This window comes from Rothia nasisuis, from assembly GCF_928381405.1.
Taxonomy (GTDB): domain Bacteria; phylum Actinomycetota; class Actinomycetes; order Actinomycetales; family Micrococcaceae; genus Rothia; species Rothia nasisuis.
The window spans coordinates 114,251-156,288 of the sequence record NZ_CAKMSB010000006.1 but is presented as its reverse complement, the minus strand read 5'-3'; the positions used below and the strand labels follow the sequence as shown (position 1 = coordinate 156,288).

Sequence of the window (42,038 nt, the reverse complement as noted above, 5' to 3'; positions counted from 1 at the left end):
GGGCGGGTGGGCGTCCGCTCATCTAGCACGCTGTGAGCGCACAAAGCGGGGCTGGCGGGTGCGTTCGTGGAAAAATGGGGGTATGGGTAGAGCTATTTTGATTATTGGCGTTGCCGCCCTCCTGCTGGGCGTGTGGATTTATTCGATTCTGGACGCCGCCCAGACCGACCGCTTGCGCGTTCGTACCTTGCCCAAGTGGGCTTGGCTGGCTGTGCTAGTGCCTTTCCCCCTACTGGGGTCGGTACTCTGGTTCTGGCTGGGGCGCCCGCGCAGGTCGCGTCACGGGTCTTTTGGGGCACCTGCGGCTCAGCCACCGGTAGCTCCCGATGATGACCCTGAGTTTTTGAAGTTCCTTGAGGCCCGTGCCCGCCGCGAACGCCAGGACACCGAGTGGCAGCAACGCAAAAACCGTAAGGACGCCGGTGGTCAGGATTCCCTCCGGGGCGAGGATGCTACCGGGCAGGGAGGCGGCCCTGTTGCGCCCAAGGACGATGCCGATCACCCAGGGTCAGAAGAGGGTGACTCTTAGTTTGCCTCGGACCCCATGCTGTGTCACGAGCACCGCGGTTCACACACGGATCTCGTGATAGAGCGTGGGGTTTTCTGTTGGCTACGAGCTGCTGGGTGTCTTAGTCTGACGGTAGGCCCGATAGTTTTTGCAGAGCTCCAGTGCCCAGGCACAAAAGACGACTATCAGCAGGGGTAGGCGCCAACTTTGGCTGGCTGTATCTTGAGTCGTGAAGACTCCGTAGCCCCAGTACCCTATGCAGAAGATCATCAGCAGAGAGTAGAGGTAAAGCCGGTAGGGTTTCACTACTTTCTGGTGTGACAGGGAACGGGCATAGGTTGCCGGGTGACCAAACTCTTCGAGGTAGCTGCCGCCCCCTTCTGCTACGTGCTCTTTAACGCGCGAGACTTCTTCACGCACACGGGCATCTGAAATATCACCGCGGTTCCAGAGCTCCTGTGTGAAGCGCTCAAGCCAGGTGGCAGGTTCGCTGTAGTTATCAGTATCTTCTTGAGAGGGGGCGAGCCTCTTGGGAAGAAGCACAGTAGCTAGGGAACCCAGCAGGGCAGAACCTGTAGCTACAACCACATGAAACCAGGCTGGAAAGGTTGCTGTGACGACTTCGTAAGACCAGAACAGAGAAAAACCTATGCCGCAGGCAAGAAGAAGCACGATAAGGGCTGTTACCAGAGCTCCTGCTGTAAAACCGGCCTTAGCGCGAACCAGTCTGAAAATAACGGGTGGAATTATGACGGCAAATCCCAGCACCACTGGTAGCAGGTAAAAGCCGAGGGGCTGGTCGGAGGGACTGTCGCTAGGTAATAGATTCATCAGCCAGAAAAGTAGGCTAAAGATGGCTCCTACGAAGAAGCCAGAGATGGTTCCTGCCCGCAGGGTCAGTGGTTCATCCGTAGCAAAGGCTTGGGTACCTTTTTCGCGCCAGCTTGTGATTTTTTCTGTAGCCCAGTCCTGGGGGCTGCCGTAGAGCTCGGCGGCGCTTTCGCCGGTTTCTGTGATCTGTCGGATTACTTTCTGCAGGGCGCTCTCGCTGGTGACTGCTTTGACGTAGTTGCTTGCCAGGGTGGCGAAGGCAGTTTGTACCCAGTCCACGTCTGCTGGGTTGTCACTTGCTTCTTCGATAGCGATAGTCAGGCGTTCGTAGGGATTGTTTGCCATGTCTCCTCCTTGAGGCATGTAGGGGCGGTTCAGGTAGCTTTAGACTCCGAGGGTACGAGCAAGGCGGGCCAGGGTTTCCCGTTCGCTCGCGAGCTGGCGGGCACCGGCGTCCGTGAGCTGATACTGGCGGCGGGCGGGGCCGCTCTCCCCTTCCGTCCAGGTAGTCGTGACGTACCCGGCTTCTTCGAGTTTGGAGAGGGCCGGGTAGAGGGAGCCGCCCCGCAGACGGCCGTAGCCCAGTTCTTCGAGGCGGGCAGCTAAACCGTAGCCGTGCAGGTTCTCTTGAGCCAGGCAGGCCAGGACGGCGGTGGGCAGGGTTGCTCGTACCAGGGCCGGTGGATAGGTGATGGGGTTCATCGGCGCCTCCTTCTCTACCTAAATACATCATATACCTAGATAGGTTTTCAAGACTTCGAGCGATTTAACCGTACAAGTAGCCCACCAGAAAGCCTCCCAGGGTACGCAGGAGCCCCCGCACCTTTGTGCGAGGGCTCCTTACCTGCGAGAAAACGTTGCGCTAAAACCGCTTTACAGCCCTGAGTAAGAGTGCAGGCCCGAGAAGAAGACGTTGACGATGGTGAAGTTGAAAATCACGCAGAGGTAGCCAACAATCGAGAGCCAGGCCGAAGGCGGGCCAGACCAGCCCCGAGTTGCGCGGGCATGCAGGTAGGCGGCGTAGACAACCCAGATGATGAAGGTCCAGACTTCTTTGGTATCCCAGCCCCAGTAGCGGCCCCAGGCCTTCTCCGCCCAAATAGCACCGGCTGCCAGGGTAAAGGTCCACATGACGAAACCGACGGTGTTGAGACGGAAAGAAAAGTTCTCCAGGGCGGTAGAGGAGGGGATCAGGCGCATGAAACCCAGGCGGGTCAGGGCGGTGTCTTGGTCTGCAAGGATTCGGCGTTCGCGGGAGGTTTGCAACAGCTGTAGGACGGCCATGGCGAACGTCAGGGTGAAGATGGAGGAGGCAAGCACAGCAATAGAGACGTGAATAACCAGCCAGTAGGATTGGAGCGCAGGAACCAGCTGACCGACCGGGGTGGGGTAGACGACGTTGGCAACAACCATCATGGTCAAGACCAGGCCCGAAACCAGGGTGCCAACGAAGCGCAGGTCACGGAACACCAGGAAAATCAGGTAGACGGCCGCCACCAAAAAGGCGCCGGTAGTGCAGAACTCGTACATATTGCCCCAGGGAACGCGGTTGGCGGCAAAGGCCCGGGAGAAAACACCTGCTGCATGAATCAGACAGCCCAGGGCAAGGATGACGACGCCAGCGCGGGCGGCGGGGCGGCGTTCACCGGTGCCGTAGCGCATATCTGAGTCAGCAACATGGGAAGACAGCTTAGTAGCGGCAGAGCGCTTGTAGCCCATACCGCGTTCACCGGTTCCCTGCTCGGTGCCAGTGAGCCGGGCAGACCTGGCGTTGATAGAACCTGAGGAGGCGGTTCTTGCCCCCACGAGTTCTTTTTCTTGGTCCTGGCCGCCAACGGTTGCTGCTTCTTCGAGCCGCTTGGTGGTGCGTGAGTGGGCGGCGACGTCCCAGGCGAAGGCGACGAAGGCAAACATGTAGGTGATGGATGCTAAATACATAAAGAGTTCGCTCCAGCGGGCGAGCTCTATGTTGACTTCTGACACGGTGTTCTCACTTCACAGGTTGAGGTAGGGGCGGGGGCCGGTGCCCGGCTGGGCTTTCTCGGGGCGGGCCGTGGGTAGGTTAGGCTTCATCAAATTCTAGCCCCCATCGTTCGGCAAAGAGGTCGGTAAGTTTGTTTGCCTCCGTGGCGAGTCGGGGGTCTTCGCCGCGAGCAAGCAGGCCGTATTCGATAGTGAGGACGGCACTCTCACCGGTGCCTGTCTCGGTGGCGCGCACCCAGACGCGGCGGCGGGCCACGAAGACAGAGATAAGCAGGCCACCAAAAAGTAGAAGGGCTGACGCTAAAGCGATGGGGCGGCCGGGATCGGAGCGGATTTCAATACCGGCATAGCGTTTGACGCCCAGAAACTCAATAGTGCCATGCCCCTCGGGCAGAGTCGCGGTGGAGTCTTCTGCATCAAGTACGATACCGTTCCCCAAGGCCATCGTATTGAGCGGGGTCAGCTGGTCAACATCAAGTACATAGACGTTCTGCGGAACACCGGAGTCTAGCCCCAGATCACCGGTATAGCTCTGGAGCACCAGCATAGGGTTGATGAGGTCTGAGTCAATAGAGGTGGGCGCTGACCCCATGGTACGTTCGCCGGTGGGCAGGAACATTCCGACGAGGCCCAGCTGGTCGGGGTGAGCATCCGGCACCTTGAGCACGAGCGAGGAGAGGTAGCTACTGCCGGAGGGCAGGCCTACCACAGGGCCCTCGTAGGCAACTGTGCCGTCAGTATTAGTAATACGCACGATTGGCGCGTAACCATTGCCCAGCAGGTACATTGAGGTGCCCTCAAAGTAGATGGGGTCATTTACTTTGAGGGTCTGCTGTTTGGTCTCTCCAGCGGAGTTGCTGAGAGTGAAGGTCGCTTCGTAGTGGACGTCTGTGCCGTAGGTTGGCGACCCTTGCTGGCGGTCGTATTCAACAACCATGGAGTCCATGGTGGCAGAGTAGGGGGTAAGCCAGTCGGGGTTATAGTTGGTGCCTGGGCTGAAAGAATCGTAGGAGACCAGAGAGTTAACAAAGGTTTCGTCCTCAACGACGATGCGTTGACCGCTGTAGCCAAAGAGGGAGCCCACTGCTACCGCCACGAGCACACCAATCATGGCCAGGTGAAAAAGGATGTTGCCGAGTTCACGCAGGTAGCCGCGTTCAGCACCCACGTTCACCACACCGTCCCTTTCTTGGCGTATCTCTACCCGGTAGCCGCGCTTCTTGAGAATCTTAGCTGCGTCGTCAATCGCCCGGGTAGCTGTCAGGTCACCGGCGGCCGCAGGAATAGTGAGGGTGCGGTGCTGGGGTAGCCGGGTCAGGTTCTTGGGAGTGCGGGCTGGTGCAGAGCGCATGGTCTTGAAGTGTTTGAGAGCACGCGGGATAACACAACCGATGAGCGAGATAAAGAGCAGCAGGTAGATAGCTGCAAACCATACTGAGGAGAACACATCGAAGAGCTGAAGCTTATCGGCGATGGGCCCCCAGGTGGGGTGAGCTTCGATGTAGTCGTTGACCTTGGCGGCATCCTGAATGCGCTGGGGAAACACGGAGCCCGGGACGGCGGCGACCGCCAGCATCAACAGCAGAAAGAGGGCCGTGTTCATCTTGGTGAGCTGGGTCCAGGCCCAGCGGAGCATCTCGATGGGGCCGAGCGCTGGCGCGTCGTGTTTTTCAGCCATGGTGTCCTAGATCAGTTACGGGTGGGGAGAGTAAGGGCGGGCGTTTAGATGGGCAGTTCATAGACCGGCATGGTGGCCTGAAACCACGACATCATGGCCGTCCAGATACCGCTGGCCAGTAGCACACCGATGAGGATGAGCATGCCACCGCCCAGGCGTTGGAGGAGCAGGCGGTGTTTACGCGCCCAGTTCATAGTACTGACGCCACGGGCCACCCCGAGCGCGACCAGCAAAAAGGGAATGCCCAGCCCCAGACAGTAGGCCAGGGTCAGCACGATGGCCTTGGTGTTCCCAGAGCCGCCGGTGTAGACCAGAGTCTGCACCGCCGCGAAGGTCGGCCCGATACAGGGTGCCCACCCCAGGCCGAAAGTCAGGCCTAGAATTGGTGCGCCCCAAAGACCGGCGGGGGGCTTCGCTTCAATTTTGCGGTCGCGCTGAAAGAAGGAGAAACGGCCCATGAAAACCAAGCCCATCACTATCACAAGGAGGCCAAGCACCAGGTCTACCCAGCGCTGGCCACGGAGCCAGGGGGCGGCACCCAACTGGGCCAGGACTACTGACATGAGCACAAAGATGAGAGAAAAGCCGAGGATGAAGAGGCCTATGCCCGCGACCATGCGTAGGTTGCGGCGGCGGGCGCTCATCTCTCCACCGGAGAGCCCTGTCACATACCCCAGGTAGCCGGGAACAAGCGGAAGCACGCAGGGCGAGGCAAACGAGACCAGGCCCGCCAGGGCCGCAAGCGGCAGAGCGAGCCAGAGGGAGCCATCAAGAACGATTTGACCGAAGCTAGGCACGAACCTGGTCTTCGAGCAGAGTGCCGAGCACAGACTTGTCAATCTGCCCCAGAATGCGGGCTGCTACGCGCCCTTCGGCGTCAAGGACGACGGTGGTCGGCACCGCCTGGGCAGGCACGTACTTGCTCATGGCCAGCAGGACCTTGCCGGTAATATCGCGGAAGGAGGGGTAGGGCACGGAGAAATTCTTTTCAAAGGCCTCAGCGGTGCCTTTTTCGTCACGTACGTTAGCGCCATAGAAGGCTATACTCTCGCCGTAGGTAGAGTGTAGCTCGTTAAGGAGGGGGGCCTCAGCGCGGCAGGGGGCACAGCCTGCGTACCAGAAGTTTAGGACGGCGGGCTTGCCGCGCAGGTCGGCGGCTTTCACCACGGTGCCATCAAAAAGTTCACTCTCAAATTCTACAGGTTCACCTCGTTCAGCTTCGGTGTACTCGGTCACCGACCCGTCCCCCGCGATGTAGCCCTTAGAGTCACCCGCGTCGGCCTGCGCAGCGAGGGAATCTTGGCTAGGCGAGCAGGCTGAGAGCAACCCAACAGAGCCTAGAGCGGCGATGCTCAGGGCCTGTTTGCGGTTCACCATAATACGGCGGGCTGAAGACATGAAATCTATTCCTTCAGATTGAAAGATGTGTGCTGTTGTATCCAGGGACATTATGAGCCCGGTAACTGAATAACACCTGAGTAGAGCTCGGCTGCGGGCTCCATATATGCAAGTTTCGGCTTGTCAGAGGCAAATATGTTGGGAAAGGTGAAGCTTGTAACGGAAGCTAAATTGCACTGGCGGCTTCGGGGGTCGTGCGGGAGCGCACCCCCCTCAACGGAGATTCGCGCCATCCAGATGGGCAGCTGGTGCGAGACTATAATCGCCTCAGCGCCGTCCCCGCCTTTCTCGTAGGCGGTGCGCGCTGCGTCCTTAATTGCCTCAGCCATACGGGCCACCTGCTGACGGTAGGGTTCACCCCAGGACGGGCGCAGGGGGTTGAGCAGGTGGGGCCAATGCGAGGGGTTGGTGAGCAGCTCGTGCCTATTCACGTGCAGGCCCTCAAAGTGGTTACCAGCTTCAATGACGCGCTCATCGGGCTGTGCGGTCAGGCCAAGCAGTTCTTCGATGGGGGCAGCGGACTCTCGGGTTCGTGTCAGCGGTGAGCACACCAGGTGCACGATGTTGGCGCCCGTGTCTGCACGGCGCTTGAACTCTTCGGCGGTGAGCCGAACCATCTTCTGCCCGGTCTCAGACAGATGATAGTTAGGTAGACGCCCGTAGACGATACGGTCAGGGTTATGAACCTCGCCGTGGCGCATAAGGTGGACGGTGATGGTGGCCTGGGTAGGAGTATTCATGCTACTAGTCTCTCAAACCCGGGCACAGAGCGCGAACCGGCCCCATAGCAGGCACACCTCACATTGCGGCACCGGGTAAAACCGATGCGGCTAGCACCCCTTAGGGTTAGCCTGCCAGCTTTTTCTCAAGTAGCTTGACCAGGCGTTTAGCGTTCACCTGCCAAAAATCCTTCACCTCTCCGTCCACCATCAGCACCGGAATTTCGGTGCGATGTTGTTCCAAAAGATGCGGGTACTCTTCAACATTGACCTCGGTAAAGGTCAGCCCGAAACGGGCCGCCACCTCCCCCGTTGTCTGCCGCGCCGCTTCACACAGGTGACAGCCCGGTTTGGTCAGCAGTTCAATTTTCGGTCTAGGCATACCACCACTTTAGCCTGCTCCACACCCGCTCCTGCGGACGTCCTTATGACAGTCGAAGGCCGCTCTAAACAGCGTGAGCCCCGCACCTTGGTGCGGGGCTCACGGCGCAGAATTTACTTCTTATTGCGGCGCTGGTGGCGGGTCTTACGAAGAAGCTTGCGGTGCTTCTTCTTCGACATACGCTTGCGGCGCTTCTTGATAACTGAACCCATTGGATTCACCTCACTTATTAAATAGTGGTCGATACCCGGCCAAACTCCACCCCCCGAAGGCTGTGGGTTGGTAGCTATCCGGGCGTTATACCGGTATAAACGCTCAAAGGAACGCCGTGAGGGCACAGTGGTACCCTCGGCGCAAAAACGCTCTCATCCAAGCCTACAGGCAAACAGATCTTTTCGCCGACTGTTCACCGGCAAGTGAGAGTATTTTCTCGTTTTCGCCTCAGCGCCCAGGCCGCTTAGCGGCGCCTCTTCTTGCGTCGTGAGCTCTTCTTGACCAGAGCCTTACTCTGGGGCTCCTGTTCGCGGGTCAGCGGTGTGGTAGTAGCAGGTTCGAGGCCGTCGCTGTTACCGTCATCGAGCGGATTACTACCCGAGGCTTGCTCGTCATGAGCGTACTCGTAGCCCTCGCGGAGCGCAGAAAGGCTCTCAGCCGGTGGGCTGGGCTGCTCCGCTCCCACCGCTTCGAGCAGATCGGCAGTCTCTACAGGCTGGTCGTCTGCGGGGCTATCAGGTGCCCCCTCCCCTGCCTGCGCCTGCCCTATCTTATCCTGCGACGGGCGCTGGTTTTGCTGGGAAAAACCAAAGTACTTAACCGGATCAAAACGCTTTATACGAGACCAGCTGCTGGTGCGCTTCTGGGCTTTCGCCCCGTGAGGGGGGCCCTGCTCACCAGAAGACGTGTCTGCTTTCTCGGTCTTCTCTCTGACCGGATGCGTAACCGGTGGGTCACCGGCGGCATCTTTCGCACCACTGCTGGCAGAGGCCTCGAGAGCGTCCAGACGTTCTTCCTCGGCACGCAGTTTTGCCTCTAAGGACTGCTGGTCGCTCGCGGAGTCCGCTGCTTCTGCGGAACTGAGCTGGGCGGTGGGCACCGGTGGGGTCGTGACCGCGCGGACGGCCGGGCCCACTGTTCCTGGAAATTTGCGGCTCTCAGCCGGTGAGGGCTGGAGGGCAGGGGAAGAAGGTGCTTCGGGCGACTGTTCACTGGCGCAGTCCTCCTCCGGCGCAGAAGTGCCGTGAGCCTGGGCATCCTGAGGCTGACTGTCAGCTGAGGCGTCCTTGGGCTGGATGGTAAAGAGTGCCTGGTAGAGGTGGGGGTCAAGCGACCCGCCCTGGGCGCCGGTGGCAAGCTCTAATAATTCCGCATCTAGAGGTTTGAGCGTGAACTGGGCATCGGTAAGGTCACCCTGCTGAGGCTCTTCGAGGTGGAGGGGGTGGCCCGCCTCGGTGAAGCGGTCCTGTAAGGTTGCACGCAACAGGGTCTGAGCTAGAGCGGGGTCGCCGCTTCGAGCCGCATCGGTAATAGCTCGGTATTCCATGACCAGTCGGGTTGCGGTAGCGCTCCACAGGGGAACCTGGCTCACCAGCTCAAAGCGAGCCTCAATCATGGCGTCACGCAGAGTAGCCAGCAGGGCTGAAATCAGGGGGTTGCCCGAGAGCCTGCCCAGCTGGATGTGAAAATCGGCCTCACGTTCATGAAAGTCGGTAAGGCTACCGGCGTGCTCCTGGAGCTCATCCAGAATACGGTCGAGCTCAACGAAGGCCGTCGAATCATACTCTGGCCCAGCTAGCGCAAAATTTTCCAGGAGCAGGCAGGTAGTCAGTAGGTCCTGTCTGGGTGAGCGTGAGCCTGCCAGGTAGAGCCCTATAGCCGGCCCTGCTGAGATAGCGGGTTCACGCACCAGCACTCCGATGATGCTCTTCTTGCGCCCTTCGTAGAGCTTGAGCACCCCAATTTCTTCACAGTGTTTCAGGCTCTCACGCACGTGGTTATGGCTCATGCCCACCCGCTGTGTCAGCTCCTTGTCATCGGGTAGTTCGTCACCCAGGTGCAGGGTCTGGTTGACCAGTTCGTTTTCGATCCAGTCAAGGAGCTGCTGATGGTGTGCCATAAAACGTGCTGGTTTCTTTCGGTGGGTGGGCGGGTGGTTTAGCGGGAGGAGCGCCGACTCCAGCGTGTGAGCCTAGCCAGGATGCCGCGCTCGTCGTCACCACCGTCCTCAGGGGTGACGTTAGATGCGGACGCCTGCGCTTCGGTGGCACGAGCCACTTCGGCCGCCTGGCGGGCAGCGACTTCTGCTTCGATAATACCTTGTGGGAGCGGTTCCACCAGGTCTTGTGCTGAGTCGCTGGTCTCACCCAGGTTGAGACTTTGGGCCAGAACATCCAGGTGCCTGCTCACACCTTCTTCGCGTGCCGTCTGTACCACGGCTTCACTTGTCTGGGTGAAGGCCTGGGTGCTTTCAACTGGGGGTTCGGGAAGCGGTGTGAAGTCTACGGTGCCGCCTGAAACACCATCCGGTGCGGGGGTAAAGGGGGTCAGAGGGGTAAAGGTGATGCCCGTTGCGGCCGGCTGGTCCGCCTCGTCTCCCGAGGCTGGAGCAGCCGAAACAGGGGTGCCTGAGGGATCGGCGCTGTGCGGGGGCAGTTCGCCCGCCTCGGCTGGGGAGGCAAGCCGGGGAGCTTCAAGCAGAAAATTAATCCACGCGGTAATCTCTTTGAGAGGCTCTGGAGTGATGGAGTAGAAGCGTTTTTGGCCATCTGCTTCTGTTTCTACTAGCCCGGCGGTGCGCAGAACACGCAGGTGTTTGGAGACCGTGGGCTGGCTGACGCCCAGCTCTTCTACAAGCTCTCCAACTGCCAACCGTTCAACAGCCAGCGCCTGAATGATGTGTCGGCGCGTGGGGTCGGCGATCACTGCAAAAACGTCGTCTTTCATAAGGTCATCATATACACAGATATGCCCACACAAGTATGCGTAGCCAGCAAACTAGGGGGACATTCCTGGGTTTTTACGGGCTATTTCTGACTTGAAAGTGGGCTATTTTGGGGAAGGGGTGGTCTTTCTGCATCAAACGTTCTCTGAGTAAGACACAGAGCAATTAATCATACCAGGGGTCAAGACCCCACAGGGGAAAGACTTCTTTGCGGGTAGCCATAATGGTTCGATCAACGCTACTGGCGGGATCGTAGCCAACCTCCCAGGAGTGCCACCAAAGATCAACCGGATCACCCATCATCGTGGGAACGGTCGTCCCATAGGTATCAAGCATGTACCTGCGCCAGGAATCCGGAGTAGGGATGTGCACATCAAGTGGTTGACCAGCAGCAACAGCAATGAGATGGCTCCAAGAGCGGGGCACAGCGTTGTAGATGGAATACCCTCCCCCACCCGTGGCAATCCACCGCCCCTCACAGAGCTCATCAGCCAACAGTGATATATGGGCAGCGATTTCACGCTGGGCGTTAATGGAGATATTGAGGTGCGACATATCATCTGCTGTGTGGGAGTCACAGCCGTGCTGGCTGACAATCACTTCTGGTTGAAACTGACGTAGCAGGCTGGGAACAATCGCGTCAAAGGCGCGTAACCACCCCGAGTCGGTGGTCGACTCCGGCATAGCGATATTAACAGCAGTTCCGGCTGCAAGCCCCTCGGGCCCCACCTCGTTGGCGAAACCGGTACCTGGAAAGAGGGTCATTCCACTCTCGTGAAGTGAGACGGTCATGACGTTGGGGTTATCCCAAAAAATACTCTGGGTGCCGTCACCGTGATGGGCGTCCACGTCAATATAAACCACCCGCTGAACACCGGCTTCAAGTAGGCGGGCGATGCCCACAGCACAGTCATTGTAAATACAGAAACCGCTGGCATGATCCCGTGAGGCGTGATGCATGCCGCCACCAAAGTTTACCGCGTGCTTAACCTTGCCCCCCAAAATGGCTTCAGCGGCCTGGTAGGTTCCGCCAGCCAGGCGGGCGCTTGCCTCGTGGACGCCCTCGAACCCGGGGGTGTCTTCAGTACCCAGGCCGCAGCTGGCAATCGTGAGGGTGGGGTCGGCGCTAATCTTTTGCACCGCGTCGATGTAGGGGTAGTCATGGGCTAGCATGAGCTGATGAACCGTAGCAACTTCTGGCTCTTCAACCTGGACCTGAGGTAGGTCAAAGACCCCCAGGGCTTGTGCCAGGCGTGCAGTCGCGTCAAGCCGGGAAGGATGCATGGGGTGATAGTCGCCAAAAAAGTAGTTGGCCATGGCGGGCGCCCACAGCACACGTACATCTGTGGGTTTGAGGTTATCAGCGGCAGACATCTGCACCACCTCCTAGGTAAGTTGAGTCACAGTTAACATTAAACATGCAAAAACTCTGCTGGCACCACACCCCGCTTTTATGACACGCAGACTACGCTAGAGACTGCATATGAAAGCGAGGTGAGAGCATGAACAGAAACAGGCAGCACGCGGCGGGGTCTGGCACGCTTGAGCACAACCAGCGGATTTCACCCAGGGGAGCTCCGTCCGCCGCCCCCGGTAGGTTGGCCTGGGTGCGTGGAGTGACCAACCGCCTCTTTGGCTCCTCCTCTCGCACAGCAATTGCAGCTTTCGTGGTGGTCATTATCTTCTTCTCCCTGATGCTAGCCACCCCCTGGGCTTCTCAGGGTGGCCAACGGGTTGACTTTCACCACGCCGTTTTTACCGCCACCAGCGCGGTGACGGTCACGGGCCTCACCACGGTATCCACCGCAGAGCAGTGGACCTTCTTCGGTCAGCTCATGATCCTCCTAGGGTCACAGATCGGAGGCCTAGGAACCCTGACGCTCACCTCAATTTTGGCTCTAGCAGTAGGGCGCAAGCTGGGATTACGTTCCAAGATTATTGCCCAGGAGTCCCTGAACATCGGGCGCTTGGGCGAGGTCGGCTCAGTTCTGCGCACGGTAGCTTTTACGTCTATTGCCATTGAAGCCTTTATTGCGGCCGTACTTATCCCCCGTTTCCTCATTCTGGGAGAGACCCTGTGGCAGGCAGTGTGGCACGGTATTTTCTATGCGGTCTCCGCCTTTAACAACGCCGGTTTCACCCCCCACTCAGACGGCATCGTCCCCTACGGTCACGACCTCTGGGTTCTCATCCCCATCGCCATCGGTGTCATGGTAGGTTCTCTCGGGTTCCCCGTAATTTTGGTGCTCCGCAACAACCTGCGGTTTAGCAAGTGGAACCTCAACGCCAAACTAACAATTGTAGGAACTCTGGCGCTCTTCGTGTTTGGCTCCCTTGCCTGGGCAGCCCTAGAGTGGAGCAATCCGGCCACCATCGGCCGCATGGGCCTGGGCGACAAACTACTGAACGCCGGGTTCGCCTCCATCATGACCCGCTCAGGTGGCTTCAACCTGGTCGATATGACCCACATTCACCCGGTCACCATGCTCCTCACAGACGTGCTCATGTTTATCGGCGGAGGGTCAGCGTCCACAGCCGGTGGCATCAAAATCACCACCATCACCGTTGTGTTCCTAGCCATCCTGGCGGAGGCTCGCGGTGATCAGTTCGTGGTCGCCTACAACCGCACCATTCCCGATGCCGTGCTCCGCATTGCAATTTCGGTCATTATGATGAGCGCTGGCTTTGTACTCATAGGCACTACCGTTATCATGCTCATCAGCGGCGTAGGGCTTGATCGAGCGCTCTTTGAAGTCATTTCAGCCTATGCGACCTGCGGTCTCTCCACAGGCCTATCAGCCGAGCTGCCACCGTCAGGCACCTACGTTCTGTCAGTACTCATGCTGATTGGCCGCATCGGCACCATCACGGTGGCGACCGGCCTGGCGATGCGGTCTCGACGCCGCCTCTATAAGTTCCCCGAAGAAAGGCCCATCATTGGCTAGAAAAGAGCCCCGCACGGCCCACAGCGCGCCCGTCCTTGTGATTGGGCTAGGACGATTTGGCACAGCTACCGCCGCCCAGCTGGTTCGCCAAAATAAGGAGGTGCTCGCGGTAGAGAAAGACCCGATTCTGGTTCAGAAGTGGTCAGGCGACCTAACCCATGTGGTGGAGGCCGATGCGACCGACATGAATGCACTACGCCAGCTCGGGGCCCAGGATTTCACAGCAGCTGTAGTGGGCGTGGGCACCTCGATAGAGGCCTCAGTGCTCATCACAGCCAATCTTGTTGACCTTGGGATTGAGCGCATCTGGGCTAAGGCCATCACCCCTTCGCATGGCAAAATCCTCTCGCGCATTGGTGCTCACCGCGTCGTATACCCGGAGTCAGATGCAGGGGTGCGCGCCGCCCACCTCATCTCGGGGCGGCTACTTGACTTTATTGAGTTCGATGACGATTTCGCCATCGTCAAGATGTACCCGCCCAAGGAAACGCACGGATTCACCCTGGCGGAGTCTGATGTGCGCTCCAAATACGGTGTGACTATCGTGGGCGTAAAGTCGCCGGGCGAAGAGATCGCCTACGCTACTCCTGAAACCAGAGTCTCGTCGCGCGACCTGCTGATTGTGTCAGGTCAAGTAGACCTTATCGAGAGGTTTGCGGCGCGTCCCTAGTCACTTATCCCCACAAAAGTCAGCATGACATGGGATTATTACTTATTAGGCATGCACTTTGTTTGAGCAATTTTGAAATAATTTGTCATTTTTGCTGTTTGAGGGTGCATAAACACAAAATCTCGCATATAGTAATAACTACCTCTAAAGGTGCGAGTGATTACTGAACGGTCCGCGAACCCGTTCAAGTAGCTTGAACTTTGAACAACCACAAGGCGGTTCCCCCTAATGCCGCCATTGTTCAAAGTAAAAGCATTCTCGATAAACCAGAACCCTACTGGTTTATTAGAGAAACCAGAAGGCCAGTCCGGTTCCCTACGGACTGGCCTTCTGTGTATCTAAAGTCACTCACAATAAAAAGTAGACTGCTCACCCAGCTTCAACAAAGTTTTGACTACACAGCCCGCTCTTATTGAGTTATCGTAGCTAAATTTTTTATTGAACGGGAAATAAAATAGCGCATGCGACCAAGAGGGCTCCCTCAGGGCCCCTAGCCGGCACCGGGCGGCGCTAGAGACTTATATTCATAAGGGTAGGTGAAGCAGGCGCACAGCGAAGCCACCGGGCTTCACTGAACGCAAGCCAAGGGCCGCGATAAAGGCACTTTTGAGTTAGCCTCACTAGAACTCTATGACTCTGAGCCCCTGCTGAACTCTTCAGTCATTTCGTCATTTCGGGCCAGACAGGCGCGCATAGCTGCCTCTGTGAGGTCGAAGAGACCACCGTCGATATAGGTAGTGATAGCCCGGTCAGTGGTGCCCTGAGGGCTGGTCACGGCCTTACGCAGACTCTGTGGGTTGGGGTCGGCATCCAACAGATAGCCAGCTCCAGCCACAGTGGCGGCGGCCAACTCGGTAGCAGTCTCTACATCCAGCCCCAGTTTAACGCCGGCGGCAGCCATAGTCTCTGCTAGCAAGAAGGTGTAGGCAGGGCCAGACCCTGACACCGCTGTGACAGCCCCCATCTGGTCTTCCTCAACCTCAACGACTTTACCTGCGGCCCCGAGAACCTGAGCGGCAGCGTCCCTGTGTTCCTTACCCGTGTACTTACCCACCGAGATAGCCAGCACCCCCTTGCCCACACGCGAAGGGGTGTTAGGCATACAGCGGATAGCAGGCTGCCCCTCCGGAAGGGCCCCCTGCAGGGCATCCAGGGTGATACCTGCAGCCACCGACACCACCACGGCTCCGGGCTCAAGGGCCGGGGAAATCTCACGCGCCAGATCCAAAATAGCGTAGGGCTTGACGCCCAGCAAGACCACGTCTGCCCCTTCAGCGGCCTTAAGATTCGCATCCGCGTCATCTTCACCGGCCAGAATCGTGACCTGCTCAGCGCCCTCTCCCAGTGTCTGGCTTAGCCGGGTGATGCTGGCGTGCGAACCAACGGTGGCGCGGACGCTTGCCGGATTGGCACCGGCAGCTAGAAGGCCTGCAGCGATAGCGCCGTTCATGGAGCCGGTTCCAATAAAAGCAACGGTAGTCATAGTTCTCTCCTTTTGGGCTGGATTGGGGTGAACCCGGACGCTTAGCGGGCCAGATGGGTGCGGGCAAACTGGAGAGTCTCGTAGAGCCACTCATCGCGTTGCACAGCGCCCTTGGCCTTACTGGTGGAAACCTCAGCACAGACCACACCGCTGAAGTCGCTGGCAGCGATATACTGCAGGGTTTCAGCTACCGGCTGGGTGCCGTGCCCGGGAATCAGGTGCTCGTCCATAACCTTGTCGCCCGACCCATCGGTCAGATGAACGTGCCCCAGGCGGGAGCCGATACGCTTAACTGCTTCAAGGGAATCGTCGCCAGCAGCGGCCGCGTGCGAGAAATCCCAGGTCATCCAGTCATAATCGAAGCGGGAAGGGTCCCAATGCGGGGCGTACATCTCAACCGCACGGCCCTTGACCGACCAGGGGTACATGTTCTCCACCGCGATTTTGACGCCCTCCAACTCAGAAATTTCACGCACACCGTCCACAAAATTCTTGGCATAGTGCCGCTGCCAGCGGAAGGGCGGGTGAGCCACAATCACATCTGCCCCCACCGCCTTGGTCACCTTGGCGGCCATCTGCATCTTATTCCAGGCACGGCCCCACACCTGCTGAGTCAGGAGCAGAGTAGGTGCGTGAATCGCCGAGATGGGAATCTGGTACTTCTGTATCAGGGCCAGCAAATCATAGGGCTCCTGAGAGAGCGCGGAGCCGGTAATCATAACCTCGACACTGTCATACCCAAGGTCAACCGCAGTCGAGAAAGTCTCAGGCACACCCAGGGGGAAGAGGCAGGAGGTAGAAAGTGCCACCGGTATCGGTGGCTTGCTCACGGTTTCTGCCCCCTGGGCAAGGCCTTCCCGCGAGTCCGGGTGCCCCTGCACAGGTGTACGGTTAGTCTCAGTCATGGGGTGTACTCTCCTGGTGTAATGAAACGACCTGCTCTTCTATGGTAGGTGCCTCACGCATGAGCTTGCTGAGAGTTTAGCCCTGCACGTACTCAGCAAGTGAGCGAGGGTCAATCATAGCCTCGGGGCCCTGCTGGCTCAGGTAGTTCATCCGGCGCAAAATCAGCCCCTCACGCAAGGCCCAGGGAGAAACCCGCATCTGGTCAACATTAAAAACATCCATGGCGGTTTCGGCAGCGATAGCGCCGGCCAGCATCTGCTCAGCTCTAACCTCAGAGACACCCGGCAAATCCCCCCGCTCAGACGGAGGCATGGCCTCCATACGGCGGGTCCACAGACGTAAATCACGCAGCATCATCTCACGCTTCACGTAGGGGCCCGCAGAGTAGGGGGCGGCACCGCAGATACGGGCGAGAGAGCGGAATGTTTTGGAAGTGCCCACCACCATGTGCGGCTGCCCGTAGGCCAGCAGCTGCTCAGCAACTGGCTCTAGAGTCTCACGCACATACTTACGTACCTTCTTGATTTCTCTGGGGGCAGGCACCTCCCCTGTGAACCAGTCGCCGGTCAGGCGAGTAGCCCCCAAAGGCACCGAAATCGCGTCGTCCGGGTAGGCATCCATACCGGTAGAGAACTCGAAAGAGCCCCCACCGATATCAAAGTTAAGTATGCGGCCAGCCCCCCACCCCTGCCAGTGGCGTACCGCATGGTAGGTAATAGCCGCCTCTTGGTCACCGGTAATCTCGGTCAGGTTCACCCCGGTCTGATTCTGCACGTGCTGCAGAACCGCCGGCCCGTTCTTAGACTCACGAATCGCGCTGGTGGCAAAGGCCAGCAAATCCTCGGCACCGTGTTCAATAGCGTAGAGCACCGCTGACTTCACAAAGGCGGTCAGGCGGTCACGGCCCTCGTCGGTAATATTGCCGTCCGCATCAATATAACGCACCAGTTGAAGGGGCTCCTTGTGTGACGCGGTGTAGGCCTCGGGGCGGGAGCCCAGCTGCCCCTCAATCAGAAGCAAATGGCCTGTGTTAGAGCCAATATCAAGCACGCCCAGGCGCATGAATCCCCCTCAGTGGTGACATAAAAATTTTTCTGGCTACCAGTGTAAAGGCAGAAGCTACTGCGAAGCGGACTTCTTGGGCGCAGCCCTGCGCACAGTCATCTTCTTGGCTGCGGGCTTCTTAGCGGTAGCTTTCTTAGCAGCGGGCTTTTTAGCAGCGGCCTTGCGCTTAACCGGCCCCTTGGCGCGCTTCTCAGCCAGCAGCTCAACCGCGCGAGTGTGGGTCAGCGACTCGATAGTTTCACTCCGGGGTACCGTAATGTTGGTGACGCCGTCGGTGATATAGGGGCCAAAACGGCCGTCCTTGACCACAATCTTCTTCTCAGACACCGGGTCAACTCCGAGCTCAGCCAACGGGGGCTTAGCCGCAGCCCGGCCGCGTTGTTTGGGCTGGGAGTAAATCTCAAGAGCCTGATCCAGAGTGATGGTAAAAATCTGATCTTCAGACTCTAAGGAACGGGAGTCTGTGCCCTTCTTCAGGTAGGGGCCAAAGCGCCCATTCTGAGCGGTAATCTCTGTACCTTCGTCATCAACACCCACCACACGAGGCAGGCTCATAAGCTTGAGGGCATCCTCAAGGGTCACGGTCGCCAAATCCATAGATTTGAAAAGCGAGCCGGTACGCGGCTTCTCCACCTTAGGCTTCTTCTTAGGCTTAGGCCTACCGTTCTTGTAGTACTCGGTGGGTTGGGCCTCCATCCAGGCGGCCACCTCCTCTTCGGTCATCGCGGGGATTACCTCGGTGACGTAAGGCCCAAAGCGGCCGTCGCGAGCCACAACGGTACGGCCGGTTTCGGGGTCAACGCCGAGTTCACGGCCGTCGTTTTTACCCTGTTCCAGCAGTTCAGCAACTTTCTCTGCTGTCAGCTCATCAGGGGCCAAATCAGCGGGGATATTAGCGCGCACCGGGTCTTTGATTTCACCGGTTTCAGTATCGACTTCGCCGCCGGTTTCAAGGTAGGGGCCGAACTTTCCCACACGTAGGTTGACACCGGGAGTCACCTCAATGGAATTGATAGCGCGGGCGTCAATCTCGCCCAGGTTATCGACGATGGGCTTAAGGCCCCCTTGCTCTCCCCCACCGAAGTAGAAGTGGGAGAGCCACTCGGGGCGGGCCTCCTCGCCGCGGGCAATCCGGTCGAGGTCTTCTTCCATCTGGGCAGTGAACTCGTAATCCACGTACTTAGCGAAGTGCTCTTCAAGCAGGCGCACAACCGAGAAAGCGGTCCAAGAGGGCACCAGGGAGCCGGATCGGTTGTTGACGTAGCCGCGGTCCATGATGGTAGAAATGACGGCTGCGTAGGTGGAGGGGCGGCCGATACCGAGCTCGTCCATGGCCTTGACCAGGGATGCTTCGGTATAGCGGGGCGGGGGTGAGGTTTCGTGATGGACTGCCTCGATGTCACTTCCCGTGAGGGGGGCACCCTCAACCAGGTTGGGTAGACGCTTATCGTCCTTGGTATCTGCGCTTTCGCCCCTGCTCGTTTCTTCGCCGCGCAGGGCGTCCTTGCCCTCCTCGTAGGCAGCGAGAAAGCCTCGGAAGGTAATGACGGTGCCGGAGGCTGAGAACTCGGCATCGCGACCGTCAGCTGCTATTGCGCCCAGACGCACGGATGCGGTGGAGCCCTTGGCGTCGGCCATTTGAGAGGCCACGGTGCGCTTCCATATCAGCTCGTAAAGGCGGAACTCGTCAGAGCTGAGCGCGTTCTTGACCTCGGCAGGAGTACGGAAGGAATCCCCGGCGGGGCGGATCGCCTCGTGAGCCTCCTGCGCGTTCTTAGACTTGGACGAATACACGCGAGGGGAGGCCGGCACAAAGTCAGCCCCGTACAGCTCAGCAGCCTGCTTACGAGCCGCCGTGATGGCCTGATCAGACAGGGCAACCGAGTCTGTTCGCATATAGGTGATGTACCCGTTTTCGTAAAGACGCTGGGCCACCTGCATGGTGGAACGCGACGAGAAACGCAGTTTACGCGCGGCCTCCTGTTGCAGGGTTGAGGTGGTAAAGGGCGCGGCAGGCCGGCGGGTGTAAGGTTTGGTCTCAACGGAGCGGACGCTGAAACTGGCCCTCTCGAGCGCGGTGGCCAGGGAGCTGGCGGCGGCCTCGTCCAGGTGGGCTACCTTGCTCTTCGAGGCTGCCTTGAGGGTGCCGTCATCTGAGAAGTCCTTACCGGTGGCCACACGGGCGCCGTCAACAGCCGAGAGCTTGGCGGTGAAAGATTCGGTGGCTTCAGTGGTGAACGTGCCGGTTAAATCCCAGTAGGTTGCTGAGCGGAAGGCCATGCGTTCACGCTCGCGTTCCACAACCAGGCGGGTAGCCACCGACTGTACCCGGCCCGCAGACAGGCCACGGGATACCTTGCGCCACAGCACCGGCGAAAGCTCGTAGCCGTAGAGACGATCAAGTACACGGCGGGTCTCTTGCGCGTCGACCAGGTTGTTGTCGATATCGCGCAGTTCGTTGAAGCCGCGCTGGATAGCCTCCTTGGTGATTTCTGGGAAGGTCAGGCGGTAGACCGGCACCTTGGGCTTGAGCACCTGAAGAAGGTGCCAGGCGATAGCTTCACCCTCGCGATCCCCATCGGTCGCCAGATAGAGCGCATCAGACTCTTTGAGTAGCCTCTTGAGTTCTGTCACCTTTTTCTTCTTATCAGAGTTCACCACATAGTAGGGCTCAAAGCCTTCATCAACATTGACCGCGAACTTACCCACCGGTGACTTTTTGAGCTCGTCAGGGAGCTCAGAAGGCTGCGGTAAATCACGGATATGCCCCATGGACGACTCCACGATGAAAGCATCCCCCAGGTAGCCGCTGATAGTTTTCACCTTGGAGGGGGACTCCACAATCAGCAGTGACTTGCCGTGTGAGGGGGTTGCCTGGGTGGGCACTGAGGGCTCCTTGGGGTTGGACGTACGCGTGTAAGCACAACAATAGCCGACGTAGCCCACCCTGTGTCTACTTACCCGGGTGTGACCTAAGGACTACAGTTCGTCGGTGGGTTCCTCGCCAATTTCAAATTCGCGGCCACTCACCGAGGTCGGTTCGACCTCAACCCAGTTAGTTTTGTAGGTGGGAGCGTAGGTGCGTAGACCCAGTGCCTCAACGGCAGTGAGATCCGCTTCGCTTGTGAGCCACTGGGCGTTGCCGTGAACCACTACGGAGCGGGCAGTGCCGTCCACAATTTCGTCAATTTCAAAAGCGGCCTTGCGGCTGATGACGACTTCTGAGAGCTTCTGGCCCTCTGCGGTGCGGAAGTAAATTTTTTGCCCGTGCGCTACATAGTTGACGGGGTAAATATCGACTTCGCCACCAACGGCCAGGGCCAGACGACCAAACTCGTGGGCTTCCAGTAGCTCCCAGCAACGCTCTTCGGTCAGGTTTTTAATAGGGTTCTCTACCATGACCCCAGTCTAGTCGCCCTGGTGAATCCGTAAAAACCCCTTTTCGAGCAGTTCACGAATGTTACCTATTAATACCTGCCTGGGTTCGTCATTTTCCCACCCTAGGAGAGCCTCAAGGGCGTTGATAATTTGCCCGGCAGTCAGGTCGCCGTCACAGGCAGAAACAAAGCCGGAGGTCTCCGTTGTCTCCAGGATGGTGCGGCGTAGACCTGCTCCGGCGCGGAGCAGAATGACGGCGGGGTGCTCAGAACCGGGGGTGAAATGGCGTTCTTCGGTGACGTCGCCGGCCACCACCAGGTGCCGGGCTAGAAGTTCGTCGTCGGTGAGGGCTGTGACCGTATCCCAGTGCTGAACGGCTTCAGTGATATAAGGGGCAATCGGTTGCTGGATGGGGTAGGTTATTTCTTCAAAGCGGTTCAGTCGCTCTCCCCCAGCGCCCTCGGCAGGCTTACGCAGCCAAATCATACCGAAGCCGATAGAGCCCACCCCGCGGGCAGCGAAGTCACGCAGGTAGCTGGTGTAAGCGGCCTCGTAGCGGGCGGGGTCGCGATTTTCGCTGGCATCGCGCAACCAGGTTTCGGCATACTGTTCTGGTTCAAGCACCTCACGCTGAATAAACCAGGCCTCTGTGCTCTCCCCCACCCACTCTCGGGGTCGCATGGCCCAGTCGGTGGCGGTGCCCGGCCCATCAACGGGGATTTCCCAGTTGCCCAGCATCTGTGCCCGCCCGCCGGGGGCCAGCACCCCCGTCAGTTCGCGCACCAGGGTGGAGACAATACCGTCACCAGCCATGCCGCCGTCACGGTAGGTGAAAAGATCACCCGATTTCTCCCGGCTACTACGAGGGGTAATGACAAACGGCGGGTTCGAGACGACCAGGTCAAAGGTTTCCCCAGCGACCGGTTCAAGCAGGGAACCTAAGCGCAGTGAGACGCGCTCTTGGAGGTTGGCAGGGTCCAGGCCCAGGGGCTGCGCGTTGAGAACTAGATTGAAGCGGGTAAAAGCCAGGGCCCGCTCCGAGATGTCGGTAGCGGTGACGTGGTGGGCGTGGGCCAGCAGGTGAAAAATCTGAATACCGCAGCCGGTACCCAAGTCGAGGGCCCGATTGACCTCAGTACGTTCGGTCAGCTGGGCCAGGGTGAGAGAGGCCTGCCCGATGCCCAGCACATGATCCCTACGCAGGACGCCGGGGCGCTGGTGGGCGCCCAGGTCGCTGGCAACTACAAGTTCGGTGCCATCATCTGCCGAATGCGGCCGTAGGTCAACAGCCGCCCGAAGAGAACCTTCCGCAGCTGGCTCCGCTAGGCCAAGACCAAGCAGCAGGTCACCGCTACCCTGACCGAGGGCGTCCTCAAGCTCAGCTACCGGAACAGCCGAACCAAAAAGGAAGAAACGCACCACCTGTGCCAAGCTTTTCTGGGCAGCGGTGAATATCTCGGGGGTTGATTCCTGCCCCAAAATCTGCTTCACCCGGTAGAGGCCAGGAACCACCTGGTCACGCGTCATTGCTTCAAAGGCACGGGAACCCAAGAGGGCCTCGACCCCCTCATAGGTGTAGTTGAGTTCTGTCAGGGCGGCGTGCAGACGAGTGAGGGCGGCAGTATCGGCGCTTACGGGAGCACCGGGAACACGAGAAAAATCGGAAGTCTTCACGCTCTCTATTTAACCGTATGCGCACGGTACGGTAGAGACATGTTATTTGCATTCTCTGTAGCCCCCACCGGCGGCGGCGACCCGTCCGGGTCCGTGCACGACGCCGTTGCAGAAGCCGTTCAGATTGTTCGTGATTCGGGCCTGCCCCACCGCACCGACGCCATGTTCACCACCATCGAAGGTGATTGGGACGAGTGCATGGCCGTCATCAAAGCCGCCACCGAAGCCGTTGGAAAGTACGGCAACCGGGTCTCCCTAGTAGTCAAAGCCGATATACGCCCTGGTCATGACTCGGGAGAGCTCACCGGCAAGCTCGACCGCCTTGAAGAAGCAATCGCCCGCAGGTCTGAACCCTAATGCGCATCTGGTCAGTCCATCCATCTCTGCTCGATGCCAAAGGGTTGGTAGCTTGCTGGCGTGAAACCCTCCTTGCCCAAAAAGTGCTTCAGGGGCTCACCAAAGGTTATACGAACCATCCCCAGCTAGACCGATTCAAAGCATCCCACGATCCCCTGGCCTATATCTGCACCTATCTGCACGGCTTGGCTGATGAGGCAGATGCCCGTGACTACAGTTTCAACCGTAGCCTTCTAGTGCTTCCCTCGCATACGGCTTTGGAGCCGCTGCCGGTTACTGAGGGCCAGCTAGACTACGAGATTTCATTTTTGGCAGAAAAAGTAAAGACCCGTTCGCCCCAGTGGTATAAGCAGCATTTTGCCACGTCACCTATCAAAGTAGCCCACCCAATCTTCACCGTCACCCCCGGCCCAATTGAGAGCTGGGAAAAGGTCAAATAGTAACCAAGGTGATTTTCTCTAGCGGTCTGGGTTATATTTACCTTATGGCAAATGCAGAGAAAATCGCCGAACTCGAAAAGTCCATCGCTGACTGGAAGGAAAAGGCCGACAACGGCGGCCCCTCCTTCATCTCAGAAATCATTGAGAAGCTCGAAGCTGAACTGGCTGTAGAGCGCAACTCCTAGGTCTTTTCCCTTCGGTACAATCCAGTAAATACCCACCTAGATAAGGGACGCGCCCGCGAACCTTACGAGAAACGATACCTCCCGCACCACGGTGTTGCGGGAGGTATTTTCATACCGGAACTCACAGGTAGCACCTGCCAGCGCTGGCGCTAGATTAGGGTTCCTGACCGGTAACGGCCTGCCAGAGATAGAGGCGGTAGTCCTTGGCGGTCACCTCGCCCGGGCCGTACACCTCAAGACAGACCCCGGTAGGCTGCCACCCTTTGGAGGGTATAAAGTCGTTCGCCAGGTAATCGAACCCCTTTCTAATATGCAGGGGAGGAACGCCCGAAAGAATAGGGCCCTCAACCAGCACCGTGGCATACATAGAGCCTGGCACCATCACACCGGTCAGCCCTAAGGCCGCAACGTCCTTAACGCCACCGGGCACAATGAAACCTGCGGTGTAGGTGAAACCCGAGTCGTCGGCGTCCGGCATCATCACCCCCACCCTCTGCAATTTCTCCACTGCTGCCAGGCCAGGTTCATCGAGGTTCTCATAGAGGCGCTCCCACCAGGAACCGAAATCGCTGGTCTCAGTGGCAGGTGCGGTCACTCCTGCCACCATGAAAGCACCGTACTCAATCAGGGCCGTCTCGTAAGGCTTATTCTGACCCATGGCTAGGCTACGGCCGCTTCTCGTGTTTCCAGAGCCCTGCTCTCACACTCCGGGCAGAGTAGCACCAAGTCACGCACACCGTTGACGTCAAGATTGACGAACGTGTTGGCGGGAGCTCCGCAGTGCTCACACTCACCAATAGTGACGGTGTCAGGCGAGAAATTCATGTGCTGACGTTTGTCGAACACGTAAAGAGAGCCCTCCCAAAGACCGGAATCACCAAACTTTTCACCGTAACGCACGATGCCACCGTCAATCTGATAGATCTCTTTGAAGCCCCGATTCTTCATGAGTACCGAGAGTATCTCGCAACGGATCCCACCGGTACAGTAGGTGACAACCGGCTTGTCTTTGAGGTCGTCGTACTTACCGGATTCAATTTCTCGGATGAAGTCATGGGTGGTGCGCACATCGGGCACAACCGCGTTCTTGAACCTGCCAATCTTGGCTTCAAAGGCGTTGCGCCCGTCAAAAAAGACCACCTCATCACCGCGTTCTTCAACCAACTGATTGACCTCTTCGGGCTTAAGATGAACACCGCCGCCGACCACGCCGTTGTCATCGACCACCAGTTCATCTGGAGTTCCAAAGGCTACGATTTCGTCGCGAGCTTTCACCGACAGGCGAGGGAAGTCAGATGCACCGCCGTCTGACCACTTGAGTTCTAATTTCTCAAAGCCGGAATATTGGCGGGTGGTCTTGCCGTACTGTTTAAGGGCATTGATATCGCCACCCAGGGTGCCATTGATACCGTGCTTGGAAATCAGAATGCGCCCGGTGAGTCCGAGCTTCTCGCAGAGGGCACGCTGCCACAGCATCACAGCCTGGGGATCGGTCACGGGTGCAAAGCAGTAATACAGGATAATTCGTTCTTGAGCCACACCCCCAGTTTAGATGAAAAGTTCTACCCCACGCCCGCCTCATCCCACCTGTGCAGACCATTGGGAGTGTAGTCACCTTACACATTTAGGTGCAGCAGGTGTAGGCAATAGTGGCTACACAGCTACCCCTCGTGGGCAAAAATTTCTTCATAATCACCGGTAAAATCAGACCCTAAGGTACACCCAGCACACTTTAAGGTCACGCTTATGAGCTTTCTGACGCGCTCCCTCCCCTCTACTATGAAACTCTTCCCCTACCTCCTCATCCCCCCAACGGTGTTTGTGCTACTCTCCGGGGTGCGGCACGTTATCTTCCAGTTCACCCCTGGCCTCACATGGCTCCATACGGGTGAACTCCACCGGCTCATTGACGTTAACGGTGAAGGCAACCTCACCGTCTGGTTCTCTGCCGGGCTATGGCTCGTCTTTGGGATTCTCTGCCTCGTCATAGGAGCCTTGGCCGGTATCCGGGGCCCCTTCTATACGTTTGCGGCTATAGGCTTCTATGCCTCAATGGATGAGACCGCCATGATTCACGAGATGTTTAACGCTGTAGGGCATACGCTTGGTAGCTCCCTGGGAACCGATATCCCCACCTGGCCGTGGGTGGTCTTCTTCGGTCTGCCTCTCGCCCTTCTCGTGGGGCTGGTCTCACTGAGACTGATGCGGATTCTGCCGCGCCAGGTGCGCACCACGCTCATCTGGGCCGGAGCGCTCTTTCTTACCGCCGTCATCGTGCTAGAAACCATCTCCGGCTTCTACGTCACGGACGGAGAAATAACCAACCACGTCATTTACATTCTGGTGACCCACGCTGAAGAGTACCTAGAAATGGTAGCGATTTCTCTGGCCGTCTCCGCGCTGGCTTCTCTACTCGTTGTGAGCCCCTCACAGCGAACTATCTCAGTCTCACCGGGGCTCACCCAGCGCAAACAAGCAACCCGGTAGGGCTTACAGCCCTGAGCACCGGCATGGGAACTGGGCAAAAGCAGGTAGAAGGTAAGGCCGAGCTATTTACCCAAAAAGAAGCGGCGGCCGGTCACCCGTACGGGTGTAATTTCAACACCCTCCAGCTTGACCGTATCTAGCCAGGGTTCAAGATTGAGGGTGTTCATGTAGTCAAGTTCACGGGTCTCGGTGAGCAACCGGGCCGTGCCAAAGATATTGACCGAGTAAGCGTGCAGACCTTCAACCCTGTCAAACTGCACCGTAACCCTGTCGTTCAGAAGCAACTGGGTTACCTTGCTCCCTGCGGCTGTGCGGAAGAAGATACGCACCCCGTCCGTCACAATGTTCAATGGGGTGATGTGCACATAGCCGTCCTCATCTACGGTACCTAACCGGGCGAAACGGGTGCCTTCAATCAGTTCCCACACCTGTTCGTCGGTGAGCACCGTGACCGTGGGCTCCGGCTCGCTCTTGTGCTGACCCTGAATATTCATTGGCATACTCATACACCCCATTATTCCACTCCTATAAGCTGGGCCACAGATGTTTTCACCAATATTTCAGCCTTAGAATTCCAGTGCCATAATGGACTGGTGCCCAACCAAGCAACCCCTTACCCAGAACCGGTTTCTGAGCGCCACCGCAATCCGCCACCGGCCTCTCGCGCTCCGCACGAGAATGAGCTAGCCGTGGTTTTGGAGCAGCTGGGCTTATCAGCCCTCCCCGAACAGATCACCCATGTGCGCACCCTACCTGCGCACGCAGCAGAAACCGCACCGTGGCCCTCCTGGGTGCACCCTCAGGTGGTGGACGCTTTTCAGGGATTGGGAACCCATGAACCCTATCTGCATCAGGTACAGGCAGCGAGCGCCGCGCATGAGTCACCGGGCAATCGGCATGTCATCGTGGCTACCGGAACGGCATCGGGTAAGTCGCTCGCCTACCAGCTACCCGCTGTGGACGCGATTTATCGGGGGGAGTTTGAGGCTCAGGCTTCAGGATTTGATTCGGGGCGAGCCACGGCCCTCTATCTCTCCCCCACCAAGGCGCTGGCAGCCGATCAGCTGGCGTCCTTACACAGCTTGGGGGTGCCTGGGCTGGTGGCTGAGGTCTATGACGGTGACACACCGGCAGCTGATCGGCGGTTTATTCGTGAGCGTGCCAACCTGATTTTAACTAACCCCGATATGCTACATCACGCGATTCTGCCTCACCATGCACGGTGGGCTGGGTTTTTACGCAAACTTAAGTACGTGATTATTGATGAGGCACATACCTACCGGGGTGTGTTTGGTGCGCACGTTGCCCTGCTGCTGCGGCGGCTGCGGCGTATCTGCAGGTATTACGGGGCGACCCCGGTGTTTGTGGGGGCTTCGGCAACGAGCGCGGAGCCAGCGGCCTCGTTCGGGCGGCTTATTGGGTCGCGGCCAGAGGCAGTGACGGCGGTGACCGAATCAACAGCACCGCGCGGGGCCACCCATGTGCTTCTGTGGGAACCCGAGTTCACTGATCCGGGGGCTGTGGTCGATAAACTGTCGGCGCACGCTAACGGTGTGAGTGCAGCTAGCAAGGCCCGGAGCGCAGAGAGCGGTGAGAATGGGGCACCGGTGCGGAAGTCGGTCATTACGCAGAGTGCCGAGATACTGGCTGACCTGGTGGTGAACCGTACACGCACGATTGCCTTTATTAAGTCTCGGCGGGGGGCGGAGGCCATTGCCCAGATGGCTGGTCACTACCTGGACGAGGTCGAGCCGGGCCTGGCTGGCCGTGTTGCCGCCTACCGTGCTGGCTACCTGCCCGAAGAACGGAGGGCCCTGGAGGAGGGGCTACGCCGAGGCCAGATTCTGGGGGTGGCATCAACCAACGCCCTGGAACTCGGTATCGATATTGCGGGGCTGGACGCTGTGCTAGTCGGTGGCTGGCCGGGTACGCGCGCGTCCTTCTACCAGCAGATAGGGCGGGCTGGCAGGGCTGGTCAGGATTCCTTTGCTGTGCTTATCGCCAGTGAAGACCCGCTCGATACCTACCTGGTACACCATCCCGAGGATATTTTCGATACGGGGGTTGAGAAGACGGTCTTTGACCCTGAGAACCCCTACGTGTTGAGTCCACAGCTGTGTGCTGCTGCGGCGGAGCTACCCCTGCGTAGGGAGGAGCTCATGGTTTTTGGGCGGTCCACGGAGTTTCTGCTAGAGCGGCTGGTAGCTGAGGGGTATCTGCGGCAACGGTCGACAGGCTGGTTCTGGACGCACCCGGAATCGGCTGCTGACCTGGTTAACCTGCGCGGTGGTGGGGCACCGCTTCAGATTATCGAGGTTGAGACGGGCACCGTTATCGGGACCATGGACGACGGCCATGCCCACTCGCAGGGGCACCCAGGTGCCATCTACACTCACCAGGGGCTCACCTACGTGGTGGAGGAGCTGGATGAGCACAACCGCGTGGTGGCAGTTTGCCAGGTGAACCCCGACTACTACACACAGTCCCGCGATATCACCGAGGTGACCGTGCTCGGTAGCGAGGAGACGGTGCAGCAGGGGCAGGTCAGTCTGAACTATGGGCAGGTGCGGGTACGATCACAGGTGGTAGGGTACCAGCGCAAGTCTCTGATTGGCCAGCAGGTACTCGGTGACGAGCCGCTTGACCTGGCCCCCCAGGAACTACAGACCCGTGCTATTTGGTGGGCCATACCCGCCACCCTTCTGCATGCCTCCGGTATTCATGAGAGAGATATCCCCGGTGCTCTACATGCAGCTGAGCACGCTGCCATCGGTCTGCTACCGCTGGTGGCGACCTGTGACCGTTGGGATATCGGTGGTCTTTCTACCGCCTTTCACGTTGATACAGAGCAGCCCACTATTTTTGTTTATGACGGGCACCCGGGGGGCGCGGGGTTTGCTGAACGGGGGTTTGAACAGGCAGCTCACTGGGTTCGCGCCACCCTTGACGCGGTCCTGGCCTGCGAATGCGAGAGGGGCTGCCCTTCTTGCGTGCAGTCACCTAAGTGCGGTAACCGCAATGAGCCCCTGCATAAGGCTGGGGCAGCCCGTCTGCTCGCAACTCTGCTGGTGGAGGCTGACGAGCTCACCGACGGTGAGCGCCGCAGGCTACTGGCTCCGCTGGGCTCCCCGGACGCCCCCACCCCGGTAGGTTCTACCGGGCCGGGCCGCTCCGGTTCACGCCAGGCTGGGCCGGGCTTGGCCGGGGAGGGGATAGATGAAGGGTGCCCGGTATCCGTCGTGGAGTCGCTCACTGGTACCTCAGACGGCACAGACCCCTTCTAGCCACCCTCCTCTGAGTAGGCTCTACCCGGTCGGTGGCGGTGGGCTAGGTGGCCCGGCCCGCGAGATACCTTCGGCTGGGCCCAGAAAAGCTAGGGGCCCATGAACAGGGACGCTGGTGCGCACATCTACAGTACCGCTCAGCCCCGACGGCTGCGCACAACCTATGAGCTTGGCGCCATGAGCGGCGGCAAGATCGGCTGCACGGGTGCAAGGATCACCGTTGGCGATTCCTCTAGCAGCATCTGCTGCTGCTAGAGCCGCCAGGTCCGCTGCGGTCGCTGCTCGATGGTTGGCAGTAACCAGGCCTGCTAGGCCCGCGCACATGAGACCCAGTAGGAGAAGACTGCATACAATCCCGATGGCTGAAACGGCCCCGCTCCCCCGCTCTGGGTTATGAGTAGGCTTGCGGGCACGGGCCTGCCCATCTGCAGGTTGTTGCTCTCTGGGGGCCATCAGTCTGCCATGCCTGCTGTGTTCTCGGTGAGAGCCTGGGCTTCGGCGGTGAGCGTCCAGCCGCTCATACTTCCGATTACGCCCGGGGCTAGACGGCTGACCTGCACCCTGGTCATCTCGCCCTCAACCACCACCGTGACGGTGGCATCCGGCTCTACATGACGGGCAATGCCTTCTACGGTTTCGGTGCTTTCACCGCGCGCTGCGGCACGGGCGCCCAGTCGAGCGCTTTCTTCCAGTCGCAGTTGCACTATACCGGTGGCCGCGCCCCCGAGCACGAGAGCAAGCACAAAAACAACCGCCGGGAGGACCACCGCAAATTCGGCGGTTAAGGAGCCGCGCTCACGGCCGTCCGTGCCGCGCATGGCCCTAGGCCCCGGTCGAGAGGGCCGCTTGCACGATACCCAGGAGCATTTGGCGGACTTCCTCTGACTTGAGGATAACGACCAGCAGACCTGCAAAGCCTACTGCTGCCATCATCACGATGCCGTACTCGGCGGTAGTAGCCCCGGCCTCAGGGTCTTCAAGACCGGCCCGCATCAGCTCCCCGCTCGGGAGGTGAGGGTTTAGTTGCTCTTGGGGAATACGAGAGCTAGCGGAAGGGGTGAAGGGTGACATGATGTTCTCTCCTTTGAGGTTGTTGAGCCCCAGAACCTAGATTGACGGGGCTCCTAGCTGAACCGGGCGCCTTGGGGCCCGGGCGGTTACCTTTCAGAGACCGATGGGTAAGGGGTAAAAGGTTATTTCTTGAGAAAGCACGGTAGCTCTGATGAGGTTCTCCTAGCCTGGTATATTGTCTCGACTGTGGTAAAGGGGCGGTGCGGGCTGTGGATAGTTGTGTCTGCTTTCAGGCCCCGGCTTCTGCGGTTTTATGCGCCACCGTGACCCTCATCGGTGCAGTGATGACGCTTCTATGACGTAACGTGCACCCTTACGGTGCACCCTGTGGATAACCAGCGTTCTGGCTCCGCCCGGGGTCAGAAAATGGCTGGCAGGAGGGCGATCAGAACCGGCACAACCCCCAGGCAGATAAAGGACGGCAGTGAGCAGGCCCCCAGGGGCACTACCAGTTTCACTGCGAGTCGGGCAGCGGCCTTCTCGTGAATCCGTTGCCGGTGCCGCCGCTCACGGGCCGCCAACGCTCGTACCAGCTGGGCGCTGGGAGCGCCGGTGCTCAAGGTTAGGCCTAGGGTGTCACGCAACTCCGTCAGTTCTTCTGGTACGGCATGACCCCAGGCCTGCTTCCAGCTGGCACCGGTGAAGAGGGCAGATACTACCCCATCGAGAAAACTCTCATAGCGGCCTGCTTCCAGCTGGCCTAGGCGTTGTAAGGTAGCGGGAACTGACAAGCCGGTGTCGAGCATGGTGGCAGCCAGCTCCAGGTAGAGGGCAGGGGCAAGCGACAGGTGTGAAGGCTCAGTGCGGGGGCGGCTGTGGGGGCAGGCAACTCGTTCTTCTCTTTTCTGACCTGCGGCGGCACGTGCTCGTACCCGTGTGAACACCAGTAGCCCGAGTGCACCCAGCAGGCAAAGACAGCTCATGGTAAGAAGAAGACCCATCACAGCTCCCCTCGTTCTGCACGGGCAATGAGACGGGCCGTCCAGCGGTGACCACCCCAGGCAAGTGCCACCCCTACAAGGGCCAGCGCCGCACCTCCTACTGACCCGAACAGTACGCCCAGCGGATCAGTTCCCATAAGTATGCCCAGCCCCAGACCCAAGAGCGGCAGCCAGGAAAGGATGCGCCCGGTCGCGCGGGGTCCACTCAGGGCGGTCTCGCGTTGAGCGCCCACATCGATTTCTGTTTCCAGATAGGCCGCCAGGTTCTCAAACACCCCGGCGACCGAAGCGCCGCTACTCTGTGCGATATGCCAGCAGGCCTCCAACGCAACCAGGCCAGTAGCGACCGGTTCTCGTAGGGGCTGAGTGCTGAGGCGACGGCATGTTTGCGCCAGCAGCAGGCCCCGTTCTGCGTCATCGGCACACTGTTCAAAGAGGTGCTGCATCTGCTCAAGTGCCAGCCCCAGGGTCTGTTTCTGTCTAAAGGCCGGGCCCCACCTGCCGTACCAGGGCACCGACCGAGCCAGCCCCTGGGCCAGCTCACGCTGGTCAGTCAGATAATCAGCTACCGCCCGGCAGGCGAATGCCGGTGTACACCCCGCCCGCAGTAGGGCAGCGAGCCGCCAGATAGCGTCCGGCCATAGCTCCTTCTCTTCGGGGCTGTGAGCCGCCTCCCGATGAAATAATCTCTTGACACTCACTGGCTCACCTCAGCAGGTGCGCCACTACCGGAACGAATCTGTTCAAGTTCAGCACGTAAAGGCTCGCTCCCGGGGTGCCAGAAAAGGTAGCTTCCGCGTCTGCGCGGCTCTACAGTACATACCGGTTCAACGGCCAGAGCCTCAGCGGCGCTTCCTGTCTCAGTAGCCCTGCCCGTCAGCCGGTAAACACCGGCGACCTGGCGCTGCGCCCCCTGCCGGTGCAGGTGGACGATAAAGTCCAGGGCGGTCGCCGACTGCAGGGCCACCGCTTGAGAGCTCACCCCGGCCAGGGCTCCCATGGCATACAGACGGGCAGGTACCGCGTCAGCAGAGTTGGCGTGCAGGGTTGAACCGCTCCCCGCGTGGCCGGTATTCATGGCGGTGAGCATATCCATCACCTCGGCTCCGCGGCACTCCCCGACCGCCAGACGGGTGGGGCGCATTCGCAGTGCCTGCCGAATCAGTTCTGCTAGATTCACCGCCCCCTGCCCCTCAGCGTTGGGGGCGCGGGCCTGCAGACTCACTACATGGGGGTGGTCGGGGCGTAACTCCGCAATATCTTCCACCAGAACCAGCCGCTCACCGGGGCCAGCTTCAGTGAGTAGCGCCCCCAGCAGGGTTGTCTTACCCGTCCCCGTGCCCCCGCTGATGAGCAGGTTTGCCCGGCGCCGCACCAAAAATCTGAGGAGGGTCTCAAGCTCCGGAGTCATCATGCCCCAGCGGGTCAGGTCGCACAGGGACGGTTGAGCAACGGTCTGTAGCCGGATGGAAAGAAGTGTGCCGCTCTGGCTCAGCGGTGGTAGTAGCGCATGCACCCGCACCCCGCCGTCGGCTTGCACATCGGCTGCGGGGTAAGCGTCGTCTAGGCGCCCTCCGGCCGCCAAAATCAGGCGCGTTGCCAGTGCACGCACAGCTGCATCGTTCGCGAGAGTCAGGGCTGAGCGGCGTAACTGACCCTCTGCCTCGTACCAGATTTGCTGTGGGCCATTGACAAAAATATCGGTCACTCCCGGTTCAGCCAGTAGGGGCTGAAGCGGCCCCAAATCAAGGGTTTCTAGTCGAAGCGACGGGTTCTTGCGGCTGAGGTGAGCCGTATCTGGTGCAGAAACCTCAGACCGAGTTGACTGAGCCTGGCTTCCTTCAGGTTCACTGGCCTTAGGCTGATTAGCGCTCGGTTGTGGCTGCTTGAGCGCTTGTAGAGGAACATCAAAATAGCGGCTACGGGCAGTCCGAACCACCATGTGATGAGCTAGTTCATAGTCTGGGTCTGAGCCCACAGGTACATTTGAGAGGTCGGGCACCTGGGCTGGGTCAACGGTGTGGGGCATGGTCGCGTCCTCGGGTCAGGCCCTCACCCATCTGCTTTCTCTGTTCCAATTATCGCCACTGAAAGTTAGCCCTGTCTAGCCCCTGTAGGGAGCAACCCGCATAATAGAAAGATGTACATCGTGCTCGGCCCCGCTACCTCCCCCGGCTCTTTGCCTCGGTGGGAGGCCGTCACGCTCAACGAGACCGGCTCGGGCACCCACCGCGTCTTCGACCGTGAAAAGTTGCCGAGCTTCGTCCGCGCCGTTGAAAACCAAAACCCCCACCGTACCATTCGCTGGGCTTGGGCAGATGCCCGCACGGTCATGCCCCAGCTCCTTGAAGCTGGGGTCTCACCAGCCTCCTGCCATGACTTACGCCTAGCCCAGCGCATCTTGAAAACCGCTGCAAGTCGAGCCCAAAACCAGCTACCGTACACCCCCACCGTTGACCTTACTCAGGCCCCTGGCCCCCCACCGGGTGTTTTGCCCGCCCGCCTGCAAATTGAGGGGCAGGCCTCTCTCTTCGACGGTCTGGCGGGCCCCGAACCAGGTGCATCTACTCGTGATACCGAACCGACGGCGTCCGCCCTGCTCACCGAGTTGCGCGCCCAGCTGAGGGCAGTCACAGTTTCACCGGCTCCCGCACGCCTACAGTTGCTTCTGGCCGCCGAGTCTCAGGGTGCTCTGATTGCCGCTGAGATGAAGCACGCCGGTATGCCCTGGAACCGCACTATCCACGAAAAAATTCTGGAACACGAGTTAGGGCCCCGTCCTGCGGGCTACGCCCGCCCCTACCAGATGGAGCGTCTGGCGGCCCGCATCCGTGAGGAGCTCGGCGCTCCGGGTCTTAACCCCGACTCCCCGCACGAGGTACTCAAGGCCTTACAGGCCGCCGGGCATTCAGTCACCTCAACCCGCAAATGGGAGCTCACCGAATGGGCCAATGCTGTGCCCCACCTGCGTGAGACCCGCTGGCAGCTCGTACGCCCCCTGCTCGACTACAAACGCCTGGCCCGCCTCTACACCGCCAACGGCTGGAACTGGCTCGACACCTGGGTACACAACAACCGCTTCCACCCCACCTACGAGGTCGGCTCCGCCGCCACCGGCCGCTGGGGTGGGCACGGTGGCGGAGCTATGCAGATTCCCAAGGACGTGCGCCCCGCCATCCGTGCCGAAGAGGGCATGGTGCTCACGGTTGCGGACGCCGCGCAGATTGAGCCGCGTATTCTGGCGGTGATGAGTGGCGACCGGGCCATGGCCGTGGCGGGCCGCGGCACCGACCTCTACCTCGGCATCGCCCAAATCGGCGAACGCACCGGCAGCGTGCTCAACGACCGCTCGCACGCCAAGGTTGCCCTGCTCGGGGCCATGTACGGGGCCACGACCGGCGAAGGCGGGCAGCTGATGCCTCACCTGAAGAAAATGTTCCCGGCTGCTATCGCTCTCACTGAGCGGGCCGCTGAGGTGGGCCTGCGCGGCGGGCAGGTGACCACCTACCTGGGCCGTACCTCCCCCGCCCCGTCTCATGCCTGGTTCGAGGCACAGCGCAACCAGGTGACAGCCGCTGACGAGCGTGCCGCCCTTTCTGCGGCCCGTGCTCATAGCCGCTTCACCCGCAACTTCGTGATTCAGGGGACGGCTGCCGAGTGGGCTGTCATCTGGATGGCCCAGATTCGTAAGCGTCTGCGTACCGAGCGCCGTTTTGGCCGCCGCATGCAGACTCGGCTGGTGTATTTTCTACACGATGAGATTATGCTCTACGGCCCGGTCGGTGAGGCTGCCCGTGCTGCTGAGATTGTGCGTGAATCCGCTCAGGTCGCAGCTGAGCTCATCTTTGGCCCCACCGAGGTTGAGTTCCCGGTCACCGTGGTCACCACGGACGACTACTCGAGGGCTAAGTGAGAAGAGGACGACGTGGGTGGGCAGGCCCGCCTTTGCCAGCTAACCTTCTCACAGGCTCGCAAGTTACACGAGATTCGGGCCAGCTTCAGCCAGTCAGTTTCTTCCATAACATATCAGGCTGGTTTTGCTGAGTTAGGCATCAGGCTTACGGGTGTGGTCGGGCCCCCAAGGCTCGTCCCAGCCCAGCTCCTCAAAGACACGGGAGAGCAGGTTGCCGGTAAAGCCCCAGATAGTGAACGGCTCATGGTCACCGGTGACCCTAAAAGCCGGGGACCTGTGCACCCTGCGACCGCGTTTGACGGTCATAACCGACCGGTTAACCGGGTTAAGCAAATCAGCCACCGGAACGCGCACCACCAGGGTTGACTCGTTGATGTCAACAGCCTCAACCGGGGTGGGCAAGTCCCACCAGCCCACCACGGGCGTCACCCGGTAGTTACTGACCGGCAAATCAATCGGGGGTAGCTGGCCCAGCAGACGGACGCCCGCCGCATCCAGCCCCGTCTCCTCCACCGCCTCGCGCAGGGCGGCAACCTGCTCCACCGGAATACCCCGGCGGGCGGCCTCGTCCCTATCCTCAGGATCAATCCGCCCTCCGGGCAGGGCCGGTTGACCAGCATGATGGCGTAGGCCATCTGAACGCACCAACAGCAGAATATCCAGGTCAGCGGTGACGGCGGGGCAGTCGCCCCGGTGGGCTGGGGCATCGTCAAGAACCCCCATCAGCAGTAGCACAGCTGCGTCTTTGGCCGTAGCCGGGTCCATGGCACCAATAGGCCAGGAGTCGTCACCCGAGCGAACAATCTCAGGGGAGCGGTTCACTAGCTCCCGTAGCTGCGCCAGCGCCAGGTGCTCGTCGGTCTGAGATACGGGAGAACTAGGCACTGAGGCTCCACCCCTCCGCCCGCAACTGGCGGCGGCTTGCACCCTGCACAAAACGCAGGTGCAGGCGTTCCCGCCCTGGCACCATCTCGTACTTAAGTAACTTTGCGGCGGCCAGCTCATCGGTTTCACCTGCCCCGTAAGAGGGGCAGAGGTCAGCAATCGGGCAGGCCCCGCAGGCTGGTTTCTGGGCGTGACAGATACGGCGGCCATGATAAACCAGGCGGTGCGAGAGCGGGGTCCAGCTCTTAGGCTCAAAAAGTTCAGCGACGTCGCGCTCGACCTTGGCCGGGTCCTCCTGCTCCGTCCAGCCGAGCCTACGGGCCAGCCGCCCAAAATGGGTATCTACGGTGATACCGGGCTGGCCGAAGGCATTGCCCAGCACCACAAAGGCAGTCTTACGGCCCACGCCGGGGAGCTTAACCAGCTCGTCAAGCTTTCCTGGTACCTGCCCGCCGTAATCCGCTACCAGCTGGGAGGCCAGGTTCACAATGGCCTTAGCCTTGGAGCGGTAGAAACCCAGGGGCCTCACGATGTCTTCTACGTCTTCGACGCGGGCTGTAGCCAGGGCGGTGGCGTCCGGGTAGCGGGCAAAGAGCTCAGGGGTGGTGGCATTGACACGGACGTCGGTGGTCTGGGCCGAGAGCACCGTGGCAACCAGTAACTCGTAGGGGTTCTCGAAGTCGAGTTCGGCTACGGCGTAGGGGTAGGTCTCGCCCAGAATACGGTTAATTTTGCGTGCCCGGCGGGTCAGCGCCAGGGGGCTTTCACTCTCACCGCGGGCAACGGTGCGGGCTCTTTTACGGGCGGACGCTCGTGCCCTGCTGGCAGGAACTGTGCGGATCTCGAGCCGGGCGAGCTCGTCAGTACTGAGCGGCTCTGCCGTCTCAGCTTCTAGGGTCGTAGGTTGCGAAGTGTGAGGCATGGTTTAACTCTAGTGCTTCTGTTTTTCGTTATTACCTCACTGCGAGTCAAAGTTCCCTAGCAAAGAAATTTTTGATGATATATCTCAACTATGTTCTTGAAAAGCATCTTCGATATTTTCAGCGATTAGTATCTTGTAGCTAGGAAAACCTTGAAATCGCTTTTAAATTTGTACCGCATTACCACGTAATTGAGCATGAACGCGCTGGCGGAGTTTTGCCCGTACTTCGTCGTGGATCGTGGACGAGGTCTGCTCTGCTGTCTCGATGGAGACTACGAGTGCGTATCGCACCGTCTTACCAGCACCAAGGTGTTGGGCGTCGTCCATGCATTCAACGTGGATCGGGAACGTGTCATCGTCGCCGAACACCATGGCGCGGCTGCCTTGGACGATCTCGTGTTGGAGGCTCCCTCGCCTGACCGAGTTGTGCTCCGCATCAATGCGCTCACCGGCTGCGAGTGTCGTGTCCGGGGTGGCGAAGTACACCTTCGCATGTCGGTAACGGTTGAGCCGACTGACAGTTGGGGCCATGTACGCCAGGGTGATAGTGAGACGGTGCCATTCTGCGCGTGCCCGAAGCGAAGGCGGGAGGGGTAGCTCATAGGTGTGGCGCTGATCGCGGGTAATCAGCTCTCCGCTGACTAGCACGGCCCTGTTCACGGCACCAGCGCCGAGTCGATCTGTATCGAGGCGCCCATAGCCCAGGAGAGCGGTCAGGCGTCGACGAGCTTCCTGCTTGCTCAGATTGAGTTCGCGGCGCAATTGCGATTCCCAATCGCCCCAGCTTGTCGCATGGGCAAGGAGGGCTCTCACTAGTAGAGGATGATATTGAGGATCTGGCAGCGGCGCGTCTTCTGAATCGTCGGAGCCAGCTTCAAGGACGTCGAAGAGTCGGCTGGCCTCGCGGGTCACCAATGCCGTCGCATTGCTCGTGCCAACCGTGAAGACGGTGTAGTTGGTTGCGCCAGCTCGCCCAGGTGTAGCTACCTGGAGCCCCGGACCAGTGGTTGCGGTCTGAGCCAGTTCCACGGCCACGGTTTCTGGTCGATCTGATGGAATGACAGGGCGGGTGTAGAGCGCTCTGCCACCGGTGTGGTTTAGGTCGGGCTTGACCGATCGATCGACACCGGGTCCCGTTGCGCCGTAGTGGGCAGGTCCATTCGGGTGCGTAATATCCCAGGCGGTGTCCGGTACGTCGATATCGCCGAATCCGTCGGTGTGGGTCGCTCCGATGGTGAGTGCGTTGAGAGCATCCCCTGGAGGCAAGATGCCACGCAACAGTGCACTGTCGTGGATGGTTCGGATTGCAGCGGATCGAGCGGATTCGGGGTCGTTGGCCGCGGCAACAGGAATCTCGATCGGGCCGAGGTGGTTACCGGCGCTGACGATGAACAGCAGGTTGTAGGAGTGAGCTAGCCAGTCGATTAGTCGGCCAACGGGGCTCATCCTGCTCACGAGCGCCCGTGCTTTGGAGCCGATGGAGAGGTTGATGATACGCACGCTGGGTGCGGCAGGGTCGCGGCCGGCATCACCTTCGACAATTCGTTTGACTGCACGGTGTAGCAGGTCGGGGAACAGTCTGTCTGGCAGGGTCTGCTCGTGTTCTGACATGAACTCGTGGGGTCGCATGATTGGTCGTACGTATAGGGGGCGGTCGATCGGTTCACTGCGTGTGGCGAGATCTCCATGAATGATCAAGGACGCCATTGCCGTACCGTGGTAACGAGAGGCCAGCGGGTAATCCTCGCCAAGATCATCAGGATCGTCGACTACCAGTCGACCTGCGAGGGCATCATGGTTAACGAACGGCAACCCATCCAGCAAGGCGACCCTAGGCAACTCAGAAGGAGCATCTCCTCGGGGTGCCAGGTCGAACTGAATACTTGTTTCCGTGGTCGGCGGTGCGACGTTCATAGGGGTGAACGGGCTGACAAACATGATTTCGTCTGTGGCCAACAACTGGATCGACTCGGCACCGTCGGTCGTCAGCGAATGAACCTGTTGTATCGGCAACTCAGCCAGCATGGCGTGGTAGCTGATCTCCCCAATCTGAGAGCAATCGAGCACACGTCCGCCACTGTCGGCGATGACTTGCTCGACGTGCGCTTGCGCGGTGATGCGCTGTCTAGCATCGGAGCGGTACCACAGCTCGATTTCAACCTTCACAGCGCTCACGGACTGGCCGACGAGGTCGAGGGTCTCTTGCCACTGTTTGCGAAGGCCGGTCTCTCGGATGCGATCCTCTGGCCCCCAGCGTCTGATTGAGGTGAGCTGTTCGAACGCTGTCTTGAACCTGCCGAGGCCATGAGCAAATTTTGTTGTCGGGTCTGTTTGCCAAGTCTCGAACAAGCTGATGAGTTGATCAATCGCTTTGGCGTTCGACAGCATCAGGTACAGGGAGTGCTGAACGGGCTTGTCCGTACGGCCGCTTTTGGAGTCCACCATGTGGAAATCGTCGTCAGGGTCAGAGTGCTCCCCGATCAATTCAGACAAAAACTCCAGCCCGTCGACTTTGTCAATCGCGTTGCGGAAACCCGTGACGCTGCCGGCGAGATCAAAGACCACCACCAAGGCCGGATCTACCTCGTCCGGCGTGTCAGGCGAGAGACGTGCGCGCTCGGCATCGAACGCCGAGCGCAGTTCGCCAAACTGCGGTGTCAGGCGTGCACCCTGCCTGCCGCTGGTTGGTTTGGACAATCGTGGCAAATCGCGTGGCTTTTGTTTCGGTCGGCTTACAACCTTTGGTGGCCCGAATGCCAGGAGGGGCCGGGGCTCGGCAGTCATCCCGTTGCCTGATCTCGTCTGTGCTCCAGACGTTCTTGGACAATCTTCCGGAGGTTACTGTCGGGAAATTCGAGGACTGCTCTGCGCCGCACGTCAAGAGCGAACTCTTCCAGTTCGGAGAAGCTAGCTCCTGCAAGCTTGTCCGCCAGAGTGCGCGGGGCAAATCCGAGATCGCCGCCCAGCCGGGTGGCGAGGCGTTCGAGAAAGCGTGTCGCTTGAGCACGGCTGGGTGGTTCGAGTTCAGCACGAATCTGGAAGCGTCGCCATGCTGCCCGGTCGAGAAGCTCGCTGTGGTTTGTCGCCCCGACTAGAAGGACATGCGGAGGCAGCCGGTCGATCTGGAGCAGCAGTGTCGAGACCACGCGCTTGATCTCTCCTGTCTCGTGCTCGTCCGATCGCTCTTTAGCGATGGTGTCAAGTTCGTCGAAAAACAGGACGCAACGGCGCGTCCGTGCGAACTCGAAGGCATTGTCGAGCCGTGCAGCGGTTTCGCCCAAGAAGCTTGAGACCACTCCTTCATAACGGATGACGTAGAAGGGCAGCATCAGTTCTGAGGCGATCGCCTCGGCGACGCTAGTCTTGCCGTTACCCGGCGGACCAGACAACAGGAGTCGGTTGCGGGGCTCGATTCCGTAGCTGCGGAGCAGCTCGGAACGCTTTTGCTCTTCAATCAACTCAGCGACGACCCGACGAGGGACCGGTGCAAGCTCTAGCTCTTCCAAGCGGCGTTGAGGAACGATCTCCTGGATCAGGTCGCGCATAGCTGCCGCATGGTCGTCACGCGGAGCGCTCTGCCCAGTAGTGGTAATCAGCTCGGACAAGCGGTCGGCAACAAGGTGGTGCTGGTTGGCCCGCTCCTCAGCAATAACTGCCTCGACAAGGACGCGAAACCTGTCACGATCACCACGCCTCTCGGCTTCAACAAGGTCAAGTAGTAAATCAGCCCGCGCCATACCAACCCCTTCAGACATTTCAGTCTAAGCTCCGCATGCTACCCATCGTAGCAATGTGTCTACACAAATCTAAAATGTGTTCATTATTAAAAGCCTGACACAGACATCTTCAACCACAACTGATTGGTCGTTTTAATGCACAAGACAGCTCCCAAAAGGTGTAAGAGCGGTCTAAAGCCATAGACTCACATCTCTGTCGCTAAAGCTTATTCAAAGCATACTGAAGCTTATCTTCTGGTCACACAGCAAATAATGACTTCTGGCACACTTCGACTCACCATACACCCCTAACCCTTAAACACTTCTTCTGTGGCACTGCGAGACTACGCAGCGTCAACGATAGGTCCGGCCAGCGCCTCTGCCTGGCCGCTTTCAGCTACCTTTCGCAGGGCCTCTTCGAGCACCTGTAAATTCTCTAGTGTCTCCACGGAGACCACCTTGCCCCACCGCAGGGTCATAAATTGGAAGACGGTATTTTCATAGCGTGCTCCCCCAGGTAGGTTACCCGATACCAGCATCCGCGCAGATACCCGAGTGCGCCAGGGGCCGCCGTTGACCATCACCTCGCGAATATCAAATATAGCACCGGGCAAAAGGCACAATACACGCTCCCACCACTGAACCATGGGTATGCGAGTGGTACGACCCCCGCCCAGGGCGTGGTCTCCATGGAAGCGGTATTCAAAAGAAGGGGCAAAGCTATCTAGCATTGCCTGGTAATTTCCAGCATTGATGTGCTCAAAGACGGCTCGCACCTGGGCTCTAACAATTTTTTTGTACACGGGTTTGCCTCTCTATGAGTCACAATATTTACGTTATCATGAGTAACGATATACGATGGTGAACCATGAACCCTCTAGGCCGACCCCGCAAAAATGCAACCCATGAAAACATCGTCAACGCCACTGCCAGTCTCATCGCAGAGCAGGGTTACTCTAGCGTCACAGTGGAGCAGGTTGTTGCTCGCGCAGGCACAAACAAACCAGCTTTCTACCGCAGGTTTTCACACCTCTTTGAAGTGATCCCCCACATTCTTGCCTCCAGGCACGGCACCGACGAGGACATCAACACCGGCAGCCTGGTGGGCGACCTCCTTGAAGTTCAGCGCCGTCAACGTAAGTTATTCACCGACCCCGTGGTCTCACGAGGGGTGGCAGCCTGGCTGGCTCACGTCAGCAACCAACCCCAGGCAGGCGAAGCCTTCATCAGGGACTATCTAACGCCCCACCGCGCCCACACCGTCACAATTCTTAAGCGC

At 59.3% G+C, this 42,038-nt stretch carries 42 protein-coding genes (1 of these 42 cut by a window edge); 10 read left to right on the top strand and 32 right to left on the bottom strand.

Annotation, left to right across the window (positions count from 1 at the left end):
* Window positions 1-82 precede the first annotated feature (82 nt).
* A complete protein-coding gene (locus L6966_RS07040) occupies window positions 83-529 on the top strand; it encodes a PLD nuclease N-terminal domain-containing protein (RefSeq protein ID WP_083091952.1) in 447 nt (148 codons plus the stop codon).
* An 81-nt stretch (window positions 530-610) separates the two neighbouring features.
* Here L6966_RS07040 and L6966_RS07035 read toward each other — a convergent pair whose 3' ends face one another.
* From L6966_RS07035 to L6966_RS06980, 12 genes are all read right to left on the bottom strand, one after another.
* Window positions 611-1,684: a hypothetical protein gene (locus L6966_RS07035; protein WP_237224665.1), complete on the bottom strand. Its 1,074-nt coding sequence runs from the start codon at window positions 1,682-1,684 to the stop codon at window positions 611-613.
* 39 nt (window positions 1,685-1,723) lie between these two features.
* Window positions 1,724-2,041: a PadR family transcriptional regulator gene (locus tag L6966_RS07030; protein ID WP_237224666.1), complete on the bottom strand. Its 318-nt coding sequence runs from the start codon at window positions 2,039-2,041 to the stop codon at window positions 1,724-1,726.
* A gap of 171 nt (window positions 2,042-2,212) precedes the next feature.
* Complete coding sequence (gene ccsB / locus L6966_RS07025) at window positions 2,213-3,322, bottom strand: c-type cytochrome biogenesis protein CcsB (protein WP_237224667.1); 1,110 nt, start codon at window positions 3,320-3,322, stop codon at window positions 2,213-2,215.
* Between the two features lie 79 nt (window positions 3,323-3,401).
* The gene (resB, locus tag L6966_RS07020; protein WP_237224668.1) at window positions 3,402-5,000 is read right to left on the bottom strand and encodes a cytochrome c biogenesis protein ResB; all 1,599 of its coding nucleotides are present in this window, start codon (window positions 4,998-5,000) and stop codon (window positions 3,402-3,404) included.
* A 44-nt stretch (window positions 5,001-5,044) separates the two neighbouring features.
* Window positions 5,045-5,797 (bottom strand): cytochrome c biogenesis CcdA family protein, encoded by a 753-nt coding sequence (locus tag L6966_RS07015; RefSeq protein WP_083091956.1) that lies wholly within the window; start codon window positions 5,795-5,797, stop codon window positions 5,045-5,047.
* Window positions 5,790-6,398, bottom strand: a complete 609-nt coding sequence (locus L6966_RS07010; RefSeq protein ID WP_083091957.1) for a TlpA family protein disulfide reductase — start codon at window positions 6,396-6,398, stop codon at window positions 5,790-5,792. Before L6966_RS07010 ends, L6966_RS07015 begins: the two co-directional genes overlap by 8 nt.
* A gap of 50 nt (window positions 6,399-6,448) precedes the next feature.
* Window positions 6,449-7,138: a histidine phosphatase family protein gene (locus L6966_RS07005; RefSeq protein WP_083091958.1), complete on the bottom strand. Its 690-nt coding sequence runs from the start codon at window positions 7,136-7,138 to the stop codon at window positions 6,449-6,451.
* A gap of 106 nt (window positions 7,139-7,244) precedes the next feature.
* Window positions 7,245-7,499 (bottom strand): glutaredoxin family protein, encoded by a 255-nt coding sequence (locus tag L6966_RS07000; protein ID WP_083091959.1) that lies wholly within the window; start codon window positions 7,497-7,499, stop codon window positions 7,245-7,247.
* Between the two features lie 113 nt (window positions 7,500-7,612).
* On the bottom strand, window positions 7,613-7,711 hold the full coding sequence (locus L6966_RS06995; RefSeq protein WP_005504750.1) for a 30S ribosomal protein bS22: 99 nt from the start codon (window positions 7,709-7,711) through the stop codon (window positions 7,613-7,615).
* A gap of 245 nt (window positions 7,712-7,956) precedes the next feature.
* On the bottom strand, window positions 7,957-9,612 hold the full coding sequence (locus L6966_RS06990; protein WP_083091960.1) for a FadR/GntR family transcriptional regulator: 1,656 nt from the start codon (window positions 9,610-9,612) through the stop codon (window positions 7,957-7,959).
* Between the two features lie 38 nt (window positions 9,613-9,650).
* Window positions 9,651-10,439, bottom strand: coding sequence for an ArsR/SmtB family transcription factor (locus L6966_RS06985; RefSeq protein ID WP_083091961.1), 789 nt, complete (start codon window positions 10,437-10,439; stop codon window positions 9,651-9,653).
* A 163-nt stretch (window positions 10,440-10,602) separates the two neighbouring features.
* Window positions 10,603-11,811, bottom strand: coding sequence for an acetoin utilization protein AcuC (locus L6966_RS06980; RefSeq protein WP_083091962.1), 1,209 nt, complete (start codon window positions 11,809-11,811; stop codon window positions 10,603-10,605).
* 128 nt (window positions 11,812-11,939) lie between these two features.
* Between L6966_RS06980 and L6966_RS06975 the strand changes: the two genes are divergently transcribed.
* Window positions 11,940-13,382 (top strand): TrkH family potassium uptake protein, encoded by a 1,443-nt coding sequence (locus L6966_RS06975; RefSeq protein ID WP_237224669.1) that lies wholly within the window; start codon window positions 11,940-11,942, stop codon window positions 13,380-13,382.
* On the top strand, window positions 13,375-14,052 hold the full coding sequence (locus L6966_RS06970) for a potassium channel family protein (RefSeq protein ID WP_083091964.1): 678 nt from the start codon (window positions 13,375-13,377) through the stop codon (window positions 14,050-14,052). The genes L6966_RS06975 and L6966_RS06970 overlap by 8 nt, the downstream gene beginning before the upstream one ends.
* A gap of 628 nt (window positions 14,053-14,680) precedes the next feature.
* On the opposite strand, the gene proC is transcribed toward L6966_RS06970, so the two are convergent.
* From proC to L6966_RS06940, 6 genes are all read right to left on the bottom strand, one after another.
* Window positions 14,681-15,535 (bottom strand): pyrroline-5-carboxylate reductase, encoded by an 855-nt coding sequence (gene proC, locus L6966_RS06965; RefSeq protein WP_083091965.1) that lies wholly within the window; start codon window positions 15,533-15,535, stop codon window positions 14,681-14,683.
* A gap of 41 nt (window positions 15,536-15,576) precedes the next feature.
* The gene (locus L6966_RS06960) at window positions 15,577-16,440 is read right to left on the bottom strand and encodes a sugar phosphate isomerase/epimerase family protein (protein ID WP_237233123.1); all 864 of its coding nucleotides are present in this window, start codon (window positions 16,438-16,440) and stop codon (window positions 15,577-15,579) included.
* A 76-nt stretch (window positions 16,441-16,516) separates the two neighbouring features.
* Window positions 16,517-17,503, bottom strand: coding sequence for a Ppx/GppA phosphatase family protein (locus L6966_RS06955; RefSeq protein ID WP_237224670.1), 987 nt, complete (start codon window positions 17,501-17,503; stop codon window positions 16,517-16,519).
* A 57-nt stretch (window positions 17,504-17,560) separates the two neighbouring features.
* Window positions 17,561-20,392 carry a type I DNA topoisomerase gene (gene topA, locus L6966_RS06950; RefSeq protein WP_237233122.1) on the bottom strand — a complete coding sequence of 944 codons (2,832 nt, stop codon included), beginning with the start codon at window positions 20,390-20,392 and terminating at the stop codon, window positions 17,561-17,563.
* A gap of 93 nt (window positions 20,393-20,485) precedes the next feature.
* Entirely contained in the window at window positions 20,486-20,905 is a 420-nt protein-coding gene (locus L6966_RS06945) for a pyridoxamine 5'-phosphate oxidase family protein (protein WP_083091969.1), read from the bottom strand.
* Between the two features lie 9 nt (window positions 20,906-20,914).
* Entirely contained in the window at window positions 20,915-22,558 is a 1,644-nt protein-coding gene (locus L6966_RS06940) for a DUF7059 domain-containing protein (protein ID WP_237233121.1), read from the bottom strand.
* Window positions 22,559-22,597: 39 nt separating this feature from the next.
* On the opposite strand from L6966_RS06940, the gene L6966_RS06935 reads away from it, so the two are divergent.
* The 3 genes from L6966_RS06935 to L6966_RS06925 are packed head-to-tail and all read left to right on the top strand — an operon-like array spanning window position 22,598 to window position 23,540.
* Window positions 22,598-22,915: a thiamine-binding protein gene (locus L6966_RS06935; RefSeq protein ID WP_083091971.1), complete on the top strand. Its 318-nt coding sequence runs from the start codon at window positions 22,598-22,600 to the stop codon at window positions 22,913-22,915.
* Complete coding sequence (locus L6966_RS06930) at window positions 22,915-23,355, top strand: pyrimidine dimer DNA glycosylase/endonuclease V (protein ID WP_083091972.1); 441 nt, start codon at window positions 22,915-22,917, stop codon at window positions 23,353-23,355. Before L6966_RS06935 ends, L6966_RS06930 begins: the two co-directional genes overlap by 1 nt.
* An 8-nt stretch (window positions 23,356-23,363) precedes the next feature.
* Complete coding sequence (locus L6966_RS06925) at window positions 23,364-23,540, top strand: hypothetical protein (protein ID WP_237233120.1); 177 nt, start codon at window positions 23,364-23,366, stop codon at window positions 23,538-23,540.
* A gap of 154 nt (window positions 23,541-23,694) precedes the next feature.
* On the opposite strand, the gene L6966_RS06920 is transcribed toward L6966_RS06925, so the two are convergent.
* Both L6966_RS06920 and trhO read right to left on the bottom strand, forming a co-directional pair.
* Window positions 23,695-24,198: a GyrI-like domain-containing protein gene (locus tag L6966_RS06920; RefSeq protein ID WP_083091973.1), complete on the bottom strand. Its 504-nt coding sequence runs from the start codon at window positions 24,196-24,198 to the stop codon at window positions 23,695-23,697.
* A 2-nt stretch (window positions 24,199-24,200) separates the two neighbouring features.
* Window positions 24,201-25,079: an oxygen-dependent tRNA uridine(34) hydroxylase TrhO gene (gene trhO, locus L6966_RS06915; protein ID WP_237233119.1), complete on the bottom strand. Its 879-nt coding sequence runs from the start codon at window positions 25,077-25,079 to the stop codon at window positions 24,201-24,203.
* A gap of 207 nt (window positions 25,080-25,286) precedes the next feature.
* Between trhO and L6966_RS06910 the strand changes: the two genes are divergently transcribed.
* On the top strand, window positions 25,287-26,027 hold the full coding sequence (locus L6966_RS06910) for a hypothetical protein (RefSeq protein ID WP_237233118.1): 741 nt from the start codon (window positions 25,287-25,289) through the stop codon (window positions 26,025-26,027).
* A 62-nt stretch (window positions 26,028-26,089) separates the two neighbouring features.
* Here the strand turns inward: L6966_RS06910 and L6966_RS06905 are convergent, their stop codons facing one another.
* Window positions 26,090-26,533 (bottom strand): pyridoxamine 5'-phosphate oxidase family protein, encoded by a 444-nt coding sequence (locus tag L6966_RS06905; RefSeq protein ID WP_083091976.1) that lies wholly within the window; start codon window positions 26,531-26,533, stop codon window positions 26,090-26,092.
* Between the two features lie 183 nt (window positions 26,534-26,716).
* Here L6966_RS06905 and L6966_RS06900 point away from each other — a divergent pair, with 183 nt between their 5' ends.
* Window positions 26,717-29,311, top strand: a complete 2,595-nt coding sequence (locus L6966_RS06900) for a DEAD/DEAH box helicase (RefSeq protein ID WP_237233125.1) — start codon at window positions 26,717-26,719, stop codon at window positions 29,309-29,311.
* Between the two features lie 21 nt (window positions 29,312-29,332).
* On the opposite strand, the gene L6966_RS06895 is transcribed toward L6966_RS06900, so the two are convergent.
* The 6 genes from L6966_RS06895 to L6966_RS06870 all read right to left on the bottom strand — a co-directional run bounded on the left by L6966_RS06895 (window position 29,333) and on the right by L6966_RS06870 (window position 33,352).
* Window positions 29,333-29,764, bottom strand: coding sequence for an Rv3654c family TadE-like protein (locus L6966_RS06895; RefSeq protein ID WP_083091978.1), 432 nt, complete (start codon window positions 29,762-29,764; stop codon window positions 29,333-29,335).
* Window positions 29,764-30,129, bottom strand: coding sequence for a TadE family type IV pilus minor pilin (locus tag L6966_RS06890; RefSeq protein ID WP_237224673.1), 366 nt, complete (start codon window positions 30,127-30,129; stop codon window positions 29,764-29,766). Before L6966_RS06890 ends, L6966_RS06895 begins: the two co-directional genes overlap by 1 nt.
* A gap of 4 nt (window positions 30,130-30,133) precedes the next feature.
* Entirely contained in the window at window positions 30,134-30,382 is a 249-nt protein-coding gene (locus L6966_RS06885) for a DUF4244 domain-containing protein (RefSeq protein WP_237224674.1), read from the bottom strand.
* 359 nt (window positions 30,383-30,741) lie between these two features.
* The gene (locus L6966_RS06880) at window positions 30,742-31,323 is read right to left on the bottom strand and encodes a type II secretion system F family protein (RefSeq protein ID WP_083091981.1); all 582 of its coding nucleotides are present in this window, start codon (window positions 31,321-31,323) and stop codon (window positions 30,742-30,744) included.
* Window positions 31,323-32,024 (bottom strand): hypothetical protein, encoded by a 702-nt coding sequence (locus tag L6966_RS06875; RefSeq protein ID WP_083091982.1) that lies wholly within the window; start codon window positions 32,022-32,024, stop codon window positions 31,323-31,325. The genes L6966_RS06880 and L6966_RS06875 overlap by 1 nt, the downstream gene beginning before the upstream one ends.
* Complete coding sequence (locus L6966_RS06870) at window positions 32,021-33,352, bottom strand: TadA family conjugal transfer-associated ATPase (protein WP_237224676.1); 1,332 nt, start codon at window positions 33,350-33,352, stop codon at window positions 32,021-32,023. The genes L6966_RS06875 and L6966_RS06870 overlap by 4 nt, the downstream gene beginning before the upstream one ends.
* 111 nt (window positions 33,353-33,463) lie before the next feature.
* On the opposite strand from L6966_RS06870, the gene L6966_RS06865 reads away from it, so the two are divergent.
* Window positions 33,464-35,236 (top strand): bifunctional 3'-5' exonuclease/DNA polymerase, encoded by a 1,773-nt coding sequence (locus L6966_RS06865; protein ID WP_237233117.1) that lies wholly within the window; start codon window positions 33,464-33,466, stop codon window positions 35,234-35,236.
* Window positions 35,237-35,368: 132 nt separating this feature from the next.
* Here the strand turns inward: L6966_RS06865 and L6966_RS06860 are convergent, their stop codons facing one another.
* The 5 genes from L6966_RS06860 to L6966_RS06840 all read right to left on the bottom strand — a co-directional run bounded on the left by L6966_RS06860 (window position 35,369) and on the right by L6966_RS06840 (window position 41,562).
* Window positions 35,369-36,121 carry an NUDIX hydrolase gene (locus tag L6966_RS06860; RefSeq protein WP_237233116.1) on the bottom strand — a complete coding sequence of 251 codons (753 nt, stop codon included), beginning with the start codon at window positions 36,119-36,121 and terminating at the stop codon, window positions 35,369-35,371.
* On the bottom strand, window positions 36,114-37,043 hold the full coding sequence (nth, locus tag L6966_RS06855) for an endonuclease III (RefSeq protein ID WP_237233115.1): 930 nt from the start codon (window positions 37,041-37,043) through the stop codon (window positions 36,114-36,116). The genes L6966_RS06860 and nth overlap by 8 nt, the downstream gene beginning before the upstream one ends.
* A gap of 162 nt (window positions 37,044-37,205) precedes the next feature.
* A complete protein-coding gene (locus L6966_RS06850; protein ID WP_237233114.1) occupies window positions 37,206-39,749 on the bottom strand; it encodes a S8 family peptidase in 2,544 nt (847 codons plus the stop codon).
* 74 nt (window positions 39,750-39,823) lie between these two features.
* A complete protein-coding gene (locus L6966_RS06845) occupies window positions 39,824-40,780 on the bottom strand; it encodes an AAA family ATPase (RefSeq protein ID WP_237233113.1) in 957 nt (318 codons plus the stop codon).
* 323 nt (window positions 40,781-41,103) lie between these two features.
* Window positions 41,104-41,562, bottom strand: a complete 459-nt coding sequence (locus tag L6966_RS06840) for a nuclear transport factor 2 family protein (protein WP_237233112.1) — start codon at window positions 41,560-41,562, stop codon at window positions 41,104-41,106.
* A gap of 65 nt (window positions 41,563-41,627) precedes the next feature.
* Between L6966_RS06840 and L6966_RS06835 the strand changes: the two genes are divergently transcribed.
* On the top strand, window positions 41,628-42,038 hold the 5' portion of the coding sequence (locus tag L6966_RS06835; RefSeq protein WP_237233111.1) for a TetR/AcrR family transcriptional regulator. The gene runs 198 nt beyond the window's last position; 411 of the gene's 609 nt are visible here — the first part of the coding sequence; its start codon is at window positions 41,628-41,630; its stop codon lies off the right edge, out of view.

Bases quoted from the DNA above. Each gene is read 5' to 3' on its own strand.
- L6966_RS06930 (WP_083091972.1), top strand. From the start codon at position 22,915: ATGCGCATCTGGTCAGTCCATCCATCTCTGCTCGATGCCAAAGGGTTG.
- L6966_RS06910 (WP_237233118.1), top strand. From the start codon at position 25,287: ATGAGCTTTCTGACGCGCTCCCTCCCCTCTACTATGAAACTCTTCCCC.
- L6966_RS06960 (WP_237233123.1), bottom strand. From the start codon at position 16,440: ATGACTGAGACTAACCGTACACCTGTGCAGGGGCACCCGGACTCGCGG.
- L6966_RS06890 (WP_237224673.1), bottom strand. From the start codon at position 30,129: ATGCGCGGCACGGACGGCCGTGAGCGCGGCTCCTTAACCGCCGAATTT.
- L6966_RS06945 (WP_083091969.1), bottom strand. From the start codon at position 20,905: ATGGTAGAGAACCCTATTAAAAACCTGACCGAAGAGCGTTGCTGGGAG.
- L6966_RS06880 (WP_083091981.1), bottom strand. From the start codon at position 31,323: ATGGGTCTTCTTCTTACCATGAGCTGTCTTTGCCTGCTGGGTGCACTC.
- L6966_RS06920 (WP_083091973.1), bottom strand. From the start codon at position 24,198: ATGGGTCAGAATAAGCCTTACGAGACGGCCCTGATTGAGTACGGTGCT.
- L6966_RS06895 (WP_083091978.1), bottom strand. From the start codon at position 29,764: ATGGCCCCCAGAGAGCAACAACCTGCAGATGGGCAGGCCCGTGCCCGC.
- L6966_RS06905 (WP_083091976.1), bottom strand. From the start codon at position 26,533: ATGAGTATGCCAATGAATATTCAGGGTCAGCACAAGAGCGAGCCGGAG.
- L6966_RS06845 (WP_237233113.1), bottom strand. From the start codon at position 40,780: ATGGCGCGGGCTGATTTACTACTTGACCTTGTTGAAGCCGAGAGGCGT.
- L6966_RS07005 (WP_083091958.1), bottom strand. From the start codon at position 7,138: ATGAATACTCCTACCCAGGCCACCATCACCGTCCACCTTATGCGCCAC.
- L6966_RS07040 (WP_083091952.1), top strand. From the start codon at position 83: ATGGGTAGAGCTATTTTGATTATTGGCGTTGCCGCCCTCCTGCTGGGC.
- L6966_RS06980 (WP_083091962.1), bottom strand. From the start codon at position 11,811: ATGTCTGCCGCTGATAACCTCAAACCCACAGATGTACGTGTGCTGTGG.
- L6966_RS06955 (WP_237224670.1), bottom strand. From the start codon at position 17,503: ATGCGCCTGGGCGTGCTTGATATTGGCTCTAACACAGGCCATTTGCTT.
- L6966_RS06935 (WP_083091971.1), top strand. From the start codon at position 22,598: ATGTTATTTGCATTCTCTGTAGCCCCCACCGGCGGCGGCGACCCGTCC.
- L6966_RS06990 (WP_083091960.1), bottom strand. From the start codon at position 9,612: ATGGCACACCATCAGCAGCTCCTTGACTGGATCGAAAACGAACTGGTC.
- L6966_RS06985 (WP_083091961.1), bottom strand. From the start codon at position 10,439: ATGAAAGACGACGTTTTTGCAGTGATCGCCGACCCCACGCGCCGACAC.
- nth (WP_237233115.1), bottom strand. From the start codon at position 37,043: ATGCCTCACACTTCGCAACCTACGACCCTAGAAGCTGAGACGGCAGAG.
- L6966_RS07010 (WP_083091957.1), bottom strand. From the start codon at position 6,398: ATGTCTTCAGCCCGCCGTATTATGGTGAACCGCAAACAGGCCCTGAGC.
- L6966_RS06975 (WP_237224669.1), top strand. From the start codon at position 11,940: ATGAACAGAAACAGGCAGCACGCGGCGGGGTCTGGCACGCTTGAGCAC.
- L6966_RS06865 (WP_237233117.1), top strand. From the start codon at position 33,464: ATGTACATCGTGCTCGGCCCCGCTACCTCCCCCGGCTCTTTGCCTCGG.
- L6966_RS07030 (WP_237224666.1), bottom strand. From the start codon at position 2,041: ATGAACCCCATCACCTATCCACCGGCCCTGGTACGAGCAACCCTGCCC.
- L6966_RS06885 (WP_237224674.1), bottom strand. From the start codon at position 30,382: ATGTCACCCTTCACCCCTTCCGCTAGCTCTCGTATTCCCCAAGAGCAA.
- L6966_RS06995 (WP_005504750.1), bottom strand. From the start codon at position 7,711: ATGGGTTCAGTTATCAAGAAGCGCCGCAAGCGTATGTCGAAGAAGAAG.
- resB (WP_237224668.1), bottom strand. From the start codon at position 5,000: ATGGCTGAAAAACACGACGCGCCAGCGCTCGGCCCCATCGAGATGCTC.
- proC (WP_083091965.1), bottom strand. From the start codon at position 15,535: ATGACTACCGTTGCTTTTATTGGAACCGGCTCCATGAACGGCGCTATC.
- L6966_RS07000 (WP_083091959.1), bottom strand. From the start codon at position 7,499: ATGCCTAGACCGAAAATTGAACTGCTGACCAAACCGGGCTGTCACCTG.
- L6966_RS06870 (WP_237224676.1), bottom strand. From the start codon at position 33,352: ATGCCCCACACCGTTGACCCAGCCCAGGTGCCCGACCTCTCAAATGTA.
- L6966_RS07035 (WP_237224665.1), bottom strand. From the start codon at position 1,684: ATGGCAAACAATCCCTACGAACGCCTGACTATCGCTATCGAAGAAGCA.